General features: G+C 74.6%; 50 protein-coding genes (2 of these 50 only partly in view). 29 read left to right on the forward strand and 21 right to left on the reverse strand.

Annotated elements, in window-relative coordinates:
* The 5 genes in view from ABTY40_RS17010 to ABTY40_RS17030 are tightly spaced (at most 34 nt apart) and all read left to right on the forward strand, a layout consistent with a single transcriptional unit that may run on beyond the window.
* Positions 1-1130: the 3' portion of an extracellular solute-binding protein gene (locus ABTY40_RS17010; protein WP_352060225.1), read on the forward strand. It extends 571 nt beyond the left edge of the window; only the last 1130 of its 1701 coding nucleotides appear in the window; its start codon lies off the left edge, out of view; its stop codon occupies positions 1128-1130.
* 2 nt (positions 1131-1132) lie between these two features.
* Entirely contained in the window at positions 1133-2182 is a 1050-nt protein-coding gene (locus tag ABTY40_RS17015; protein WP_502990600.1) for an ABC transporter permease, read from the forward strand.
* Positions 2179-3096 carry a carbohydrate ABC transporter permease gene (locus tag ABTY40_RS17020; RefSeq protein ID WP_352060226.1) on the forward strand — a complete coding sequence of 306 codons (918 nt, stop codon included), beginning with the start codon at positions 2179-2181 and terminating at the stop codon, positions 3094-3096. Before ABTY40_RS17015 ends, ABTY40_RS17020 begins: the two co-directional genes overlap by 4 nt.
* Before the next feature lie 34 nt (positions 3097-3130).
* A complete protein-coding gene (locus ABTY40_RS17025) occupies positions 3131-5122 on the forward strand; it encodes a beta-galactosidase (protein WP_352060227.1) in 1992 nt (663 codons plus the stop codon).
* Positions 5119-7410, forward strand: a complete 2292-nt coding sequence (locus ABTY40_RS17030) for a glycosyl hydrolase family 95 catalytic domain-containing protein (protein WP_352060228.1) — start codon at positions 5119-5121, stop codon at positions 7408-7410. The genes ABTY40_RS17025 and ABTY40_RS17030 overlap by 4 nt, the downstream gene beginning before the upstream one ends.
* On the opposite strand, the gene ABTY40_RS17035 is transcribed toward ABTY40_RS17030, so the two are convergent.
* The 3 genes from ABTY40_RS17035 to ABTY40_RS17045 all read right to left on the reverse strand — a co-directional run bounded on the left by ABTY40_RS17035 (position 7355) and on the right by ABTY40_RS17045 (position 10717).
* Positions 7355-8383, reverse strand: coding sequence for a LacI family DNA-binding transcriptional regulator (locus ABTY40_RS17035; RefSeq protein ID WP_352060229.1), 1029 nt, complete (start codon positions 8381-8383; stop codon positions 7355-7357). The genes ABTY40_RS17030 and ABTY40_RS17035 overlap by 56 nt on opposite strands.
* A gap of 160 nt (positions 8384-8543) precedes the next feature.
* Positions 8544-9566 carry a zinc-dependent alcohol dehydrogenase gene (locus ABTY40_RS17040; RefSeq protein WP_352060230.1) on the reverse strand — a complete coding sequence of 341 codons (1023 nt, stop codon included), beginning with the start codon at positions 9564-9566 and terminating at the stop codon, positions 8544-8546.
* Complete coding sequence (locus tag ABTY40_RS17045) at positions 9563-10717, reverse strand: mandelate racemase/muconate lactonizing enzyme family protein (protein WP_352060231.1); 1155 nt, start codon at positions 10715-10717, stop codon at positions 9563-9565. The genes ABTY40_RS17040 and ABTY40_RS17045 overlap by 4 nt, the downstream gene beginning before the upstream one ends.
* A 228-nt stretch (positions 10718-10945) precedes the next feature.
* Between ABTY40_RS17045 and ABTY40_RS17050 the strand changes: the two genes are divergently transcribed.
* Complete coding sequence (locus ABTY40_RS17050; protein ID WP_352060232.1) at positions 10946-11716, forward strand: IclR family transcriptional regulator; 771 nt, start codon at positions 10946-10948, stop codon at positions 11714-11716.
* 28 nt (positions 11717-11744) lie between these two features.
* Here ABTY40_RS17050 and ABTY40_RS17055 read toward each other — a convergent pair whose 3' ends face one another.
* Positions 11745-13328, reverse strand: coding sequence for a glycoside hydrolase family 53 protein (locus tag ABTY40_RS17055; protein ID WP_352060233.1), 1584 nt, complete (start codon positions 13326-13328; stop codon positions 11745-11747).
* A 272-nt stretch (positions 13329-13600) separates the two neighbouring features.
* Positions 13601-15622 (reverse strand): beta-galactosidase, encoded by a 2022-nt coding sequence (locus tag ABTY40_RS17060; RefSeq protein ID WP_352060234.1) that lies wholly within the window; start codon positions 15620-15622, stop codon positions 13601-13603.
* A 206-nt stretch (positions 15623-15828) separates the two neighbouring features.
* Here ABTY40_RS17060 and ABTY40_RS17065 point away from each other — a divergent pair, with 206 nt between their 5' ends.
* The 4 genes from ABTY40_RS17065 to ABTY40_RS17080 are packed head-to-tail and all read left to right on the forward strand — an operon-like array spanning position 15829 to position 20062.
* Positions 15829-17145, forward strand: a complete 1317-nt coding sequence (locus tag ABTY40_RS17065) for an ABC transporter substrate-binding protein (protein WP_352060235.1) — start codon at positions 15829-15831, stop codon at positions 17143-17145.
* Positions 17142-18074 carry a carbohydrate ABC transporter permease gene (locus ABTY40_RS17070; RefSeq protein ID WP_352060236.1) on the forward strand — a complete coding sequence of 311 codons (933 nt, stop codon included), beginning with the start codon at positions 17142-17144 and terminating at the stop codon, positions 18072-18074. Before ABTY40_RS17065 ends, ABTY40_RS17070 begins: the two co-directional genes overlap by 4 nt.
* On the forward strand, positions 18071-19009 hold the full coding sequence (locus ABTY40_RS17075) for a carbohydrate ABC transporter permease (protein WP_352060237.1): 939 nt from the start codon (positions 18071-18073) through the stop codon (positions 19007-19009). The genes ABTY40_RS17070 and ABTY40_RS17075 overlap by 4 nt, the downstream gene beginning before the upstream one ends.
* Positions 19010-19036: 27 nt before the next feature.
* Positions 19037-20062 (forward strand): LacI family DNA-binding transcriptional regulator, encoded by a 1026-nt coding sequence (locus tag ABTY40_RS17080; protein WP_352060238.1) that lies wholly within the window; start codon positions 19037-19039, stop codon positions 20060-20062.
* A 25-nt stretch (positions 20063-20087) separates the two neighbouring features.
* Here the strand turns inward: ABTY40_RS17080 and ABTY40_RS17085 are convergent, their stop codons facing one another.
* The 4 genes from ABTY40_RS17085 to xylA form a co-directional block, all read right to left on the reverse strand.
* Positions 20088-20735, reverse strand: a complete 648-nt coding sequence (locus tag ABTY40_RS17085; RefSeq protein ID WP_352060239.1) for a LutC/YkgG family protein — start codon at positions 20733-20735, stop codon at positions 20088-20090.
* Positions 20732-22156, reverse strand: a complete 1425-nt coding sequence (locus ABTY40_RS17090; RefSeq protein WP_352060240.1) for a lactate utilization protein B — start codon at positions 22154-22156, stop codon at positions 20732-20734. Before ABTY40_RS17090 ends, ABTY40_RS17085 begins: the two co-directional genes overlap by 4 nt.
* Positions 22153-22869, reverse strand: a complete 717-nt coding sequence (locus ABTY40_RS17095; protein ID WP_352060241.1) for a (Fe-S)-binding protein — start codon at positions 22867-22869, stop codon at positions 22153-22155. Before ABTY40_RS17095 ends, ABTY40_RS17090 begins: the two co-directional genes overlap by 4 nt.
* A 153-nt stretch (positions 22870-23022) precedes the next feature.
* The gene (gene xylA / locus ABTY40_RS17100; RefSeq protein WP_352060242.1) at positions 23023-24192 is read right to left on the reverse strand and encodes a xylose isomerase; all 1170 of its coding nucleotides are present in this window, start codon (positions 24190-24192) and stop codon (positions 23023-23025) included.
* Between the two features lie 207 nt (positions 24193-24399).
* On the opposite strand from xylA, the gene xylB reads away from it, so the two are divergent.
* Positions 24400-25884 (forward strand): xylulokinase, encoded by a 1485-nt coding sequence (gene xylB, locus ABTY40_RS17105; protein ID WP_352060243.1) that lies wholly within the window; start codon positions 24400-24402, stop codon positions 25882-25884.
* A 354-nt stretch (positions 25885-26238) separates the two neighbouring features.
* Here xylB and rox read toward each other — a convergent pair whose 3' ends face one another.
* Positions 26239-27714: a rifampin monooxygenase gene (gene rox, locus ABTY40_RS17110; protein WP_352060244.1), complete on the reverse strand. Its 1476-nt coding sequence runs from the start codon at positions 27712-27714 to the stop codon at positions 26239-26241.
* A 232-nt stretch (positions 27715-27946) separates the two neighbouring features.
* Here rox and cpt point away from each other — a divergent pair, with 232 nt between their 5' ends.
* Positions 27947-28480, forward strand: coding sequence for a chloramphenicol phosphotransferase CPT (gene cpt, locus ABTY40_RS17115; protein ID WP_352060245.1), 534 nt, complete (start codon positions 27947-27949; stop codon positions 28478-28480).
* 94 nt (positions 28481-28574) lie between these two features.
* Here the strand turns inward: cpt and ABTY40_RS17120 are convergent, their stop codons facing one another.
* Complete coding sequence (locus tag ABTY40_RS17120; RefSeq protein ID WP_352060246.1) at positions 28575-29957, reverse strand: erythromycin esterase family protein; 1383 nt, start codon at positions 29955-29957, stop codon at positions 28575-28577.
* Positions 29958-30182: 225 nt separating this feature from the next.
* Here ABTY40_RS17120 and ABTY40_RS17125 point away from each other — a divergent pair, with 225 nt between their 5' ends.
* Both ABTY40_RS17125 and ABTY40_RS17130 read left to right on the forward strand, forming a co-directional pair.
* Positions 30183-30998, forward strand: a complete 816-nt coding sequence (locus tag ABTY40_RS17125) for a S1 family peptidase (RefSeq protein WP_352060247.1) — start codon at positions 30183-30185, stop codon at positions 30996-30998.
* Positions 30999-31116: 118 nt separating this feature from the next.
* The gene (locus tag ABTY40_RS17130; RefSeq protein ID WP_352060248.1) at positions 31117-32322 is read left to right on the forward strand and encodes an ROK family transcriptional regulator; all 1206 of its coding nucleotides are present in this window, start codon (positions 31117-31119) and stop codon (positions 32320-32322) included.
* Here ABTY40_RS17130 and ABTY40_RS17135 read toward each other — a convergent pair.
* Positions 32304-32966 carry a hypothetical protein gene (locus tag ABTY40_RS17135; protein WP_352060249.1) on the reverse strand — a complete coding sequence of 221 codons (663 nt, stop codon included), beginning with the start codon at positions 32964-32966 and terminating at the stop codon, positions 32304-32306. The two genes, ABTY40_RS17130 and ABTY40_RS17135, sit on opposite strands and share 19 nt — an antisense overlap.
* A gap of 156 nt (positions 32967-33122) precedes the next feature.
* On the opposite strand from ABTY40_RS17135, the gene ABTY40_RS17140 reads away from it, so the two are divergent.
* Both ABTY40_RS17140 and ABTY40_RS17145 read left to right on the forward strand, forming a co-directional pair.
* A complete protein-coding gene (locus ABTY40_RS17140; RefSeq protein WP_352060250.1) occupies positions 33123-33575 on the forward strand; it encodes a VOC family protein in 453 nt (150 codons plus the stop codon).
* A gap of 258 nt (positions 33576-33833) precedes the next feature.
* Complete coding sequence (locus tag ABTY40_RS17145; RefSeq protein WP_352060251.1) at positions 33834-34709, forward strand: alpha/beta fold hydrolase; 876 nt, start codon at positions 33834-33836, stop codon at positions 34707-34709.
* 25 nt (positions 34710-34734) lie between these two features.
* Here ABTY40_RS17145 and ABTY40_RS30895 read toward each other — a convergent pair whose 3' ends face one another.
* Entirely contained in the window at positions 34735-35712 is a 978-nt protein-coding gene (locus tag ABTY40_RS30895) for a M23 family metallopeptidase (RefSeq protein WP_502990601.1), read from the reverse strand.
* Positions 35713-35820: 108 nt separating this feature from the next.
* Positions 35821-36942, reverse strand: coding sequence for an SPFH domain-containing protein (locus ABTY40_RS17155; RefSeq protein WP_352060252.1), 1122 nt, complete (start codon positions 36940-36942; stop codon positions 35821-35823).
* A 265-nt stretch (positions 36943-37207) separates the two neighbouring features.
* Here ABTY40_RS17155 and ABTY40_RS17160 point away from each other — a divergent pair, with 265 nt between their 5' ends.
* Together ABTY40_RS17160 and ABTY40_RS17165 are read left to right on the forward strand one after the other, a co-directional pair.
* The gene (locus tag ABTY40_RS17160; RefSeq protein ID WP_352060253.1) at positions 37208-38641 is read left to right on the forward strand and encodes a WGR domain-containing protein; all 1434 of its coding nucleotides are present in this window, start codon (positions 37208-37210) and stop codon (positions 38639-38641) included.
* Positions 38638-39117, forward strand: coding sequence for a hypothetical protein (locus ABTY40_RS17165; protein ID WP_352060254.1), 480 nt, complete (start codon positions 38638-38640; stop codon positions 39115-39117). The genes ABTY40_RS17160 and ABTY40_RS17165 overlap by 4 nt, the downstream gene beginning before the upstream one ends.
* Positions 39118-39139: 22 nt before the next feature.
* On the opposite strand, the gene ABTY40_RS17170 is transcribed toward ABTY40_RS17165, so the two are convergent.
* A complete protein-coding gene (locus ABTY40_RS17170; protein WP_345279766.1) occupies positions 39140-39562 on the reverse strand; it encodes a DUF350 domain-containing protein in 423 nt (140 codons plus the stop codon).
* A gap of 352 nt (positions 39563-39914) precedes the next feature.
* Here ABTY40_RS17170 and ABTY40_RS17175 point away from each other — a divergent pair, with 352 nt between their 5' ends.
* On the forward strand, positions 39915-40454 hold the full coding sequence (locus tag ABTY40_RS17175) for a DoxX family membrane protein (RefSeq protein ID WP_352060255.1): 540 nt from the start codon (positions 39915-39917) through the stop codon (positions 40452-40454).
* 147 nt (positions 40455-40601) lie between these two features.
* Positions 40602-41516, forward strand: a complete 915-nt coding sequence (opcA, locus tag ABTY40_RS17180; RefSeq protein ID WP_352060256.1) for a glucose-6-phosphate dehydrogenase assembly protein OpcA — start codon at positions 40602-40604, stop codon at positions 41514-41516.
* A gap of 211 nt (positions 41517-41727) precedes the next feature.
* Here opcA and ABTY40_RS17185 read toward each other — a convergent pair whose 3' ends face one another.
* Positions 41728-42699 carry an acetylxylan esterase gene (locus ABTY40_RS17185; protein ID WP_352060257.1) on the reverse strand — a complete coding sequence of 324 codons (972 nt, stop codon included), beginning with the start codon at positions 42697-42699 and terminating at the stop codon, positions 41728-41730.
* Between the two features lie 196 nt (positions 42700-42895).
* Between ABTY40_RS17185 and ABTY40_RS17190 the strand changes: the two genes are divergently transcribed.
* From ABTY40_RS17190 to ABTY40_RS17205, 4 genes are all read left to right on the forward strand, one after another.
* Complete coding sequence (locus tag ABTY40_RS17190; RefSeq protein WP_352060258.1) at positions 42896-43735, forward strand: hypothetical protein; 840 nt, start codon at positions 42896-42898, stop codon at positions 43733-43735.
* 242 nt (positions 43736-43977) lie between these two features.
* Positions 43978-44259, forward strand: coding sequence for a hypothetical protein (locus tag ABTY40_RS17195; protein ID WP_352060259.1), 282 nt, complete (start codon positions 43978-43980; stop codon positions 44257-44259).
* A gap of 129 nt (positions 44260-44388) precedes the next feature.
* Positions 44389-44814 (forward strand): aspartate 1-decarboxylase, encoded by a 426-nt coding sequence (gene panD, locus ABTY40_RS17200; RefSeq protein WP_352060260.1) that lies wholly within the window; start codon positions 44389-44391, stop codon positions 44812-44814.
* A gap of 473 nt (positions 44815-45287) precedes the next feature.
* Positions 45288-46691, forward strand: coding sequence for a transglycosylase family protein (locus tag ABTY40_RS17205; protein ID WP_352060261.1), 1404 nt, complete (start codon positions 45288-45290; stop codon positions 46689-46691).
* Here the strand turns inward: ABTY40_RS17205 and ABTY40_RS17210 are convergent.
* Positions 46572-47552, reverse strand: coding sequence for a DMT family transporter (locus tag ABTY40_RS17210; RefSeq protein WP_352060262.1), 981 nt, complete (start codon positions 47550-47552; stop codon positions 46572-46574). The genes ABTY40_RS17205 and ABTY40_RS17210 overlap by 120 nt on opposite strands.
* Before the next feature lie 120 nt (positions 47553-47672).
* Positions 47673-48440, reverse strand: a complete 768-nt coding sequence (locus ABTY40_RS17215) for a carbonic anhydrase (protein ID WP_352060263.1) — start codon at positions 48438-48440, stop codon at positions 47673-47675.
* A 170-nt stretch (positions 48441-48610) separates the two neighbouring features.
* On the opposite strand from ABTY40_RS17215, the gene ABTY40_RS17220 reads away from it, so the two are divergent.
* The 3 genes from ABTY40_RS17220 (at position 48611) to ABTY40_RS17230 (ending at position 51317) form a co-directional block, all read left to right on the forward strand.
* Positions 48611-49324 carry a (2Fe-2S)-binding protein gene (locus ABTY40_RS17220; RefSeq protein WP_352060264.1) on the forward strand — a complete coding sequence of 238 codons (714 nt, stop codon included), beginning with the start codon at positions 48611-48613 and terminating at the stop codon, positions 49322-49324.
* A gap of 54 nt (positions 49325-49378) precedes the next feature.
* A complete protein-coding gene (locus ABTY40_RS17225) occupies positions 49379-50854 on the forward strand; it encodes an SDR family NAD(P)-dependent oxidoreductase (protein ID WP_352060265.1) in 1476 nt (491 codons plus the stop codon).
* Positions 50855-51146: 292 nt separating this feature from the next.
* On the forward strand, positions 51147-51317 hold the full coding sequence (locus ABTY40_RS17230) for a hypothetical protein (RefSeq protein ID WP_352060266.1): 171 nt from the start codon (positions 51147-51149) through the stop codon (positions 51315-51317).
* A gap of 121 nt (positions 51318-51438) precedes the next feature.
* Here ABTY40_RS17230 and ABTY40_RS17235 read toward each other — a convergent pair whose 3' ends face one another.
* From ABTY40_RS17235 to ABTY40_RS17245, 3 genes are read right to left on the reverse strand one after another with little or no spacing between them, the layout of a single operon-like run.
* Complete coding sequence (locus tag ABTY40_RS17235; RefSeq protein ID WP_352060267.1) at positions 51439-52863, reverse strand: lipase maturation factor family protein; 1425 nt, start codon at positions 52861-52863, stop codon at positions 51439-51441.
* Positions 52864-52885: 22 nt separating this feature from the next.
* Entirely contained in the window at positions 52886-53449 is a 564-nt protein-coding gene (locus ABTY40_RS17240) for a DUF1990 domain-containing protein (protein ID WP_352060268.1), read from the reverse strand.
* The gene (locus ABTY40_RS17245; protein ID WP_352060290.1) at positions 53446-54393 is read right to left on the reverse strand and encodes a YndJ family protein; all 948 of its coding nucleotides are present in this window, start codon (positions 54391-54393) and stop codon (positions 53446-53448) included. The genes ABTY40_RS17240 and ABTY40_RS17245 overlap by 4 nt, the downstream gene beginning before the upstream one ends.
* 378 nt (positions 54394-54771) lie before the next feature.
* Between ABTY40_RS17245 and ABTY40_RS17250 the strand changes: the two genes are divergently transcribed.
* Positions 54772-55926: a DUF6777 domain-containing protein gene (locus ABTY40_RS17250; RefSeq protein WP_352060269.1), complete on the forward strand. Its 1155-nt coding sequence runs from the start codon at positions 54772-54774 to the stop codon at positions 55924-55926.
* Positions 55927-55991: 65 nt separating this feature from the next.
* Positions 55992-56728, forward strand: the start of a protein-coding gene (locus ABTY40_RS17255) for a SpoIIE family protein phosphatase (RefSeq protein WP_502990603.1). The gene runs 1366 nt beyond the window's last position; the window shows 737 of its 2103 coding nt (coding positions 1-737); the start codon lies at positions 55992-55994; its stop codon lies beyond the right edge, outside the window.

Consider the following 56728-nt stretch of genomic DNA (forward strand, 5'->3'; position numbering starts at 1 on the left):
TCTCCGGCGACAAGGTCAAGGCCTACCCCAACCTCGCGGCCGTCCCCACCGACGCCTGGCGGCGGTCCCTCTTCGGCGGCCGGCTCCGCGGCCTCCCGATGCCCGCCTCGTACGTCACCAACATCGCGCCCTTCTACCGCAAGGACGTCTTCGACGCCAAGGGCTGGCGACCGCCGCGCAGCGCCGACGAGTTCCTGGCCCTCGCCAGGGAGATGACCAGCGCCCGGGCGAAGGTCTGGGCCTGCGGTGACATGACGTGGACGGCGTTCAGCATGTTCGGCGTGCTGTCCGGCAGCGACAAGGCCCTCGGCTGGCACCTCGTCGACGGCAGGATGACCAACCGCATCGAGACCCCCGGGTACCTCGAAGCCCTGGAGTGGTCCCGCAAGCTCTACGAGGCCGGTGTCGTCCACCCCGACGAGAAGGCGCAGAACCAGGGGGACACCAGTCTCCGCTTCACCTCCGGCCAGTGCCTCGTCTACAACAACGACCTCTCCCACTGGTACGGCAAGACCGTCGAACAGGCCGCGCAGAACCCGCGGTTCGCCATGGCGGCCATGGACATCCCGGGCCACGCCGGCGGCCCGCCCGAGCTGTGGGCCACCAACCCCGCCAACATCTGGGCCTTCGTGAAGAAGGGCAGCCCGAGGACGGTGATCGAGGACGTCCTCGCGATGGCCGACTTCACGGCCGCCCCGTACGGCACCAAGGAGCGGATGCTCACCGACTACGGCGTCGAGGGCGTCCACCACACGGTCAGGAACGGCCTGCCGGTCAAGACCGACCAGGGCAACCTGGAGGTCGGCAGCTCCTGGATGTTCCTCGCGAGCCCGGCGCCCTACCTGGCCCACCCCGACACCCCCGAGGTCACCCGCGGCCAGGTCGAGTGGCAGCAGCGCATGGGCGCCTTCACCCGCAAGTCGTCCTTCTACGGCCTCACCGTGGCCGAACCCGCCCGGTGGACCGGCCTCATGAACGACTTCGAGCAGCTGGAGAAGGACGTCGTCCGGGGCCGCAGGAAGATCGCCGACATGCAGCAGGCCGTCTCCGAGTGGCGGACCAAGGGCGGGGACCAGCTCCGCGACTGGTACAAGAAGCTCCTCGACGACACCGGCTCCGCGGCGAGCTGACGGTGAGCACGTACGGCGAAGACGACGGGCGCGACCAGCGGCGCGCGCGGCCCGAGCGCCCCGCGCCGGCCCCCCGCCCGGCACCGGTCCGCCGGTCCTCCGCGGACGCCACGGCCCGGCGCGCCAGGATCCCGCTCGGCCGGCGGCTGCGGCGCGACCGGACGCTCCTCCTGATGACCGCGCCCGCCCTCGCGCTGGTCCTGGTCTTCCACTACGTCCCCGTCCTCGGCAACGTCATCGCCTTCCAGGACTACGACCCCTACGTCTCCACCCACGGCGTCACCGCCATGCTGGAGAGCCCCTGGGTCGGCCTCGCCCAGTTCGAACGCGTCCTCGCCGACCCGGCGTTCCGGCACGCGGTCGGGAACACCCTCGTCCTCTTCCTCCTTCAGCTGGTGCTCTACTTCCCGGTGCCCATCGTGCTCGCCCTGCTCGTCAACAGCGTGCTGCGACCCGGGGTCCGGGCCTTCGTGCAGGCCGTCCTCTACCTGCCGCACTTCTTCTCCTGGGTCCTGGTCATCACCGTCTTCCAGCAGATCCTCGGCGGCGCCGGCGTCATCGCCCAGACCCTCCGGGAGTACGGCCACGAGGGCTTCGACCTCATGACCGACCCGGACGTCTTCCCGCTGCTCGTCACCGCCGAGGGCATCTGGAAGGACGCCGGCTGGGGCGTCATCGTCTTCCTCGCGGCCCTCGCCGCCGTCGACCAGGACCTCTACGAGGCCGCCGCCATGGACGGCGCCGGCCGGTGGCGCCGCATGTGGCACGTCACCCTGCCGGCGCTGCGGCCCGTCATCGCGCTGCTGCTCGTGCTGCGCGTCGGGGACGCGCTCACCGTCGGCTTCGAGCAGCTGCTGCTCCAGCGCGACGCCGTCGGTCCGGGAGCGGCCGAGGTCCTCGACACCTTCGTCTGGTGGACCGGCCTGCGCAGCCAGGACTTCAGTTACGCGGCGGCCGCCGGACTCATCAAGGGAGTCGTCGGCCTCGTGCTCGTGCTCTCGGCCAACAAGGTCGCCCACCTGATGGGCGAGCAGGGGGTGTACCGCAGGTGAACCGGCACCGCACGCCGCGCCGGACCGCGCCGGCCCGGCCCGTCTGGGAGGAGCCCCCCGGCCGGGCGGGACTCGCCGCCAAGGGCGCCGTCCTCGTCCTCGCCTGTCTCGCGGTCCTCTTTCCCCTGTGGATCGTCGTCGTCACCAGCCTCTCCTCGAAGCGGACGATCACCGAGGCCGGCGGACTGGTCGTCGTCCCCCGGGACATCACCTTCATCGCCTACCAGGAACTCCTCAGCGGCGGCCAGGTCACCCGCGCCGCCGTCGTCAGCGTCCTCGTCACCCTGACCGGCACCCTCTTCTCCATGACCGTCTCGGTGCTCTGCGCCTACGGCCTCTCCCGCCCCGGCTCACTGGGCCACCGCGTCATCCTCTTCACCCTGATGGCCACGATGTTCTTCGGCGCCGGCCTCATCCCCACGTACCTCCTGGTACAGAGCCTGGGGCTCACCGACAGCTACCTGTCGCTGATCCTGCCGAGCGCCGTCAGCGTCTTCAACATCCTCGTCCTGCGCGGCTTCTTCATGAACATCTCGCCCGAACTCATCGACAGCGCCCGCATCGACGGGGCCGGAGACCTGCGGATCCTCCTGAAGATCGTGCTGCCGCTGTCGCGGGCGGTGATCGCCGTCATCACCCTCTTCTACGCCGTCGGCTACTGGAGCGCCTGGTTCAACGCCTCCCTCTACCTCAGCGACCAGAACATGATGCCGCTGCAGAACGTGCTCATCCAGCTCGCGCAGAAGCAGGAGATCCCCGTCGGCCTCGGCCAGGCCGTCAAGGCCGGCAACCTCTCCGGACTCGCCGTCCAGATGGCCGTCATGGTCCTCGCCCTGCTGCCCGTGGCCGTCCTCTCGCCCTTCGTCCAGAAGCACTTCAAGAAAGGCATGCTCACCGGCGCCGTCAAGGGCTGACCGGTGCCCCGCCCCCGCCTACCGGAAGAGTCCCATGCCGAGCCTCGACGACCTGACCCGCCCGCCCGGCCGCCCGCCCCGGCTCCTGTACGGCGGCGACTGGAACCCCGAACAGTGGCCCGAGGACACCTGGGCCGAGGACCTGGCCCTGATGCGCCGCGCCCGCGTCACCTCCGTCACCCTGGGCGTGTTCTCCTGGTCCCGCCTCGAACCGGAGCCCGGTGCGCGGGAGTTCGGCTGGCTCGACCGGCTCATGGACCTGACCCACGACCACGGCATCGGTGTCGTCCTCGCCACCCCCACCTCCGCGCCGCCCGCCTGGCTGGGCCGCCTCCATCCCGAGACGCTGCCCCGCGACGAGGACGGCAGGACCGAATGGTGGGGTTCGCGCCAGCACTTCTCCCACTCCAGCGAGGCCTACCGGCGGTACGCCGCCGCGATCACCGAGGACCTCGCCGCCCGTTACGCCCGCCACCCGGCGCTCACCATGTGGCACATCAACAACGAGTACTGCACGTACGACTGGGGCGACGAGGCCGCCCGTACCTTCCGCCGCTGGCTCCGCGATCGGTACGGCACCCTCGACGCCCTCAACACCGCCTGGGGCACGGACTTCTGGAGCCAGCGGTACGGCGCCTGGGAGGAGGTCCTGCCCCCGCGCCGCGCCCACTACATGAAGAACCCCGGGCAGGTCCTCGACTTCCGGCGCTACACCTCCGACCTGCTCCTGGAGTGCTACCGCGCCGAACGCGACATCGTCCGCCGCCACACCCCGCGCCTGCCGGTCACCACCAACTTCATGCCGCTCTGGTCCGGCCAGGACGGCTGGGCCTGGGCGGCGGAGGAGGACGTCGTCTCCGTCGACGTCTACCCCGACCCCCGCGACCCCGGGGGCGGCCAGTACAACGCGATGATCGCCGACCTCACCCGCTCCGAGGCCGGCGGCGCCCCCTGGATGGTGATGGAACAAGCGGCGGGCGCCGTCAACTGGCGGAGTGTCAACCACCCCAAACCGCCGGGGCTCAACCGGCTCTGGGCCCTCCAGGCCGTCGCCCGGGGCGCCGACGCCGTCTGCTACTTCCAGTGGCGCCAGTCCCGCCAGGGCGCCGAGAAGTTCCACTCCGGGATGCTCGGCCACGCCGGGGAACGCGGCCGGGTGTTCCGCGAGACCGTCCGCATCGGCGAGGACCTGGCCCGGATCGCGCCCCGCGTCGCCGGCACCCGCCTCACCACCGAGGTCGCCCTCCTCCACGACTGGCACTCCTGGTGGGCCGGCGCCCAGGACGGGGCCCTGTCCCGCCACGTCGACCACGCGGCGATCGTCCGGGCCTGGCACCGGGCCCTCTTCGACGCCCACCTGCCGGTCTCCTTCGCGCACCCGCACCACGACCTCGGCGCCCACCGGCTCGTCGCCGTCCCCCACCTGTACCTGCTCGACGACGCCGCGATCGAGAACCTCACCGGGTACGTCCGCTCGGGCGGCACCCTCGTCTGCGGGTTCCTCACCGGCGTCGCCGACCAGGACGACCGGGTCCGCCCCGGAGGCATGGACGCACGCCTCCGCGACCTCCTCGGCATCGATCTCCTCCAGGAGTGGTGGCCGCTCGACGCGGACGAACGCGCCGACTGCGGCTCCTTCCACGGCACCCTCTGGTCCGAGGAGCTCACCCCGGCCCCCGGCACCGAGATCCTCGCCGCCTACCGGGGCGGTGCGCTCGACGGCCTGCCCGCCGTCCTGCGCCGGGGCCGCGCCCACTACCTCTCCACCCTCCCCGAACCCGCCGCCCTGAGCGCCCTGCTCGCCGCGGTCGCCGCCGGGGCCGGTGTCCGCCCGGTCCTGGACGACCTGCCCCCGGGCGTCGAGGCCGTCCGCCGCGGCGACCTCCTCTTCCTCCTCCACCACGGCAGCGAACCCGTCACCGTCCCCCTGCCCGGTCCCCACCGCGACCTGCTCACGGGCGAGCGCGCCGAGAGGGCCGTCCGCCTCGACCGGTTCGCCGCCGCCGTCCTGGAGGCCGCACCGTGACCCGCGGCCCCGTCCACGGCACCTGGGAACCGGCGCCCGCCGCCCGCTGGGAGGACGCCTACCTCACCGGCAACGGCCGCCACGGCGCGCTGGTCCACGGCGACCCCGCCGACGACCGGGTGATCGTCACCCACCACACGCTCGTACGGCCCCACCACGCCCCCGGCGACACCGACCCGCCCCGGCTCGCCGCCGCGTTCCCCGCCCTCCAGGACGCCCTCCTCGCGGGGGACACGACCGCCGCCGAGCACTTCACCGACGGCCGCCCCCTGCGGTGGGTCGCGCCCTTCCACCCCGCCTTCCAGACCCGGATCCGGCGCCCGCCGGGCCACCCCGCCGCCCCCGTCCGGCGGTCCGTCGACTTCACCACCGGCCTCGTCGCCTCGGTCTCCGGCGCACGCCGCGCCGAGGTCTTCGTCTCCCGCGCCGACGACGTCCTCGTCCAGTACGTCACCGCCCCCGGCCCCACCGCCGAGATCACCCTCGACGAGCGGCTGCCCGGCGCCCCCGCCGCGGCCGGCGTGGCACGCGGCACCGCCTGCTCCGCCGGCGAGACCGTGCTGACCCTGCGGATCCGCTACCCCGACAGCCCGCTCGGCTACACCGGCGTCACCCTGCTCCGCACCGACTCCGGCCGCACCACCCTCACCGCCCGGGGCGTACGCGTCGAGGGCGCCGGCCGTCTGCTGCTGCTCACCCGGGTCCGCCGCCACGCGGGAGAGCTCGACCCGGAGACCGAGGCCGACGCCCTGCGCGCCCTGCTCGTCACCGCGGGCCGGGGGCGCCGCTCACCCGGGCCCGCCGCGCTGTACGCGCGGCTGCTCGCCCGCCACACCGCCCTGCACCGCCCCGCCTACCGGCGCGTCGTCCTCGACCTCCGCGCCGACCCGGCCGAACGGGCACTGCCCGGCTCCGCGCTCCTGCGCCGCCCCCGCAGCCCCGCCCTCCTCGAACGCCTCTTCGCCGCCGGCCGGCACCACCTGCTCTGCTCCTCCGGCATGCTCCCGCCCCGGCTCACCGGACTGTGGACCGGCGACTGGGACACCGCCTGGTCCGGCGCCTTCACCACCAACGCCAACCTCAACCTCCAGACCGCCTCCGCCGTCGCCGCGGACCTGCCCGAGGTGACACGGGCCCAGGCCGCCCTGATCCGGGGCCAGCTGGACCACTGGCGGGACAACGCGCGGGCGATCTTCGGCGCCCGGGGCATCGTCGCCCCCTCCCACACCGACGGCGTGTGCGGGCACACCTACCACTTCAGCCGCGCCTACCCCCTCCACCTGTGGACGGCGGGCGCGGACTGGCTGCTCAAACCCCTGCTCGACCAGGAGGAGGCCGACGGCCGGCGCGACCCGTGGCTCACCGGGATCCTCGCCGAACTGGCCGCTTTCTACGAGGACTTCCTCACCCGCACCGAACCCGACGGCCGACTGGTGGTGGTCCCCTCCTACTCCCCGGAGAACCGCCCGCGCGGCGGAAGCTGGGGCGCGGTCAACGCCACCATGGACCTCGCCGCCGCCCGGCACGCCCTGCGCGCCGCCGCCGACCGGCTCCCACCCGCCGACGCCGGCCGCCTGCGCGCCCTCGCCGACCGGCTGCCCCCCTACCGGGTCAACGAGGACGGGGCGCTCGCCGAATGGGCCCGGCCCGGTCTCGGCGACCGCTACGACCACCGGCACCTCAGCCATCTCTACCCGGTGTGGCCGCTGGACGAGATCGACCCGCAGGACACCCCCGGGCTCGCCCGCGCCGCCCTGCGGGCCCTCGCCCTGCGCGGCAGCGAGAACGGCTCCGCCCACGGCCACCTCCACCACGGCCTCGTCGCCGCCCGCCTGGGCGACGCCCACCGCACCGCGGAGGCGCTCACCCGGGTGCTCACCGGCGACTACTTCCACCACTCGCTCATGAGCGCCCACTACCCGGGCCGGAACGTCTACAACGCCGACGCCGCCCACGCCCTGCCCGCCCTCGTCCTGGAGGCACTCGTCCGGTCCCGCCCCGACCGGCTCGTCCTGCTGCCCGCCGTGCCCGACCACTGGCCGGCGGGCCGCGTCACCGGCGTACGGACCCGGTTCGGCGCCCGCGTCGACCTCAGCTGGTCCCCGGCCGGCCACCGGGCCGTCGTACGTCCCGCCCGCGACGCCGCCGTCACCCTCCGGCACCCCGGCGGCACCCGCACGCTGGAGCTGCGCGCGGGCGAGGACGCGGTCGTCGAGGGACCGGCGCCCGCCGTCACCGGCCGGCCGGACGCCGCCGCGGAGGCGGGCCCGAACTCTCCCGCACGGTGAGGACCGGAGGGAGCAGCTCGGCCCCCGCCCGCGCCACGGGGTCCGCGAGCCGGGCGACGAGCCGCTCCACCGCCCGCCGGCCGAGTTCCTGCGCCGGGATGGCCACCGAGGTGAGCGGTACGGAGGCCTGCGCGGCGACCGCCTCCGGACAGACCGCCACCACCGACACGTCCTCGGGCACGGCCCGGCCGGTGCGGCGGAGCAGGGCGAGGAGCGGCTCGAGCGCCGTCTCGTTCTGCACGACGAAGGCGCTGACCCCCGGCCGTTCGTCCAGGATGCGGGCCAGCACCCCGGCCACGGCGTCGTGGCTCCCCTCGCACGCCCGGTGCAGCAGACCCACACCGAGCCGCTCCGCCCGCTCCCGCAGGCCGCGCAGGGTGCGCTCGGCGAAGCCGGTGTGCCGGGCGTACACGCCGGGGGCCTCGCCGACCACGGCGATCTCCCGGTGGCCGAGGGCGGCCAGGTGGTCCACGCACAGGGCGCCGGCCGCCGCGAAGTCGAGGTCCACGCAGCTGAGTCCCGCCGGGTCGGCGGGCAGCCCCACGAGGACGGCCGGCGGCCCCGCCGTCCGCAGCACGGCGAGCCGCTCGTCGTGGAGCTGCACGTCCATGAGGATCACCGCCTCCGCCAGCCCGCTGCCGGTGACCCGGCGCAGCGCGGAGGGACCCTCCTCGCCGGTGAGGAGCAGGACGTCGTAGCCGTGGACACGGGCGGTGGTGGCGACGGCGACCGCGATGTCCAGCATCACCGGCACGTACATGTCGGTGCGCAGGGGCACCATGAGCGCGATGATCCGGGAACGGCTGCTGGCGAGGGCGCGGGCGCCCGCGTGCGGCTGGTAGCCGAGCTGTTCGATGCTGGCCCGGACCCGCTGCCGGGTGCCGTCGGAGATCGGGCGCTTCCCGCTGAGGACGTAGCTCACCGTGCTGGCCGACACTCCGGCGTGCCGGGCGACCTCGGCGAGCGTGACCATCCGTTCTCCCGTGGGCCCGTGTGGGGGTGAAACGCTTCGACGAAGGTGTCGAGCGAGCGCGGTGGCGACCCACGCGACGGTAACCCGACCGTGTTTGACGTGTCCAGAGCGTGGACACGGAAATGTCGAAGCGCTTCGACGGACGGGTTCCGTGCTCAGCTCAGGGCACGAGCAGCACCTTGCCGGTCGCCGGATCGCCCCCGCCCACCAGGGCGAGCGCCTCACCGAACCGTTCCAGCGGGAAGGTGTGCGTCACGAGCGCGGCCGGGGCGAGCAGGCCGGCGGAGAAGGCGCGGACCGCGTCCGCCCAGGCCGCCGACGAGGCGCCGAAGACACTGCGGACCTCCAGCTGACTGTCCGACAGGTGCACCGGGTCGATGCCGGCCGCCCCTTCCCTGAACATCCCGGTCAGCACCACCCGGCCGCCCCGGCGGGCGAGCCGGCAGGACGCGGCGGCCGTCGCCGGCGCCCCCGCCGTCTCCACCACCAGGTCGAAGCGGCCCTCCGCCTCCACCGCCTCCGCCGGGTCGAGCGCACGGCTCGCCCCGAGGCCGAGGGCCCGCGCGCGCCGGGCGGCACGCGGCTCGATCACGGCCGGCTCGGCGGGGGAGGAGGCGACGAGCCACTGGACGGCGAGCATCCCGAGGGTTCCGGCGCCCACGACGGCGACGCGCCCGCCCGGCCGGGGCCGGCCGGCCCGTACCGCCCCGGCGATCACGGCGGCGGGCTCCAGGAGCGCGGCCGCCCGCGGGTCCGCCCCCTCCGGCAGCGGGTGCGGCAGCCGCGCCGGGACCAGCAGGTGGTCGGCGAAGGCGCCCGGTTCGGTGAAACCGGTCTCCGCGTACCCGGCCGCGCACAGGCTCGTCTCCCCGTCCCGGCACCGTTCGCACGTCCCGCAGGAGCGGGTGCCCTCCGCGACGCACGGCCGGCCCACCAGCGCCCCGTCCACCCCGGCACCGACCGCCTCGACGGTGCCCGCCCACTCGTGGCCGGGCACGACCGGGTAGCGGACGTAACCGGCGGCCCGGCGGCCCTCGTACAGCTCGCGGTCGCTCCCGCACATCCCGGCCGCCGCCACCCGTACCCGCACCTCACCCGGTCCGGGGACGGGGACGGGCCGGGTGATCAGGCGGTGTGAACCCGGCCGGTCGACGAGGACCGCCCGGCCGGTCGCGGCGGTCACGCCGGCCGCCTCCGCTCCCAGCCCTCGGCCCACAGGTCGAACCGGGCCCGCTGCCGCGGGAAGGCCGCGGCGGCCTCGGTGTCGAGCTCGACGCCGAGGCCCGGGGCGTACGAGATCGTGAAGCAACCGGTCTCCGGGTCCACCTCGGGCGCCCCGCGCACCACCTTCGCGATCTCCGCGTCGGCGAAGTCGTTGAAGTGCTCCAGAATCTTGAAGTTCGGCGTGCAGGCAGCCAGTTGGAGGGAGGCGGCGGTGAGGACCGCGCCGCCCACGTTGTGCGGGGCGACCAGCACGTAGTGGGTCTCGGCGGTGGCGGCCAGCTTGCGGGCCTCCAGGATGCCGCCGATGTGCCCGACATCCGGCTGGATGATGTCCGCGGCCTGCGACTCGAACAGCTCCCGGAACTCGATCCGGTCGTGGATCCGCTCCCCGGTCGCCACCGGCATCTCCACCCTCTCCGCCACCTTCGCCAGCGCCTTGAGGTTCTCCGGCGGCACCGGTTCCTCCAGCCACGCCGGCCGGTACGGCGCCAGCTCGCGCGCCAGCCGTACCGCCGTCGCGGGCGAGAAACGCCCGTGCATCTCCACCATGAGTTCCACGTCCGGCCCGACCGCGTCCCGGACCGCCTCGACGAGGGAGACCGCGTACCGCGAGGCCGCCGCGTCCAGCTCCAGACGGCCGTTCCCGAAGGGGTCGATCTTCAGCGCGCGGTAGCCGCGCTCCACCACCCCGCGCGCCGCCGCGTGGTATCCCTCGGGGGTCCGTTCGGTGGTGTACCAGCCGTTCGCGTACGCCTTCACCCGCTCGGTCACCTTCCCCCCGAGCAACTGCCACACGGGCGCGCCCAGCGCCTTGCCCTTGATGTCCCAGCAGGCCATCTCCACGACGGCGATCCCGGACGTGACGATCTCACCGGCCCGCCCGAAGTCCCCGTACTTCATGCGCCGCACCAGGTCCTCCACCGCGAAGGGGTCGGAACCCGCGATGTGGTTGACCTCCGCCTCCCGCAGATAGCCGAGCAGCGCGTCGGTGTGCCCCAGCATCCGGGTCTCCCCGACGCCGGTCAGCCCCTCGTCCGTGTGGACCAGGACGTACGTCAGATCGCGCCACGGCGTACCGACGACATGTGTGGTGATTCCCGTGATGCGCACGGCGGTTGCTCCCTGGGACGTGAACGGGGGGACGTCCGGCCGGTGGGGTGCGGGCCGGTGAGGCGGCGTGACCGTAGGCGGCGGCCCGCCGGGGTGTCAACGGGCCCGCCCGGGGCACCGGAGCGTCCGGTCCCGGCCGTTGCCCCCTCCCCGGCGCCCGGCTAGTCTCTGTCCGCGATTTCGGTCGTGCTACGGAATATCGAACGGCGCGAGGGTGAGGTGGGGGCCATGGGACGACTCGTTCCCGCGGTGACCAGGGCGTTCGACATACTGGAACTCTTCCTCCAGGGGGACGGGACGCTCTCCGCCCCCGAGATCACCCGCCGCCTCCGGCTGCCGCGCACCACCACCCACGAACTGGTCTCCACCCTGGCCGCCCGCAACTACCTGGTGCCCGTGCCCGACCAGCCCGGCCGCTACCGCCTCGGCGTGCGCACCTACCAGCTCGGCAGCCGCTACGCCGAGCAGCTCGACCTCGCGGCCGAGGGACGGCAGGTCGCCCACGAGGTGGCCGAGACCTGCGGCGAGACGGTGCACGTGGCGCTCCTGGAGGACCTGGACGTCATCTACATCGCCAAGGTGGACTCCACCCACGCCGTACGGATGGTCTCCGCCACGGGCCGCCGCCTCCCCGCCCACTGCACGGCGGTCGGCAAGATGCTGCTCGCCACCCTCCCCGAGGCCGAGCTCGAAGCCCGCCTCGACGGGCGCGAACTGACGGCGATGACCCCGAACAGCCTCACCGACCCGGACGCGCTGCGCGCCGCGCTCGCCGAGATCAGGATCCTCGGCGTCGCCGTCGAGCAGCGGGAGTCCAACCCGGACGTGAGCTGCGTCGCCGCGCCGGTACGCGACCGCGGCGGCCGGGTGGTGGCCGCCCTCTCCGTCTCCGTCCCCGTCCACCGCTGGAGCGAGGAGCGCGAGAACGAACTGACGGCCTTGGCCGTGCGCGGCGCCCGCGACCTCTCGGCCCGCCTGGGCTTCCGCGACCCGCGCTAGAACGGGCCCGGTCCCCTGCGGCGAAGGGTCAGCGGTGGGCGAACCAGGAGGCCGCCGGCAGCAGCCTGCTGTCGTAGTCGAACAGGGCCTGGTTCTCCCAGCCGTTGCCCGAGGCGGGGTCGGCCGGGTCCCAGCCGTTGCCCGCGACGGCGGTCCAGGCGGGCTCCCAGTACACGACGCCGAGCCCGCGGCCGTTCGGCACCGCCTCCACCACGTTCATCACGTCCCGCAGCCAGGCCGACTGGCCGGCCGGGCTCGCCGGATAGCCGGGCACCAGCTCCGAGGTCCGGTCGATGATGTTCTCGTGCGCGTCCTCGCTGTCCAGGCGGAACGGGTAGGCCGTCTCCACGACGAGGACCTTCTTGCCGTACCGGGCGGAGACGTCGTCCAGATTGGCCTGGAGCGCGGACAGGGGGCCGTGCCAGTAGCCGTAGAAGGACAGCGCGATCACGTCGTAGGGGACGCCCTGGGCGGCCGCGTTGTCGAACCAGTTCCGGTACAGGGCGTTGTCGCCGCCGTGCGCGAGGTGGAGCGCGATCTGGGCGGACGGCGAGACCGCCTTGGCGGCGGCGATGCCGGACTTCAGCAGACCGGCGAGCCGCGGCCAGTCGGTGGTCGAGCCCTCGGGCCACAGCATGCCGGTGTTGATCTCGTTGCCGATCTGCACCATGTCGGCGGGGGTGCCCTGCGCCTTCAGGGCGTTCAGGACGTCGTACGTGTGGTCGTACACGTCCGTCCTGAGCCGGTCGTACGCGTGCCCCTGCCAGGCGGCGGGCTTGGTCTGGGCGCCCGGGTCGGCCCAGATGTCGGAGTAGTGGAAGTCGACGAGGAGCTTCATGCCCTGGGCCTTGACGCGCTGCGCGGTGGCGAGGACGCGGGCCTTGTCGTTGTAGCCGTCGGCCGGGTTCACCCACACCTTGAGCCGGCCGTAGGTGGCGCCGGCGTTCCGCAGCAGGGCGACCGGGTCACCGGCGGTGCCGGTGCCGCCCCGGTAGATCCCGCCGAGGTCCTCGCTCTTGCGCAGGGAGGACAGATCCACGCCCTTGACGGCGAGGCCCGTCGATCCGGGGGTGAGGGTGAGGTCGTCGACGTTCAGCCAGTTCCCGGCCCTGGCATCGGAGTTGACGCTGACGGTGCAGGCGCCCGTGGTGACGCGGACCGAGGTCACGATCCGGATCCACGCACCGTTCGGGGTGACCGGCAGGTCGGTGCGCTGCTCGGCCGAGCCGCAGTTGCGCAGGGCCAGATGCGCGGCGTTCTGGCCGCCGCTGGAACGGACCCAGGCGCTCAGGGTGTAGGTGCCGTTGGCGAGGCCCGAGAGGTACTGGTAGGTCTCCACCCGGTAGGCGGAGGACGACCAGTGGGAGAGGCGGTGGCCGCCGCCGCGCCCGCCCGCCTCCGTGAAGGAGGCCGCGTGGTGGCCGGTGGCCGAGTAGGTGGACCAGCCGGCGGGGGTGGCGGTCCCGGTCCCGTCGCTCTCGAACCCGGCGTTGACCAGGGTGGAGGCGGCCTGCGCCCGGGGGGCGGCGGGCAGCGGGGCCAGGAGCAGGGCGGACAGGGCGGCGGTGAGGGCCGCGGCTCGCAGGCGGAGTCGCCGTCGTACGCAGTGCATCGTCGAGTCCCTTCGACGGTGGCGGAGTGATGGGGTGGTGCCTCACAGGTGGTGCGGGTGCCGCGCGTGTGCCGGTGGAGCGAGCGGCACGCGGTGGTGCGTGGTGTGCGTGGTGCGTGTGGTGCCGATGGGCACACGGCACGCGGTGGTGCGCGCGGTACGGGCGGGGGCGCCGTACCGCTCACCCGGGGGCGGCGCCGCTCGGGCCGTCGCCCCCGGGGAGTCCTGGGCCGGCCCTCCGGCCGGTCACGGCGGGGCCGGGGACGGGACGGTCAGGAGTCCAGGCGTACGACCGCGACACCGCCGGCCGGGACGGTGAGCGTGCCCGCGGCCGGCTTCCCGCCGAGGAGTTCCGTTCCGGTGCCGCCGAGCGGCACCCCGGCGTCCTCGGGGGAGTGGTTGAGCGCGAAGAGGTAGTGGCCCCCGGGACCGGCGCGGCGCACGACCTCCACGTCGCGCGGCAGTCCCGGACGGCCGGGCACCCCCGCGTCCTCGCAGGCGGCCGCCACGATCGCGTCCAGCGAGTCCGCGTCGAGCCGGGTGGAGACGTACCAGGCGGTGCCGCGCCCGAGTCGGTGCCGGGTCACGGCGGGCCGGCCGGCGGCGGGCCCGTCCGCGTACGACCACACGGTCTCCGCCCCTCGCGGCACGACGAACTCGGTCCACACGTCGCCCGTGAGCGAGGCGCCGCCGGGGCCGGTGACACGCACGCGCTGGTCGTCCAGGAGTGGGGACCACTCCTCCACGGTGAGGCCGAGGACCTCGCGCAGGGCGCCCGGGTAGGCGCCCGGGTGCACGGCGTCGTGTTCGTCGACGATCCCGGAGAAGTACGAGACGACGAGCGTGCCGCCGTTCTCCACGTAGGCGCGGAGGTTCTCCCCGGCGGCCTCGGTCGTCAGGTAGAGGGCGGGCACGACGACCAGCGGATAGGCCGACAGGTCGGACTCCGGGTGGGCGAAGTCGACGGTCAGGTGCCGGTCGTACAGCGTCTCGTAGAAGCTGTCGGCCCGCTCGCGGGCGTCGTGGGCCTCGCTCGGCCGCCATTCGAGGCTCTGCGCCCACCAGGAGTGCCAGTCCCAGAGCATGGCCACGTCCGGCACGGTGCGGGTGCCCCGCACCTCGGCGAGCGCGTCGAGGCCGGCGCCGAGGGCGACGACCTCCCGCCAGATCCGGGTGTCGGTGCCGCCGTGCGGCACCATCGCCGAGTGGAACTTCTCCGCCCCGCGCCGGGACTGGCGCCACTGGAAGAACAGGGCGCCCTCGGAGCCCCGGGCCACGTGGGCGAGGGAGTTGCGGGCCATCTCACCGGGCCGCTTGGCCGGGTTGCGGGCCTGCCAGTTCACCCCGGACGTGGAGTGTTCCAGGAGCAGCCAGGGGGCGCCGCCCGCGACGGAGCGGGTGAGGTCGGCGGCCATCGCCAGATTGACGTGGGTGCGGCGCCCGTCGGTGATCAGGTAGTGGTCGTTGGTGACGAGGTCGACCTCGCGGCCCCAGGCCCAGTAGTCGACGGAGTCGCACTGGCTGAGCGCCGTCATGAAGTTGGTGGTGACCGGGATGCCGGGCGCCAGGCCGTGCAGGATGTCGCGTTCCGTCCGGAAGTTCTCCAGGAGGGTCGCGTCGGCGAAGCGGCGGTAGTCGAGCCGCTGGGCCGGATTGTGGGCGGTGGGGGTGGCGCGCGGCGGGTCGATCTCCTCGTAGGAGCCGTAGCGCTGGCCCCAGAAGGCGGTGCCCCAGGCCTCGTTGACGGCTTCGACGGAACCGTAGGTCCGGTCGAGCCAGTGGCGGAAGTGGGCGGCGCAGGTGTCGCAGTAGCAGGCGCTGACGGGCACGCCGTACTCGTTGTGGACGTGCCAGAGGGCGAGGGCCGGGTGACCGCCGTAGCGGCGGGCCAGCTCGGTGGTGATTCCCGCGGCGGCCGCGCGGTAGGCGGGGGAGCTGTGGCAGATCGCCCCGCGTGAGCCGTGGGAGTACCGCACGCCCTCGGCGGTGACCGGCAGCGCCTCGGGGTGGAGGCGGTAGAACCAGGCGGGCGGGACGACCGTCGGGGTGCCGAGGTCGACGCGGATGCCGTGCTCGTGCAGCAGGTCGAGGAGCCGGTCGAGCCAGCCGAAGTCGTACCGGCCGCGCTCGGGTTCCAGAAGGGCCCAGGAGAAGATCCCGACGCTCACCATGGTGACGCCGGCCTCGCGCATGAGCCGGACGTCCTCCTGCCAGACGCTTTCCGGCCACTGTTCGGGGTTGTAGTCCCCGCCGAAGGCGAGCCGGTGCAGGCCCCTCGGAGCGGTCTGCGGCATGAGTCTCTCCTGAAACCTCGGACGGTGAAGAATCCCGCACATGGGAACGTGCACACACCAGATCTCGATGTGGCAACGCAACATAACCGCACAGGAACAACCATTGACAAGTGTCTGGAACGTTTCTCTACTGTGAACGCTCACAGACGCATGGTCGGCCTCTCCGCCCGAAGGAGAGGCCCCTTTCGGTCAGGGAGAACCCATCCATGCCCCACATCACGCGCCGCGGTCTCGCCGCCGCCACCGCCGTCCTCCTCGGCGCCACCGCGCTCACCGCCTGCGGCTCCGGTTCCGGCGGCGGGGAGGGCGCCGGATCCGGTCCGGTCGAACTCACCTACTGGGCCTGGGCCCCCGGCATGGACAAGGTCGCCGCCCTCTGGAACGCCGAACACCCCGACATCCGCGTCACGGTGCAGAAGCAGGCCTCCGGCGACGACCTGGTCACGAAGATCATCACCGCGGCCAAGGCCCACGAGGGCCCCGACCTGGTCCAGGCCGAGTACCAGGCCCTCCCGACCCTCGTGAGCAACGACGCCCTCGCCGACATCGCGAAGGAGACCCGGGGCGTCGAGGACGCGTTCGCCCCCGGCATCTGGCAGCAGACCACCTTCGGCGGCGAGGCCGTCTACGCCCTCCCGCAGGACTCCGGGCCGATGATGTTCTACTACCGCGCCGACCTCTTCCGGCAGTACGGCCTGACCGTCCCCACCACCTGGGACGAGTTCGCCGCCACCGCCCGCGCCCTGAAGGCGAAGGCCCCCGGCAAGGCCCTGACCACCTTCTCCGCCAACGACTCCGGCCTCTTCGCCGGGCTTGCCCACCAGGCGGGCGCCCGGTGGTGGACCTTCGAGGGCGACACCTGGAAGGTCGGCATCGACGATCCCGCCACGCGGAAGGTCGCCGACTTCTGGGGCGGCCTCGTCGCCGAGGGCGCCATCGACAACCAGCCCATGTACACCCCCGCCTGGAACAAGGCCCTCAACACCGGCGAACAGCTCGCCTGGGTCTCCGCCGTCTGGGCCCCCGGCACCCTGACCACCGCCGCCCCCGCCACCAAAGGCAAGTGGGCCATGGCGCCCCTCCCGCAGTGGACCCGCGGTGCCTCCGCCACCGGCAGCTGGGGCGGCTCCTCCACCGCCGTCACCTCCGACTCGAAGCACAAGGAGGCCGCCGCCGAGTTCGCCGTCTGGCTGAACACCGATCCCAAGGCCCTCGCGGCCCTGGTCAAGGAGAGCGGCATCTACCCCGCCGCCACCGCCGCGCAGACCAGCGGCGCCCTCGCCAAGGCCCCCGACTTCTTCACCAACCAGCCGGACTTCTACGCCCGCGCCGCCGAGATCGCGAAGACCACCGCCCCGGCCGCCTGGGGCCCCAACGTGAACGTCGCCTACACCTCCTTCAAGGACGAGTTCGGCAAGGCCGCCAAGGCCCGGACGCGGGCCGCCTTCGGTACCGCCCTCACCAGCGTCCGGAACACCACCGTCGCCGATCTGCGGAAGCAGGGCTTCGAGGTCGCCCCGTGACGCAGCCCGCCCGGGGCGTGCGCCGGTCGTACGGGGTCAAGACGGCCCCGTACGGCTTCCTCCTTCCCGCCGCCGTCCTCTTCCTCCTCTTCTTCGCCCTGCCCATCGGCTACGCGATCCGCCTCAGTTTCCACAAGATCGAGGTCAAGGGGCTCGGTCTCGGCAAGGGCGCCAAGTCGGAGGTCTGGGCCGGCCTGGCGAACTACACCTCCGCCCTCACCGACCCCGAATTCACCGCCGGCGCCCTGCGCGTCCTCGGCTACGGCGTCATCGTCGTCCCCGTCATGCTCGGCCTCGCCCTCCTCTTCGCGCTCCTGCTCGACTCCGAGCGCGTCCGGGCCCGCTCCTTCGCCCGGCTCGCGATCTTCCTCCCGTACGCCGTCCCCGGCGTCATCGCCGCCGTCCTCTGGGGTTTCCTCTACCTCCCGGACGTCAGCCCCTTCCACTTCCTCCTGGACCGGCTCGGCCTTCCGCGGCCCGACCTGATGGACGGCGGCCCCCTCTACCTCGCGATGGCCAACATCGCCGTCTGGGGCGGCACCGGCTTCAACATGATCGTCATCTACACGGCCCTGCGCTCCCTGCCCGCCGAGGTCCACGAGGCGGCCAAGCTGGACGGCTGCTCCGAGTTCCAGATCGCCCTGCGCATCAAGATCCCGATGGTGGCGCCCTCCCTGGTGCTCACCTTCTTCTTCTCGGTGATCGCCACCCTCCAGGTCTTCAACGAGCCCACCACGCTCCGGCCGCTCACCAACGGCATCCCCTCCACCTGGAGTCCGCTGATGAAGGTCTACAACGACGCCTTCACCGGCGGGAACATCCACGCCGCCTCCGCCACCGCCGTGATCCTCGCCCTCGCCACCTTCGTGCTCTCCTTCGCCCTCCTCCGCGTCTCCCACCGCCGCACCACACAAGGAGCCGGCCGATGACCGGGTTCGCCTCCCCGTCCGCGCGCAAGGCGGCCCCCGCCGCCGGCACCACCCCCGGCGTCGCCCAGGCCCCGCCCCCCGCCACGGGCGCGGCCACCGCAGGCCCCCGCCGCACCGCGCTGCTCCCCACCGCCGCCCTCGTCCTCGGCGCCCTCTACTGCCTGCTGCCCGTCGCCTGGGTCCTCGTCGCCGCCACCAAACCGGGCGACGCGCTCTTCTCCACCTTCACCTTCCTGCCCGGCACCGGCCTCGGCGACAACGTCACCGACCTCACCGCCTACCGCGAGGGCATCTACTGGCGCTGGATGCTCAACTCCGTGCTGTACGCGGGCCTGGGAGCCGCCCTGTCCACCGCCGTCTCCGCGCTCGCCGGATACGCCCTCGCCGTCCACCGCTTCCCCGGCCGCGAGGCCTTCTTCAACGTCATGCTCACCGGCGTCCTCATGCCGCCGGTCATCCTCGCCGTCCCGCAGTACCTGCTGATGGCGGAGGCCGGCCTCACCGGCACCTACGCCTCGGTACTGCTGCCGCTGATCCTCTCCCCGTACGGGGTCTACCTCGGCCGGGTCTACGCCGAGGCCGCCATCCCCATGGAGCTGGTCGAGGCGGGCCGCATGGACGGCGCCGGTGAATGGCGCATCTTCCTTCGGATCGCCGTCCCCATCCTGTCCCCGGGCCTGGTGACGATCTTCCTCTTCCAGTTCGTCGCCATCTGGAACAACTTCCTGCTGCCCTTCATCATGCTCGGCGACGACGAGAAGTTCCCCATGACGGTCGGCCTGTTCACCCTCCTCAAGCAGGGCGCCTCCCAGCCCGCCCTCTACACGCTGGTCATCACCGGCGCCCTCCTGGCCATCGCCCCGCTCGTCGCCCTCTTCCTCGTCGTCCAGCGCTTCTGGAGCCTCGACCTGCTCTCCGGCGCCGTAAAGTCCTGAACACAGGGGATCGAGGGGAACCACAGCATGAGCACAGCAGCGAGCAGGCGCCGCCCGGCGACCATCCACGACGTGGCCCGCGAGGCGGGCGTCTCGCGCGGCACCGTCTCCCGTGTCCTCAACGGCGGCCACTACGTCAGCCCCACCGCCAAGGCCGCCGTCGAGGCCGCCATCCGCCGCACCGGGTACGTGGTCAACCGGCACGCCCGCTCCCTCATCACCGGCAGGTCCGACTCGGTCGCCTTCCTCCTGACCGAACCGCAGGAGCGCTTCTTCGAGGACCCCAACTTCAACGTCCTCCTGCGCGCCTGCACCCAGGCCCTCGCCGACCGCGACATCCCGCTCATCCTCATGATCGCGGGCACCGAGGACGAACGCCGCCGCAACCTCCGCTACATCGAGGCCGGCCACGTCGACGGCGTCCTCCTCGTCTCCAGCCACTCCGGGGATCCCGTCGTCACCCGCCTGCACGAGGCCGGCGTCCCCGTCGTCGCCTGCGGCAAACCGCTCGGGCAGACCGCCCGCATCGGCTACGTCGCGGCCGACGACCGCGAGGGCGCCCGTGACATGGTGCGCCACCTGTACGCCTCCGGGCGGCGCCGGATCGCCACCGTCGGCGGCCCCCTCGACACCCCCGGCGGGGTCGAGCGCCTCGCCGGCTACCGGGAGACCCTCGCCGAGTGCGGCCTGCCGGCCGACGAGGCCCTGATCGCCACCGGCGACTACAGCAGGGCCAGCGGCGAGGAGGCCGCCCGCGTCCTCCTGGAGCGCGCCCCCGACATCGACGCCGTCTTCGTCGCCTCCGACCTGATGGCCCAGGGCGTCCTCGACGCCCTCGCCCGCGCCGGCCGCCGGGTCCCCGAGGACGTCGCCGTCGGCGGCTTCGACGACTCCCCGGCGGCGCTCTCCTCCCGGCCCGCCCTGACCACGATCCGCCAGCCCTGGGACCGGATCAGCGCCGAGATGGTCCGCACGCTCCTCGCCCGGATCGCCGGCGAGGAGCCCTCGGCGGTCATCCTGCCGACCGCCCTGGTCCGGCGGGAATCGGCCTGACCCGGACCGGACGGGACCCCGCTCCTCAGGCCTCCGTCACCAGGACGACCTCCAGCGTGCGGGGGCCGTGCACCCCCTCCACCCGGTCCAGCTCGATGTCGCTCGTCGCGGACGGGCCCGAGACCCAGGTGAGCGGGCGCGCCGGGTCCAGCCGGGGGAGGGCGAGCGGTACGGAGGCCACCACCTGCTCCGGGGCCCGCACCACGCACAGGTGGAGGTCGGGCACGAGCGTGAGCGCCCGGCGGCCCTGCCCCGGACCGCCGTCCAGGACGATCGTGCCGGTCTCGGCGACGGCGAGGGCACACCCCGTCACCACCGCGTCCGTCGCGTCCAGTTCCGCCGGTGCGAGCGGCGGCGGCCCGTCCGTCCGCCGCTCGGCCGCCGTCCGCGCGAGCCACGCGGCGGGCAGGCCGGGCGGGACGGCGACGCTGCGCGCGCCCCGCTCGGCGAGGACCCGCCCGATCAGTTCGGCGAGCCCCCCGGGCCCGGTGCGGTGCACCCGGGCACGGTAGTCGGCCAGGTTCTCGTGCAGCAGGTCGAGCATCGCCGCCGGATCGGCGGCGGCGTGGCTCGTACGGTAGTCGCGGGCGACCGGAAGGGCCTCCGGCGAACCGGCGACGGCGGCCCTCACCCGGGCGAGGATCCGCTCGCGTGCGGAGGACGGGGACGTCATGCGCGGTTCTTCCTCCACCAGTCGCGGAAGGGTTCGGCGGGCAGTTCGGGCAGGTCCCGGTGCTCGGTCCACCGGCCGACGCCCGGCCCGGGCAGCCGCTTCGGCAGCACCGCGCGGCTCGCGGACGCCAACCGCTCGCCCGCCGCGAGCGCCGCGGGACGGTCGAGCAGCCAGGACGCGGCCCGGACCGCCGCCTTCTCCAGGCGGTGCCCCTTGCCGCCCTCCTCGGCCACCCGCCGCCGCAGGTGGACCAGGATCCCGGGGATGTCGATGGCGACCGGGCACACGTCGTAGCAGGCGCCGCAGAGTGAGGAGGCGTACGGCAGCGAGGCGTCGACCTCGCTCGCGGTGCCGCGCAGCTGCGGCGTGAGGACGGCGCCGATCGGGCCCGGGTAGACCGAGCCGTACGCGTGCCCGCCGGCCCGCTCGTACACCGGGCACACGTTGAGACAGGCCGAACAGCGGATGCAGCGCAGCGCCTGCCGCCCCACCTCGTCGGCGAGCGCGTCGGTGCGCCCGTTGTCCAGCAGCACCAGATGGAAGGCGCGCGGCCCGTCGCCGTCCGCCGTCCCCGTCCACATGCTCGTGTACGGGTTCATGCGCTCGGCCGTCGACGAGCGCGGCAGGGTCTGCAGGAACACCTCCAGGTCCCGCCAGGTCGGCACCACCTTCTCGATGCCGACCACGGAGATCAGGGTCTCCGGGAGGGTCAGGCACATCCGGCCGTTGCCCTCCGACTCCACCACGACGAGGGTGCCGGTCTCGGCCACCATGAAGTTGGCCCCCGAGATCCCCACCTTCGCCCGCAGGAACTTCTCCCGCAGATGCAGCCGTGCCGCCTCCGCCAGCTCGGCCGGCGCGTCCCCGAGCCCGTCCGGCGCCGGCCGCCCCCACGCCCCCATCCGCTCCCGGAAGATGTCCCGGATCTCCCCCCGGTTGCGGTGGATGGCCGGCACCAGGATGTGCGAGGGGCGGTCCTCGCCGAGCTGCACGATCAGCTCCGCCAGATCCGTCTCGTACGCGGCGATGCCCTCCGCCGCGAGATGTTCGTTGAGCCCGATCTCCTGGGTGGCCATGGACTTGACCTTGACGACCTCCGTCTCCCCGGTGGCGCGCACCAGCGCGGTGACGATCCGGTTCGCCTCCGCCGCGTCGGCCGCCCAGTGCACGGTCCCGCCCGCCGCCGTCACCGACTCCTCCAACTGGAGGAGGTACGTGTCGAGATGACGCAGCGTCCGGTCCTTGATCCGCCGCCCCGCCTCGCGCAGCTCCGCCCAGTCGTCCAGTTCGGCCACGGCCCGCGCCCGCTTGTCGCGGATCGTGTGCGTCGCGTGCCGCAGATTGGCGCGCAGCGTCGGATCACCGACCGCCACCCGCGCCGCCTCCGGGAACGCCGGCATGCCGACGAAGGTTCCGCTCATCGCCAGGGCTCCTCTTCCGTGCTCGCCAGGATCTCCGCCAGATGCACCGTCCGCAGCGGCGCGCCCCGCCGGCTCGCCAGGCCGTCCAGGTGCAGCAGACAGGAATTGTCCGCGCCGCACAGCACGCCGGCACCCGTCGCCAGGGCGTTGGTGAGCTTGTCCGCCCCCATCGCGGCGGAGACGTCCGGGTTCTTCACCGCGAAGGTCCCGCCGAAGCCGCAGCACTCCTCCGCGCCCGGCAGCTCCACCAAGTCCAGGCCCTTGACCGCCGCCAGGAGCCGGCGCGGCCGCTCCCCGAGCCCGAGGAGCCGCAGACCGTGGCAGGACGGGTGGTACGCCACCTTGTGCGGGAAGTACGCGCCCACGTCCGTCACCCCCAGGACGTCGACCAGGAACTCCGTCAACTCGCGCACACGCGGCGCCAGGTCCGCCGCCTCCGGACCGAACGGCGGATAGTGGTGGCGGACCATCGCCGCGCACGAACCCGAGGGGACCACCACGTGCTCGTACCCGGCGAAGGCCCGCACGGTGCGCCGCACCAGCGGCTGCGTCTCCCGCCGGTAGCCGGTGTTGAACTGCGGCTGCCCGCAGCAGCTCTGGGCCGTGGGGAAGTCCACCGTGACCCCCAGCCGTTCCAGGAGCCGGACCGTCGCCACGCCCGTCGCCGGGAACACGGCGTCGTTGACGCAGGTGACGAACAGGGCGACGCGCATCAGCGGTTCCTCGGGGACGACGGCTCCGGTCGTGCGGCGGCACGGCCCCGGGCCGAGCCGTCACCCCGCGGTACGCAGTGTCGCAGGGACCGCGTCCGCGCGACGAGCCGGCGCATCGACGGCGCGTCCCGACCGGTCCGGCGGCCCCGGGCCTCAGCCGGCGGCGAGCAGGTGCTCCAGGGCGAGCTGGTCGAGGTGCTCGAAGGCCATCGAACGCGCGGCCGCCGCGTCCGCGTCGAAGGTCTCGTACGCGGTCGGGTCGGCGAGCAGCGCGGCCAGACCGTCGGCGGCGGTGGGCACGGCCAGCTCCGGCAGCCGCGACGCGGCCAGCGCGCCGACGACCCGCGGATCGGCGCGGAAGGCGGCGGCCCGCTCCTTCAGGATCAGATAGTTCCGCATGCAGTTCTTCGCGGACTCCCAGACCCCGTCGATCCCGTCGGTCCGCACCGGCTTGAAGTCGAAGTGGCGGGGGCCGGAGTAACCGGCGTCCTCCAGCAGGTCGACGAGCCAGAAGGCCTGGCGCAGGTCACCGGCGCCGAAGCGGAAGTCCTGGTCGTACTTGATGCCCGACTGGCCGTTGAGGTCGATGTGGAACAGCTTGCCCGCCCACAGCGCCTGCGCGATGCCGTGCGGGAAGTTCAGCCCCGCCATCTGCTCGTGCCCGGTCTCCGGGTTGACCCCGACCAGCTCCGGCCGCTCCAGCCGCTCGATGAAGGCCAGCGCGTGCCCGACGGTGGGCAGGAGGATGTCCCCGCGCGGCTCGTTCGGCTTGGGCTCGATCGCGAAGCGCAGGTCGTAACCCTGCTCGGTGACGTACTGGCCGAGCAGGTCGAACGCCTCCTTCATCCGGTCCAGCGCCACCCGCACGTCCTTGGCCGCACCCGACTCCGCGCCCTCGCGGCCGCCCCACGCCACGTACACCGTCGCGCCGAGCTCCACGGCCAGATCGATGTTGCGGATCGTCTTGCGCAGCGCGAAGCGGCGCACGTCCCGGTCGTTCGCGGTGAAGGCGCCGTCCTTGAAGACCGGATGGGTGAAGAGGTTGGTGGTGGCCATGGGCACCTGGAGGCCCGTGCGGTCCAGGGCGGCCCGGAAGCGCTTGACGGCCGTGGAGCGTTCGGTGTCCGTGGCGCCGAAGGGGATGAGGTCGTCGTCGTGGAAGGTGACGCCGTACGCGCCGAGGGCGGCCAGGCGCTCCACCGTCTCGACCGGGTCGAGGGCGGGGCGGGTGGCGTCCCCGAAGGGGTCGCGGCCCTGCCAGCCGACGGTCCACAGGCCGAAGGTGAAACGGTCCTCGGGGGTGGGGGAGAAACGCTCCGGCATGGTGTGTCCTCTGCGAAGTCGTCAGGGGCGCCGGGTACTGGCGGCCCGATTTGTTTTCTGCGATAACTAATCCGTCACCAGTCCTACCCCACGCGACGCCCCCGGCGCCAGACCCGACACCCGGCCGGCGGCCGGCCACCCGGTCCCCGCCGGACCGCGCCCCACCGCCGCTCCGGGCCGAACGAAGACAAGAGATGAGGTGAGAGCGTGTCCCCGAGCCGCTCCGTCGTGATCGGCGTGGACAGCTCCACGCAGTCCACCAAGGCCGCCGCCGTCGACGCCGGCACCGGCGAACTCCTCGCCCTCGCCCGGGCGCCCCACACCGTCACCGGCACCGGAGGCGCCCGCGAGACGGATCCGGCACAGTGGTGGACCGCCCTCGGCACGGCGGTCCGCGCGGCGGTACGGGACGCCGGCGTCCCCGCCTCGGCGGTCACCGGCCTCGCCGTCGCCGGACAGCAGCACGGCCTCGTCGTCCTCGGCCCCAACGGCCGGCCCGCCCGGCCCGCCCTCCTCTGGAACGACACCCGCTCCGCACCGCAGGCCGCCGCCCTCGCCACCCGCCTCGGCGGCCCGGCCGCCTGGCAGGCCGGGACCGGCTCCGTCCCCGTCGCCTCCATGACCGCCGCGAAATGGCAGTGGCTGCGCGAGCACGAACCCGCCGTCGCCGAGGCCGCCACCGGCGTCCGCCTCCCGCACGACCACCTCACGGAACGCCTCACCGGCACGGCGGTCACCGACCCCGGCGACGCCTCCGGCACCTGCTGGTACCGCACCGCCGACCGCGCCTACGACCCCGCCGTCCTCGACCTCCTCGGCCTGGACCGGGCCCTGTTGCCCGCCGTCGCCCCGACCGGCGCCACGCCCGCCGGCACCCTCACCCCCGCCGCCGCCGAGGCCCTCGGCCTGCCCCGTACCGTCGTGGTCGCCGCCGGCACCGGCGACAACATGGCCGCGGCCGTCGGCCTCGGCCTCGGCGGCGCCGGCCTGCTGGACCACCCGGTCGTGAGCCTCGGCACCTCCGGCACGGTCTTCGCCGCCACCCGGAGCCGTCCCGCCGGTCCCGACCCCGCGCTCGCCGGATTCGCCGCCGCCGACGGGACGTACCTCCCGCTCGCCTGCACCCTCAACTGCACGCTCGCCGTCGACCGGTTCGCCACCCTCCTCGGCCTCGACCGGGAGGACACCCGCCCCGGCGGCGGCGCGGTCGTCCTCCCGTACCTCGACGGCGAACGCACCCCCGACCTGCCCCACGCCTCCGGGCTCGTCACCGGGCTCCGCCACACCACCGACCCGCGGGCGATCCTCGGCGCCGCCTACGAGGGCGCCGTCTTCACGGTGCTCCGCGCCCTCGACGGCCTCCTCGACGCCTGCGGCCTCGACCCGGCCGACCCGGCGGTGCGCGACCGCCCCCTGCGTCTGATCGGCGGCGGCGCCCGCGGCCGCGCCTGGACGGAGACCGTCCGCCGCCTCTCCGGCCGCCCGCTCGTCGTCCCCGCGGCCGGCGAACTCGTCGCCCTCGGCGCCGCGGCCCTGGCCGCCGCCGCGGCCACCGGTGAGGACCCCGTGGCCCTGGCCACCACCTGGGGCACGGGCACGGGCGAACTGCTGCCGCCCGTGGCGCGGGACGAGGAGACGTGGGACCGCGTGGCGGGGGTCCTGGAAGCGGCGGGCGGAGCGCTGCTGGGGTGAGGGCGGCGTCGGGCGCCGGAGGGCCGGGAGCGGGGGGAGCGTCCGCGCGTCCGCAGGACCGGACGGTTCCCGGCCACGGGCCCGGCCCGACGGCGCGTCGCCACGCGGTGGGGGAACGGCAGGCCGACCGCTCATTGACCGAACGGGCTCCCGGCCCGCAGGCCACACCGGGGCCCCGGTCGGAGGTCCGCCCCGCCGGTCGTGGGGCGGGCCGGGTCCGGGAGGCCAAGCGACCCCCCGCCGGACGTGAGGCGGGCCGGCTCCGGTCGGCTAAGCGCCCCCCGCCGGTCGTGGCGGGCCGGGTCCGGGCGGCCGGACCGTCCCCCGGCCGCCCCGCGGCGGGAGCCGGAACCCTCAGGCCCCGGTCAACGCCGCCCGCGCACGGCGGTTCAGCGGGCCGGCCGCCTCGGCGCCGAACCACCTCCGCAGGGCGTCGCGCAGCCCGTTCTCGTCCCCCTCGTCACCGGCCCACGCCACGTGCCCGTCGGGCCGCAGCAGGACGGCGGGTGCGTCGAGTTCCTCGGCGGCGTCCACGACGTGCTCCACGCGGTCGGCCCACCCGGCGACCGTGAGCCGCCCGGTCCGGTCGAGCAGCACACCCCGGCCGGCGTGCGTCCGCTCGTACAGCCGGCCCTCCTTGAGGCCGATGTCCCGCATCCGGCGGCCGAGGAGTGCATGGCCCTCGCCGAAGTCGTAGCGGACCCCGAGAGCGGTGATCTTCTCGATCAGATGGCGGTTCACCTCCTCGAAGGCCATGAGCTCCGTCACCAGTCGGCGTACCGCCTGCGACCCGGGGGCCAGGGACAGCAGTTCGGACTGCGCCCGGGTGTTGTCCAGCACGTCCGCGGCCACCGGGTGCCGCTCGGCCTCGTACGTGTCGAGCAAGCCCTCCGGCGCCCAGCCGTTGACCTCGGCGGCCAGTTTCCACCCCAGGTTGAAGGCGTCCTGGAGACCGAGGTTGAGACCCTGCCCGCCGGTCGGCGGATGGATGTGCGCCGCGTCACCCGCCAGCAGCACCCGGCCGACCCGGTAGCGCTCGGCCTGCCGGGTCGCGTCGCCGAACCGCGACAACCAGCGCGGCGCGTGCGCGCCGAAGTCCGTCCCGGCGATCTCCCGCGTCCGTGCCTTGAGTTCGTCGAGCGTGAGCGGGGCCGTCCGGTCCCCGGCGACGGAACCGGCCGGCATGATCAGCCGGTACACCCCCTCGCCGAGGGGGACCGCGCCGAACCGGGGATGCTCCTTGCGGACCTCGGTCACCACCGCCATGAGCGTCTTTGGCGGGACACCGATCTCCACCTCGCCCAGGAGCGTGTCCACGGTGGCCGGTTCACCGGGGAAGTTCACCCCCAGCAGCTTGCGCACCGCGCTGCGGCCGCCGTCGCAGCCGACGACGTGGCCCGCGCGCAGCCGTGCGCCACCGGCGAGTTCGACGGTCACCCCGTCCTCGTCCTGACTCAGGCCCACGACCTCGCAGCCGCGCCGGATCTCGGTGCCGACGGCGAGCGCGTGGTCCGTCAGCAGGCTCTCGGTGACGTTCTGCGGAATGGCCAGGACGTACGAGTGGGCGGTGTCCAGCCGCTCGGGCCACGGCCGGTCGATCCCGGCGAAGAACCCGCCCACCGCGAACGTCCGCCCCCGCGCCAGGAAGCGGTCCAGCAGACCGCGCTGGTCCAGCACCTCCACACTGCGCGCGTGCAGGCCGAGGGCCCGCGTCTGTCCGCTCGGCTCGTCCTCCTTGTCGAGCACGAGCACCCGTACGCCCTGCAGCCGCAGCTCGGCGGCCAGCATCAGGCCGGTCGGTCCCGCACCGACGACGATCACATCGGACATGAAGTTCCCCCTGTCACCACACCGTGGTGTCGATCGGCCGCACCGCGCGGTTCGGCGGTACGGCTACGGTCGGTGATTCTGCGTCAGGCCCCGGGCCTTGCCGCAAGTCCCCCCGTGCGCTATACGTTGGGACAGGCGGAGAGCCGACGACCGGCCCCGCCCGATTCCCCCACTTTCCCGAGCACCGGAAAACCGTTGCGTACGCCCTGCTCACGGGCCTTAGGGTGGCGCGGTGACGACTCAGGTGATCGTGTTGAACGGTGGTTCCAGTTCCGGGAAGTCCGGCCTCGTCCGGTGTCTCCAGGCGGTGTTGCCGGACCCGTGGCTCTCCGCGGCGATCGACGCGTTCGTCGACTCACTGCCCGCCTCCCTGCGCCTGGGCGACGCGGGCATCGGGTTCGCCGACGACGGCGCCGTGCACGTCGGTCCGGCGTTCCGGGACCTGGAGGCGGCCTGGCGTGAGGGCGTCGCGGCGATGGCCCGCGCCGGCGCCCGGGTCGTCGTGGACGACGTCTTCCTCGGCGGGACCGAGTCCCAGGAACGGTGGCGCACCGCCCTCGCCGGCCTGGACGTCCTCTGGGTCGGCGTCCGCTGCGCCGGAGAGGTCGCCGCCGCCCGCGAGATCGCGCGCGGGGACCGGCCCGGGGGCATGGCCGCCGCACAGGCCGAGTCGGTCCACCGGGGCGTCGTCTACGACTTGGAGGTCGACACCACGCACACCGAGTCCCTGGACTGCGCGCGGATCATCGCCGCCCGCGTCGGCTGACGCCCCCGGCACCGGACACCGGCCGGCACCGTCAAGGAACCGGCTTCTTCCCCGGCACCGCCGTGCCCCGCGGGGGCACCGCCCCCGGCGGGGCTCAGAGGGCTCGGAGCGTGTCGGCCGCCCGGACCCGGTTGAGGTGGACGAGGACGTCGTAGGCCCGGCCGATCGCGAGGGTGGGCAGCGGGTCGGGGGTGAAGGTCGAACCGGCGTCGTGGACGGGCCGGGGCCGGTCGAGCCAGGCCCGCGCCGCGGGCGGCGCCGCCCGAAGGTCCACGTAGAAGTCCCGGTGTCCGACCAGGTCCAGGGTGTGCTCGTGCATGCCGGGCCGCGCCGCCGGAACGGTGACCGGCTTCCAGTCGCCGCCGAGGGAGGTGTCCTTGGTGAGGAAGGTGCCGCCGGCGAAGGTGAAGCCGATCGCCGCGTAGTCACGGCCCAGGCGGTCGCGCAGCACGGCGCCCTGGGTGTGCGGGTACAGGTCGGGATGTGTGGACAGGTAGCCGACGTGGCCGTTGTGGGCGGACAGCAGCATCCTGTGACCGGTACGGCGCTGCCACCACAGCACGTTGTCGGCCATGGCCTGGTCGCGCAGGCGCTCCGCCGCCGTGATCGAGGCCGGGTCCGCGAGGTCGACGGTGGCGAAGGCGAAGGTCTGCGCGACGTTCCGGGCGTGCCGCACGGTCCAGGCGTAGGCCTCGCCACCGGCCTCCTGGTGCCCGGCGACCAGGTCGAGGGCCGCCTGGGCGCGCGCGGCGCACTCCTCGCGTTCCGGGAGGGGCCTGCGCAGGTGGGCGAAGATGTCGTCGAGGGGGCGCAGCCCCGCGTACAACTCCGTGAGCCGGGGCAGGGATTGCGGCCCGACCGTACCGACGGACGACAGGACCCGGTCGAAGATGTGGTCGCCGAGTGCCGGTGCCCCGAGGTCGTCGCCCATGAAGTGGACCGGGCGGTCGGGGCGGCGGCTGTTGTGGTCGCGCATCCAGCCGATCAGACGGACGAACTCCTCGCGCTCCCAGGGGGATCCGGCCAGCGTCTCCCGTGCGATCCGCCGCGGATCGCCGGGGCCGCCCTGGAGGTACTCGTCGATCCTCAGCCCGGCCGACCAGCTCATCTCCAGGGCGAAGGTGTTGAAGCCGTGTTCCTCCACGAGGTACTGGAAGACGCGGTGCTTCATGGCGAAGAACTCGTGCGAACCGTGCGTGGCCTCGCCGAGGCCCACCACCCTCGCCCCTGCGACCATGGCGCCCAGCGCCCGCAGGTCCGCCGTCGTACCGCCCGGGTCCGTGGCGCGCAGCGGGTGCGCGGCCCGCTCCAGGGCGCGTACGACGCCTGCGGGGGACGCGGGAGCGGGGGGTGTGCCGGGTACGAGGCGTGGGGGCGGCGTGGCGGCAGCCGGTGGGGCGGCCACCGCCGTGGCGGCGAGCGCCGCCGTGAGCGTGAGCAGTCCGCGCCGGCCGATCGGCTTCCTGGACCCGTCCATGGTGATCACTCCTCGTGTGCGGCGGCTCCCCGAGCCGATGCAGTGATCTTCATGCGCCGCGCCGCCGGCCGCACTGAGGCCTCCCGCCGTCCCTGTGCGGGGGCCTGCCCCCGCGACCGGCGGGGGAGCGTACGAGCCGTGTCCGGGTGCCGGCCGGATGGCCCGGCCGGTATCGGAGCGCGCAGGGTTGAACCCTCGAAAAGGTACGGAGGAAGGGAACCCCGGATGTTCGACAGGAAGGCGGTCCGCCGCCGGGCCGCCCGCACGGCGGCGGTCGGCACACTCGCGGTGGCGGTGTGCGCCACGTTGCTGAGCGGTGGCGCCGGAGCCGTCGTCAACGGGACGGAGCCCACGGAGCACTACCCGTTCATGGCGGTGATCCCGGAGTCGGCGCCCGAGCACGGGGTGCACGACGGCAACTGCGGGGCCTCGCTGATCGCTCCGCGGTGGGTGCTGACGGCGGCCCACTGCCTGAGGGGTGACGGGCTCCGGCTGGACGGCGTCGTCCGGATCGGCAGCGCGGACCGGAAGTCCGGGGGAACCGTCCGGGCCATCGAGCGGACCTTCGTCCATCCCGGCTACCGGAACGGTGACGGGACGGCCGCCAACAGGGACGACATCGCCCTGGTCCGCCTGGACCGCCCCGTCGCCGAGCAGCCCGTCCCGATCGCGGAACGGGCCGGACGGCCCGGCACCCCGACCCGGATCCTGGGATTCGGCACCACCTCCGACACGGAACTGAACTTCCCCGAGCGGCTGCGGGAGCTCCGCACGCGCCGGGGCGCCGGCACCGAATGCGCCCCCGGGTACGCCGACCGGACCCGGCTGTGCACGATCAGCCGCGTCCCCGGGGCCATGGCCTGCTTCGGCGACTCCGGCGGGCCGCAGCTCCAGAAGGGCCGGCACGGGCGGTGGGAACTCGTCGGGGTGACCTCGGGTCCGGGCGCCCCTGGCGTCCCGTGTTCGGCCGGGCCGGGGCTCTACACCAGCGCGCCCGCGTACGCGGCCTGGATCCGGCGGACCATCAGGCACAACTCCTGAACCGGGCGGCCACGGCGGACCCCCTCGGGCGCCTGCGTGGTCCGCCGTGGCGCCGGGTCCGGCGTCCGCACTCCCGGGTTTCAAGATCGGACGAGCAGGACCTAGGCTCACGCTCACCATGAACCAGCCCACGGAACCCAAGGCCGACACGTCGGGAGTGCGCCGCCACAATCTCAGTCTCGTCCTGCGGACCGTCCACGAGGCGGGCGAGACGACGCGGGCGGCGGTCGCCGCCCGCGTGGGCCTCACCCGGCCCGCCGTCTCCTCGCTGGTCGAGCAGCTGCTCGAGCTCGGCTTCCTGGTCGAGTCCGGCAAGACGTTCAGCGGCCAGGCGGGACGCCCGGGCACCGTCCTCAAACCGGCCGGCACCGGTCCCGCCGGACTCGGCGTCGAGATCAACGTCGACTACGTGACCGTGTGCGTCGTCGATCTCACCGGCGCCGACCGCGTCCGCCGCACCGAGCGGCTGGACAACCGGACGGCCGGACCCGGTGAGGTCCTCGCGCGGGCCGCCCGTATCGCCGCCGACGCGCTCGGGGCGGCGGACGGCCACGGACTGGCCCCGGCCGGCGCCGGGCTCGCCCTTCCCGGTCTCGTCTCCGGCGGCACCGTCCGTCAGGCCCCCAACCTCGGCTGGCACGAGGTCGACGCGGAGGCACTCTTCGCCGCGGCGCTCACGTCACTCCGCCCGGAGACCGCCGGCCTGGCGGTGACCTCCGACAACGAGGCCAACATGGCGGCGCTCGCCGAACTGCGCTTCGGCGCCCTCGGCGATCTCCGTACCTTCGTGCACCTGACCGGCGAGATCGGCGTCGGCGGCGCGATCGTCGTCCACGGCGAACTCCTGCGCGGCGCGCACGGGTTCGCCGGAGAGGCCGGGCACCTGGTGGTGGACGCGGACGGCCCCCGCTGCCGCTGCGGCTCACGCGGCTGCCTGGAGCAGTACGCGGGGCAGACGGCGCTCCTGCGGGCGGCGGGCTCCCCGGACGTGGACGACCTCACCGAGCGCGCCGCCGCCGCCGACCCCCGGGCCCTCGCCGCCCTCACCGAGGCCGGCCGCATGCTGGGCCGGGCCCTGTCGGGCGTCGTCAACCTCCTCGACCCGGAGGCGGTCGTCCTGGGCGGCATCTATCCCCGCCTGCTGCCCTGGCTCGCCCCCGCCGTCTCTGAGGAACTGTCCGCCCGCGTCGTCTCCGGCCTCTGGCCCCCCGACGCCGGCCGCCTCCGTCCCGCCTCCACGACCACCGACGCCTCCCGGGGCGCCGCCTCCCTCGTCCTGCACGACATCCTCACGGACCCCCTCGCCTACGCCCGCCCCTCCTGACCGGGCGGGGCGGCCGGGGACCCACCGGAGGCGCCCCGGCCCGCCGCCCGCACCAGTCTGCGGAACGGGCGGAACCACAGCCCGGCACCGCCGGGTTCGTCCGTGAACCCGGCGAGCACGAGGAGCCGGCGCCCGTCCTCCGCCACCGAGAAGTGCTCCACCACGGGCGCGGGGGACCCGGCCGCGGCGGGACGTGCGGCCAGCTCGTCGGCGAGCGACCGGCCCGCCCCGGCGTCCCCGGTGTCGTACCACCGCACGGTGAGGAAACCGGCGGTCCCCTCGCGCCGCCGGACCACCCGCCAAGGGGTGTGACGGCCCGGCGGGTCGGCCGCGTAGAGGGCCCGTATCGCCCGGCCGAGCGTCTGCTGGTTGCCGGGATCGGCGGCGAACGCCCGGTGGGCGCCGGAACTCGTCCACTGGGCGACGTTGAGGACGGTCCGGCCGTCGGACCCCTCCAGACAGTGCCGCGCGAGGTAGGCGGCGGGCAGCCGGGTCCCCTCCCAGGCGTCCATGACGCCGGACATCACCCTTCGCTGCTGCTCGGGCCCCGCGGTGTGCCAGAGGGAAGCCAGGACGAGCCCGGCGTCCGGGCGGGCGAGGTCGGGCCGTGCTTGGGCCCGCAGGCCGGTGTCGATGAGGTTCATGGCGGAAGCCTCCGACCTCGACCGCGCGTGAGGTCAAGTCCCGCCGGTGACAGCCTCACCACGGGAGCCCCGGGGATGCCGCCCGGCCCCCGGGGCTGACCCGGAGGCGCGGTGCACCGCGTGTCGGCCGCAGGCAGGAGGGGCAGGCCTTCGGGCATGGAGACGACCTGGCAACTGACCGTCGACTGCGCGGACCCCGGGACGCTGGTCGCGTTCTGGTGTGAAGCCCTGGGATACGTCCCCGAGCCGCCACCCGACGGCCACGCCACGTGGCGCGCGTACTGGACGGACCGGGGAGTGCCCGAGGCAGACCTCGCCGGAATGACGGACGGCCCCGAGTCGATCGTCGACCCCACCGGGAAGGGCCCGAGAGTGTGGTTCCAGCAGGTTCCCGAACCCAAGGGCACGAAGAACCGGCTGCACGTGGACCTCAAGGTCGGTGGGGGACGCGACGTGCCTCCGGCTGTCCGCAGGGAGCGGGTGACCGCCGCCGTCGCCCGTCTCACCCGAGCCGGCGCGAGCCTCGTACGGCTCACGGACGAGCCGGACCCGGGCCACTACGCCGCGCTCCTGCGCGACCCCGAGGGAAACGAGTTCTGCGTGGTCTGACGGCCGGACCGGGGCGGGGGTCCGCCGAACCGCCGGGCGCACTCCGGCCCACTGTGTCCGCGCCTCCCGGGGACGCGGATACGGGGCAGCCCCCCGCGCACCGCACCCGCCCCTCCGCCTGAGACGGGGATCACGCTCCCACGGTGCTGCCCCGCCCGGCCGGTGCCCCTTACCGTGGCGCCCACCGGGCCCCCGCCGGCCCGGCGGCCGGCGAGAACACCGCCCGGAACACCGCAGGCAGGCAGTCGGGGAGCCGTCATGTTCACCTACACGTCACAGGACGGTGTGGTCCTCCACGTGCACACCTGGCTCCCGTCCGGCGCGCCGCGCGGCATCGTGCAGATCGCGCACGGGATGGGCGAGCACGCCGGCCGTTACGCCCCGCTCGCCGGACACCTCGTCGAGCGCGGCTACGCCGTCTACGCCGCCGACCACCGGGGCCACGGCCGCTCCGCGCACGCAGCGCTCGGGCACCTGGGCGAGGACGGCTGGAACCTGCTGGTCGCGGACATGGCCGCCCTCACCCGGATCGCGCGGGAGCGTCACCCCGGAGCCCCGGTGGTTCTCCTCGGGCACAGCATGGGGTCCTTCGCCGCCCAGCAGTACCTGCTGGACCACCCCGGTCTCGTCGACGGCGTCGCCCTGTCCGGCACCTCGGCCGTGGACCGCCTCCTCGCCGGGCTCGCGGAGGCCGCCCGGCAGGCCGCCGAGGCGGGGGGCAGGGCGCGCGGCGGCGGCTTCGACGCTTTCAACGCCGGTTTCACGCCCCGCCGTACGGAGGCCGACTGGCTCAGCCGCGACGAGCGGCAGGTCGACGCCTACCTCGCCGATCCGCTGTGCGGCTTCACGGTCGACGACCGGGGCATGGCCGCCATGGGCGCCGCCGCCGCACGGCTCGCCGCCCCCGCCGGCATCCCGGCCGGGCTGCCGCTCTACGTCTTCGCCGGTGACCGCGACCCCCTCAATGCCGGTCTCACCCTCACCGACCTGCTGGTCTCCCGTTACCGCGAGGCCGGCCTGACCGACGTCACGTACCGCGGCTATCCCGGCGCCCGCCACGAGGTGCTCAACGAGACCAACCGGGACGAGGTCGTCGCCGACCTCACCGCCTGGATCGAGCGCGTGACGGGCTGACCGCCCTCCCGGCCCGCCGGATCCGTCAGACCGATACGCCGTGCCTCCGCAGATACGCCAGGGGGTTCACGTCCGAGCCGAAGTACGGGCCGGTCCGCACCTCGAAGTGCAGATGGGGACCGGTCACCCGCCCCGTCGCCCCCGACCGCGCGACCCGCTGCCCGGCGGCGACGTACTGCCCGGGGGAGACGTCGACACGGGAGAGGTGGGCGTACTGCGTGCAGTGGCCGTCCGGGTGGCGGATCACCACCTGGTAGCCGTACGCGCCGCCGTACCCGGCCGTCACCACGCGCCCCGGCCCCACCGCGCGGACCGGCGTGCCCGACGGGACCGCGAAGTCCTGCCCCGTGTGATACCCCTTCGACCACGAACCGGGTTGCCCGTAGGCGGCGGTGAGGACGTACGACGCGACCGGCGCCGACCACCCACGGCCGTGCCCGGACCCCGGGGAAGTCACCGGCGTCCCCGGCTTCCGCCCGTGCCCCGGCGTCGGTTCCGGACTCGGACGGGCCCCGGGGCCTCCCCCGGAAAGCCCGGTCCGCCGTTCGTACGTGTCCCGGTGGGCGGTCCAGTACCAGTGGCCCCGCGACCGGTACCAGTAGACGCGGTCCCGTGCGTCCCAGCCCGCCCGGCCCCGGAAGACCGGCTCGCCGCCGGGCCGGTCCGCACCGGTCGTGCGCGCGGGGGCCCCGGCCCCGTCCGCGCCCGTCCGCCGGAGATACGTGGCGTGGTGGCCGGTCCAGCGCCACGCACCGGCCGCGTCGCGGAACCAGTACCGGGAGCCGTCCCAGCCGGCGTGCGCCGGGGCGGGTTCGGCGGCGGCGGTGCCGGCGCAGGCGCCCGCGAGGGCCACCGCCCCGGCGGCCGCGACGACGGCGCGGCGCAGACCGCCACCGGTCCCGTACCGGCTCCCCGGCGCGCCGGGCGCCCGGCCGGGCACCGCCGCGCAGCCCGGGCACGCGCAGCCGGCGGGTATCTCCTCGGTGAACACGGGAACGTCCACGGTCCTCGTCACTCCTCTTCAGTCCTTGTCGATCCGCGTCGATCCGCGTCGATCCGCGTCGATCCGCGTCGATCTGTGCCGATCCGCGTCGATCTGTGCCGGACCTCGTCACTTCTCGGTCTGTTCGGGCAGGGCTTCCCGCCGGGTGCAGAAGGCCACGGTCAGATCCTTGACCAGGGCCTGGCGTTCGAAGGCGTCGAGCTCGACCAGCCCCCGGGCGGTCAGCCGCGTCACGGTGTCGTCCACGGCGTCGATCACACCGGTGAGGACGGCGTCGCGGTGCTTCGCGTCGAGCGCGGCGATCTGCCGCCGCCGCATCGCGGCCGCGACCTCGGGCGCGTACTCGACGCGGACCGGCTGCGCGGAGAAGACGGCGATCCCGACCGGACGGCACTCGGCGGCGAGCAGGCGGGTCAGCGCGTCACCGACGGCCTCCGTGTCCCGCAGGGACGGCGTGCCGCTCCGGAAGGCGTCCGCGGGCAGTTGCGACAGCACGCGCGCGGTGGCCGCCTCCACCTGCTCACGCAGATAGGTGACATGGTCGTCCACGGCGAACATCGCGCGGGCCGTGTCCCGTACCGACCACACCACCAGGACCACCGCCCGCAGCGCCGAACCCTCGGCGTCCACCACCGCGATCGGCTCACTGCGCCAGTGCCGCAGCCGCACGTCGATCCGACGCCGGAGGACGAACGGGCTCATCCAGAGCAGACCGGTGCGGCGCACACTGCCGCGGTAGCGGCCGCACAGGGAGAGCACCCGGGCGGAGCCCGTCCGCCCCCGGGTCAGGCCGCCGAGGGCGACCACGGCGACGGCCGCGCAGCCGGCCGGCGCGGCCCAGACCCACGGCGCCGTGCGGGCGCCGGGGAGCGGGCCCGCCCGCCACAACAGAAAGGCCGCGCCGGTCAGGGCGGCCAGGGCGGTGAGGACGGCCACCCAGCCGGGCAGGGACCGGCCCGGTCGCTCGGTCAGCTCAGGGTCGGAGGGCGGCGGGCGGCGGGGGAGGCCCGCGGGGAGCACGCGGTGAGCCGCCGTCCGGGGCAGGGGCGCGGTGGTGCCCGCACGGTGCACACCGCCCGTCCCGCCGCCGCCGTGTGTCCCGGCCGCCGCGTGCGCGCCGGGCGTGCCGTCGCCGGGGTCCGTACGGAAGAGGTCGTCCATGGGTATGCCGTCCGGGCGCGGACGCGGGCGCACCCGCACGGGCAGGGGCCGCTTCTGTCTCTCGGTCATGAGGCCCTTCCGGCCGTCCGGGAGGTGACGGCGCGTCGGATGATCTTCGAAGGCCATCGTCACAGGGCCGCGTGTCCGTGACGCCGCGACGGAAGTCCCGAATGTCCGGGTCTTTGGTCCCCTCGCCCGCCGGGTTCCGCTTCCGTGCCGCGCAGGGCCCGCTCCCTCTCCCCGCCGAACCCGCTCCCGTGCCGCGCCGCGACAGCCCGGCGGGCGGCGGCTCGCCGGCCGCCCGTTGTCAGTGGCTCCCCTTAGCGTTCTCCTCATGACGACGACCTATCTGGAGCTGTCGCAGGACGGCGGCGGTGCCCACAAGTTCTACGAAGTGACCGTCGAGGACCTCGCGGTGTCGGTTCGTTACGGCCGGATCGGCACGGCCGGGCAGACGCAGCGGTCCACCTTCCCGACGCACGAGAAGGCCCGGGCCGCCGCGGCGAAGAAGATAGGGGAGAAGGTCCGCAAGGGGTACGCGCCCGCCGTGCGCGGGCAGCGCGCCGCGCGGCCCGTGACCCGGCGCGAGGTGACCTCGGCGCCCTCCACCGCCCGCGCCGTCGCCCCGGTCCTCTGGCGCTTCCGCACCGGCTCCGCCGCCTTCGGCATCCACGTCGACGAGGAGCGCTGCTGGGTCGGCAACCAGGCCGGTGACGTGTTCACGCTCGACCGCTCCGGCGAGGTCCAGGCCCGCTTCAGCCTGCCGGACGGCGTCAAGTGCCTGGTGGCGGACGACTTCTGGATCTACGCGGGCTGCGACGACGGCAAGGTGTACGACCTGTCGTCCAAACTCCCCTTCGCCGCCTACGACATCGCCACCGATGTCGACATCTTCTGGCTCGACATCCACGAGGGCGTCCTGCACGTCGCCGACCGCTCGGGGCGGCTCACCGTGATCGACCACGAGGACGAGCACCAGTGGGCGCGGGGCGGGCGCGGCGAGCACGCCTGGATGATCCGCGCCGACTCCGACGCCGTCTACTACGGCGACTCGCAGGGCGTCGCGGCCCACGCGCCCGACGGCGGCGGCGAACTGTGGCACACCACCACCGAGGGCGGGGTCCTGTTCGGCTGGCAGGAGGACACCTCGGTGTACGCGGGCACGGCCCGCAGGAAGGTGCAGCGTCTCGCGAAGAAGGACGGCCGGGTCGAGGCCGTGTACGCCTGCGACAGCCCCGTCTACTCGTGCGCCACCTCGCCCGGCGGACGGTTCGTCTTCGCGGGCGACTCCTCCTCCTCGGTCTACTGCTTCGCGGAGGACGGCACCCGGCTCTGGAAGCTGGGCACCGGCGGTGGTTCCGCGCTCTCCATGCAGTACCGCGACGAGCGGCTCTACCTGGTCACCACCGACGGGTCCCTGGTGTGCGTGGACGCGAGCGAGGCGGCGATCCAGGCCGCCCAGCAGGGCACCGTGCCGGTGGCCCGCGACATCAAGCTCGCCGCGGCCCTGCCCACGTACCAGCCGGCGACGACGGCCTCGGCCGTCACAGCCGTCCGCGACGCCCCGGCCGGCGCGATCGTCGTCGAGTGCGTCCAGGAATCCGGCCGGACCCGGGTCCGGGTCGTGTCCGGGGGGTACGAGTCCTCGTGGAACGTGCAGTTCCCGCGGGCCATCCGGGAGCCGGGCGCCCGTTACGTGGTCGACGCGCTGCACCCGGCGGCGGGCGGCTTCTACCGGGTCCGGGGTGACATCCGGCGGCTGCTGTGAGCGAACGGCCGGAGAAGGGCGCCTTCGAGGCGGCCACGGGCGACGGGCCACCGCTGCCCCCGGACGGGGCGGAGCAGCGGTCGCGTGAGGTCCGCGCCGCCCTCGACGGACTGCTCGGCATCAGACGGCTGACCAACCCGCCGGGCGGCGGTGACCCGGCCGCCGTGCCGGCCGTGTGGGAACGGCGGCAGCCGGTCCGCGCGGTCTCGCTCGCCCTGGAGGCCGGGGGTGTGACGCCTTCGGCGGTGGACGCCTCGGGGGCACGCGCCGCGACCGGCTACCGGGTGCGGGCCGGTGAGCGGCCGGGGACCGCCGTGGTGGAGTGGCTCGGCCCGCCCGGCGGGGGAGCGGCCGGGCAGGAGGCCTCCGCCCTGGAGGGCTGCGTCCCCGTGCTCGAACGGCTCGGCTGGGAGGCCCTGCTCTACCGGGGGCCGCGCGGCCGTCGCTTCCTGGAGGTCGAACCGGTCACCCGGTAGCGGGCGCCGTCCCGGCGTGCCGTCAGGCGATGGAGGCGGAGACGATCGCCGAGACGGCGAGGTTGCAGGAGGCGGTCACCCACACCGCCGGGTGCGGCTCCGGTTCGACGAGCGTGGCGCCGAGCCGGCCGGGCGTCACCAGGTCGACCACCAGGAACGCCACGGCCATCATCACCAGGCCGAGCAGTCCGAACGCGGCCGTGGAGACGAGGCCCTTGCCGAAGTTGTCGTACGTCGTCCAGATCGAGGTGAAGACGATGCCGCCGATGCCGAGGAGGGCCGAGCTCAGCAGGACGGAGGCGTTGCGGTTGCGCTCCTCCCAGATCTGCCGTCCGAGCTTGCCCGGGGTGAGCAGGTCCACCAGGACGATGCCGAGGATCAGCAGCACCACGCCGAGGGCGCCGTAGGCGGTGGCCCGGCCGAGGCCGTTGACGATGTCGGTCATGGAATGCCGGCTCCGGAAGAGATAGCGATCAGGAAAGATCGGCGGTCGAGGACCGGCAAAATGTAGCGCACAGGTCAAGAGCGCCCCACGGCCCGCCCGGAGAAGCGGCCGCCCGGCGCCCGGGCGCCTGCCGCTCTCCCGCCGGCCGGCCGCGTTCCTCCTGTCCGTCCCTCTCCGCTTCTTCCTCCGGGCCACCCGGACGGCGGCGGGCCCCTCGGTGAGACCGGGGCGGACCATCTCCGCGAAACGTGACACGTATGGAGCAGCGGGGCGGGTGTCAGGGCGGCGGGGTCCGGCGCCGGGGCGGAGAGTGGACGGCGTACGTGTCCCTCTCCCGCACCTGGAGAACGCCATGGCCCACCCCAACCGACGCGACCTCGGGCTGCTTGTGCTGCGGGTCGGCACCGGCGCCGTGCTCGCCGCGCACGGCACGCAGAAGCTGTTCGGCTGGTTCGGCGGCGGTGGCATCGAGGGCACCACGCACGCGATGGAGGCCATGGGCTTCTCCCCGGGCCGCCAGAGCGCCGTCGCGGCGGGCCTCGGCGAGGCGGGCGGCGGCGCGCTGCTCGCCCTCGGCCTCGCCACCCCGGCGGCCGGCGCCGCCGCGGCCGGCGCCATGGCGGGCGCGGTCGCCGTCCACGCCCCGGCCGGTTTCTTCGCCCAGGGCGGCGGCTACGAGTACCCCGCCTTCCTCGGCTTCACCGCCGCCGCCATCGGCGTCGCCGGAGCCGGCCGCTACTCCCTGGACCACGCCACCGGGCACGTCCTCGACCGCCCCTGGGTGGTGGCCACCGCCTTCATCGGCACCGCGCTCGCCGCCGCCGCGGTCGTCGGCCGCCGGGCGCAGGCCCGGACGGACGACGAGGAGGCCGCGGACGCGGAACCCGTCTGATCCGGACCGAGCACCGGTCGGGAGCCCTCGCGACCCGGCCGGGCGCGCGTCCGGAAACCTCCCCGGCCGGCGGGCCCGGGGCCACCCGCAACGCCCCCGCCCTCCGGGCGGGTTAGGCTCGCCACAGAGGAAGGGACGGGCGCGGGCATGAAGATCGATCTCACGGACACCAACGCCAGCAAGATCAACAAAGCGATCCTCCAGGGTCGCCGGGCCGTCGGCACCCCCGCCGTCGGCGTCGTCCTCACGCTGGTGATCGTCACCGACGAGGAGAACGCCTACGACGCGGTCAAGGCCGCCAACGAGGCCTCCAAGGAACACCCCTCGCGCATCCTCGTGGTCATCAAGCGCCACGCCCGCTCCCCCCGGGAGCGGGCGGAGGCCCGCCTCGACGCCGAGGTCAGGCTCGGCACCGACGCCGGCTCCGGCGAGACCGTGCTCCTCCGCCTCCACGGCGAACTCGGCACCCGCGCCGACTCCGTGGTGCTGCCCCTGCTCCTGCCCGACGCGCCCGTGGTCGTCTGGTGGCCGGTCGACGCCCCCGACCATCCCTCCCGCGACCCGCTCGGCGCGCTCGCCCAGCGCCGCATCACCGACATGTACGCCGTCGAGGACCCGCTGACCGCGCTGGAGACCCGCGCCGCCTCGTACGCCCCCGGCGACACCGACCTCGCCTGGACCCGGCTCACCCCCTGGCGCTCCATGCTGGCCGCCGCGCTGGACCAGGCCCGGGCGACGGTGACCTCCGCCGCCGTCGAGAGCGAGGCGGAGAACCCGAGCGCCGAACTCCTCGCCCGCTGGTTCGAGGAACGCCTCGGCGTCCCGGTCGAACGGGTCATCAGCGAGGGGCCCGTCGTCACGGCCGTGCGGATGGGCACCCCCGACGGCGAGATCCGCATCGACCGCCCCGAAGGCCCGGTGGCCCGGCTGGCCATCCCCGGCCAGCCGAGCCGCGTACTCGCCCTCAAGGTGCGTACCACCGCCGAACTGATCGCCGAGGAGCTCCGCCACCTGGACCCGGACGACGCCTACGCCGCCGCCCTGCGCCGACCGCTGCCCTGAGCCTCCTCGGCCGGTGCCTCATCGCCGGCGGCCCGCCGGCCGCCCGGCCTCTCACCGGGGCCGTGCCTCCGCGGGAGTCCTCGACGGGATGCGTGCGTCCTGCCCCGCCGAGAGAACTCGACGGGTTCGTGCGTCCGGTCGCCGCGCGAGGCCCCGGCCGCTCGCCGCCCGCCCCCCCCCGTGAAGCGCCGGTCACCGCCCGGCGCGCGGTTCAGCCGCGCAGCCGTTCCGGCAGCCAGCGCAGCTGCGCCGCCTGCTGGAACGGGCCGCCGCCCTCGTGGTCGTTGAAGTCGTAGACCTCGATCGCCTTGTCCGGTTCCGCGTACGCGTTGAACGCCGCGAAGACCGTCGACGGCGGGCACGTCTGGTCCTCCAGCGCGGTCGAGAACAGCGCCGGCGCCGTCGCCCGCGCCGCGAAGTGCACACCGTCGAAGTACGACAGGGTGTTGCGCACCCGTTCGGCTCGGCCCCGGTGCGTCTTGAGGTAGTCGCCGATCTCCCGGTAGGGCGCCCGGTCGGTCACGGTGATGGCCCGGGGGAAGTCGCAGAGGAACGGTACGTCCGGTGCCACCGCCGCCAGATCCCGTACCAGTCCGGCCACGGCCATGGTGATACCGCCGCCCTGACTCCCTCCGGTCACCGCCGTCCGCGCCGCGTCCACCAGGGGATGGGAGCGGGCGGCCTCCACCGCCCGGACGGCGTCCGTGTAGAGCCGCCGGTAGTAGTACGTGGACGGATCCTCGATCCCGCGCGTCATGAAACCGGGGAACGAGGGCCCGCTGCCCACCGGGTCGGCCGTGTCGCCGGGCGCCCAACCGCTGCCCTGGCCACGGGTGTCCATCACGAAGTGCGCGAACCCGGCCGACGCCCACAGGAGATGCGTGTGGGGGAGGCTGCGCCCGCCCCCGTAGCCGATGAACTCCACGACCGCGGGCAGGGGTTCGGTGGTCCCGGAGGGAAGCACGAGCCACCCCTTCACGGGCTGGCCGCCGAAACCGGCGAAGGTGACGTCGTACGTCTCCACCGTCGACAGGCCCGTCGCGACGGGCTCGAACCGCGCGTCCAGCGCGTGGCCGCGTGCCTCGTCCAGGGTCTCGGACCAGAAGGCGTCGAAGTCCCCGGGCTCCCGCGACGCGCTGCGGTAGACGCGGAGTTCGTCGAGGGGCAGGTCGAACCAGGTCATGAATCCGCCTTGTCGTGAGGGTCGCGTTCGACATGTCGACCGGTCACTTCCGGCCTGGCCCACCCTAGTGGGTGAGCGTCACCGGGTCGCCGGCTTCCGCCTCCCCGGCGGCGGGACGGGGTGGAGACAGAACCGACACGAAAAGTTTTCTAGAACGATGTTCTGATCTGTGGGCCGGGTGGTCAGACTTTCGGCCATGACGATGCCTTCCGCCCCTCCCTCGCGCCGCCGCCCCGGTCTCGCCACCGCCGCCGGCGTCGCCGGCCTGCTGTACGGACTGGCGGTCACCGCCACCGGCGTCCTCGGCGCGGTCTGGCTGACCCTCTGGACGGCCGGCGCCCCCGAGGGCGAGAACCGCGCGCTGTTCGGTGTCGTCGGTGTCGTCATCTCCGTCCTGATCACCGTCATGGGCATCGCCGTCACACGCGGCGGCGCCGGCATCCTGCGCGGCACCGCGCACTCGGCCTCCCTGGTGAAGGCGCTGCTCGTCGTCCCCCTCGGGCTGTGTGCCGTCGCCCTCTCCAACAGCCTGTTCGACACCGGCACCCCGCGCGAGGAGTGGTGGGCGCGCACGGCCGGCTTCGGTGGTGTCCTCCTCGTCTCCCTGGCCGTCATCCTTCTCTGCGGGGCGCGCCCCACCCGCCAGTGGCTCGGCACGTACACCCCGCCGCCGAGCCGCGCCGAACGCGCCGCGGCAGCCGCCCGCCCGCGCGGACCCCGCCCTGTCGCGTTCGCGCTCTCCTTCCTCGTCGGCGGACTCCTCCTGGGCGGATTCGTCGTCGTCCAGAACCTCGGAGGCGAGAAGGAGGTCCTGGTCTTCGGCGGCGGGATCGTCCAGCCGAACGACCGCTGCCGCGAGATCGGCGGTCAGGGTCGCGTCGGCGACTGCTCCGACATCGCCACCACCGAGACCCGCCACGTCGCCACGGACACCGCCGGCGTCGTCACCGGGGCGTTCATCGTCGCCTTCGCCGCCGGCGTCTGTCTCCTCCTGCTGTCCGGTGGCCGGTCCCGAGCCACCCCCGGCCCGTCCTGACCCCCGGCCCCGCCTCCTCTCTCCGGGGCGCCTCGGCCGTCCGGTGCGGCGGCCCTCCCCGTACGTCCCCGCCGCACCCCGCCCCGTACGCCCAGGCGCCCGGCCCCCCGTCACCGCCCGCTGACGGACCGGAGCGCGTGTCCCGCCGCGCCGGACGGCCGCGCGGCGCACTCCGTGGCATCCTCGGACGACTGCGCCCGGGCCCCGCCACGGGCCCCCGTCGTCCTGCGCGGAGGGACACCATGCTCATCAGCCACGCCGTTCGCCACGACGTCCTGCACGTCGCGCTCGCCCGCGACCTCGACGTCACCAACCGCGCCGCGGCGGCCCTCCAGATCCAGGCCCTCGTCCAGTCGCACCGCCCCGCCCGGGTCGTCATCGACCTGCCCACCGCCGACCCGACCCCGGCCACCCTCAGCGCCCTCGCCCGCGCCCAGCGCATGTGCGCCGGCCTCGGCATCCCGATCTCCCTCCCCGGCGCCAGCCCCCGCACCGCCCGCCTCCTCGCCGTCAACGGGGCCTGAGGCGACCGGCCGTGGGGCGCCGGAGTGATCAGACGAACACTGCCCTCCCCACCCCCCTCGTTGTAGGCTGAGGAGACCGCCCTTGACCTGCAGAATCGCAGGCAGGGAGCCTATTTCGGGAGTCTTTCCATGCTGCGTACGCTGTTCAAGTCGAAGATTCACCGGGCCACCGTGACCCAGGCCGATCTGCACTACGTCGGCTCCGTCACCGTCGACGCCGACCTCATGGAGGCGGCCGACCTGCTGCCCGGCGAGCTCGTGCACATCGTCGACATCGACAACGGGGCCCGTCTGGAGACGTACGTCATCGAGGGCGAGCGCGGCTCCGGCGTCATCGGCATCAACGGCGCGGCCGCACACCTCGTGCACCCCGGTGACCTGGTCATCCTCATCAGCTACGCGCAGATGGACGACGCCGAGGCCCGCTCCTTCGTGCCGCGCGTGGTGCACGTCGACGCCGGCAACCGCATCGTGGAGCTGGGCGCGGACGCCTCCGCCCCCGTCCCCGGCTCCGACACGGTCCGCCCGCCGCACGCCGTGCCCGCCCAGGACTGAGTCACCCCGGCGGAGCCGTCGCCGCGCCGGCCGCGACGACGGCTCCGCCGTTCCCGCGCGGGAACGGGCGGCCGCCCGACCCGAAGGGGCGGGTCCGGCGGGCGGCGGCGCGGACCCCGGGCCACCCTGGAGGCAGGCAGACCGTCCGACGAGAGGCCCGTGATGACCCACCCCTACCCCGACCCGCTGCCGCCCTCGCCGATCCCACCGCCGGTGCCCGCGCCCCCGCCCGTTCCCCCGCCGAACCCGGTTCCCGTCCCACCGGACCCCGAGCCCGGGCCGGCACCCCAGCCCGGCGGACCCGTACCGGAACCCGAGCCTCAGCCCCAGCCGGGGCCCGCGGAACCGGCCGGGCCGGCCTTCTGACGTCAACACCGAGATGACGGAAGCCGCTTGAGATTCCGTGCGCCCCTTGTCACGCGGTGTGCGCCACCCCTAACTTGGACCGCCGCTGCTGTGTTCAAGGGGGGCCCATGGCCGTACGCGGACGTCACCGCCGTCACCAGCCGAGCCGGTTCAACCGCGCCTCGCTCACCGTCACCGCGGGCGGGGCCGGGATGGCGCTGCCCCTGATGGGCGCGGGCGCCGCCGAGGCCGCCTCGCTCGACGTGTGGGACAAGGTCGCCGGCTGCGAGTCCTCGCACAACTGGCACATCAACACCGGCAACGGCTACTTCGGCGGACTCCAGTTCAGCCAGTCCACCTGGGAGCGGTACGGCGGCACGCGGTACGCCCCGCGCGCCGATCTCGCCTCCAAGGACCAGCAGATCGCCGTCGCCGAACGGGTCCTCAAGGGGCAGGGGCCGGACGCCTGGCCCCACTGCGGACCCCGCGCCGGCCTCGCCCGGGGCGGACCCGTGGCCGGAGCGGCGGCGGAACCGGCGGGGAACGACATCCGTACCGCGTCCCTGCCCGCCCAGCGCGCCTTACCCACCCGTACCGCGGCCGCGGGACCGACCACCGTGCCCGCCCTCCGCGAGATGTACACGGTGACATCCGGCGACTCCCTGTCGAAGATCGCCCGCGAGGAACGCGTCCGCGGCGGCTGGAAGGGCCTGTACGACACCAACCGGACCGTCGTCGGGGACGACCCCGACCTCATCCACCCCGGACAGCGCCTCACCCTCCGCATCGCCGCCCCGCCGAAAGCCCCGAAGGCCCCCAAGGCGGCCCCCGCCCCCGCGGCGAAACCGCCGGCCGCCACCCCCCCGGCACCGCAGCCCGCGCCCCCCAGGACCCCCGCCACGCGGCCGCCCGCCGCCGGGAAGCCCGGCGCCCAGATCCGGCCCGCCACGCGACCCGCGACGAAGCCCGCCACCAAACCCGCGCCCCGGCCCGCCTCCCGCCCCACCGCGCGGCCCGAGGTGAAGCCGGCTCCGAAACCGGCCCCCAAGCCGCCGGCCCGGCCCGCCGCCAAGCCGAAACCCCGCCCGGCCGCTCCCAAGCCGCGCCCCGCCACCCCGCCCCGCGAGGACCGGTACGCGTCCCCCGTCGCCGCCGACATCGGCACCCGCTACCGCGTCCAGGGCTCCTCCTGGTCCAGCGGCTACCACACCGGCGTCGACTTCCCCGTCCCCACCGGGACCACCGTCCGGGCCGTGTCCGACGGCCGGGTCGTCTCCGCCGGCTGGGCGGGCGCCTACGGCTACCAGATCGTCCTCAGGCACGACGACGGCCGCTACAGCCAGTACGCCCACCTCTCGGCGCTCTCCGTCCGCGACGGCCAGCGCGTCCACGGCGGCCAGCGCATCGCGCGCTCAGGATCGACCGGCAACAGCTCCGGACCGCACCTCCACTTCGAGATCCGGACGGGTCCCGGCTACGGCTCCGACATCGACCCCCTCGCCTACCTCAGGGCCCGGGGGGTCGCCATCTGACACCCCCCGGCGCGGGGACGGCACGGCGGGTACGGCCGGCGCCGGGCGGCCCGCGGTCAGACGCACCAGCCCGCCCGCCGCGACCGCCCCGGAGACCAGCGCGGCCACCGTGCCGGCCGCGCCGAACCGGAACGCCTCCCCGAACAGGGCCGGACCGACCGCCGTCGCGGCCACCGGATTGACCACCGTGACCGTCGCCAGGGGAGCGGCGAGCCCGGCGCCCCGGTACGAGGCCTGGGACAGCAGCAGTCCCGTCACGGCGAGCGCCGACAGGACGAGCAGCCCCGTCCACTCGGCGAGCGGCGCGCCGGGTGACCACTCCTCGGCGACGGCCTTGGTGAAGACCGAGGCGATGCCGAAGGCCACGCCCGCCGCCGAGGCGAGGAGCACGCCGCGCGTCACCGGCCCGCGCACCGCGTGGGCGGCCGCGAAGAGGAGAACCACCACTCCGCAGGCCACACCGACGAGCACCCACCGCTGCCCGTCGGCGGGCAGCCGCGTCCCGGCGCCCCGGGTGAGACTCAGCAGCCCGGCCAGACCGGCGGTCGTCATCAGCGCCCCGCGCCACGCCGGGCCCCCGGCCCGCCGCCCGACCAGCAGGGCCGCCAGCGGCAGCGCGCACACGATCGTCAGGGCGCCCAGCGGCTGCACCACACTCAGCGGACCGTACGCGAGGGCGACCACGTGCAGGGCGGCCCCGAGACCGCTGAGCAGCACCGCCCCCCACCAGGCCGGCCGGCGCAGCGGCGCGTAGCGCGGACCGGCGGCACCGTCCGCGACCCGCTCCTGCACGATCGCGGCGCAGGCGTAGGCGACGGCCGAGACGAGCGACAGGAGGACGGAGGCCAGAAGGGGACTCATGCCTCCACGGTCCCTCTTCCGGGCGCTTCCGTCGTCGTCCCCGGGAACGCCTTCGCCGTACCGCCGACGCGGTACGCCGGCCGCCCGTACACCCGTGGGCGTACGCCCCGCCGCCGCAGGTCAGGACGGGTGGAACGCGACCCTCCCGGTCTCCAGGTCGAAACGGGCGCCGACGACCTCGGCCCCGGAGAACGCCGCGTCCCCGGCGAGCCGGGTCCTGACCCGGTCCACATGGCAGCGCACTGTGTTCTCCACCCAGTCCCCGGGCAGCCCCCGGGCCGCGCGGGCGGCCGGCGCCAGCTCCTCCACGACGCGCGCGAGATGCCCCGACACCGGCACCCCCGTCCGTACGTACTCCACGGCGGCCGTCGCCGCCCCGCACCGTTCGTGACCGAGCACCACGACCAGCCGCACGTCCAGCTCCTCGACACCGAACTGGACCGACCCGAGGACCGCCTCGTCGAGGGCCTGGCCCGCCGTGCGTATCGACAGCAGGTCACCGAGCCCCTGGTCGAAGACCAGCTCGGGAGGGACCCTCGAGTCGACGCAGCCCAGGACGACGGCGAAGGGGTGCTGCGCGACGGCGACCGCCGACCGGCGGCCCGCGTCCTCGTGCGGGTGCCGCTGCCGCAGCGCCGCGAAGCGGGCGTTGCCGGCCCGGAGCTCCGCCAGCGCCCGGGCCGCCCCCCGCGGCCCGGGAGGAGCCGCCGTCACGCGGGGAGCGGCACCGGCCCGGGCCACGGGCACGGCGGCGGCGGAGGCGAGGGCGGCGAGACCCAGCGCGAGCACCCCGCGCCGCCCGCCGCCCACCGGCGGACCGGCGGGGGACGGCGCGGGAACGGAGGAGGGCGAGGGCACCGAGGACGTCGAAGAAGTCAGGCGAGTCATGCCCCGAGCGTTACGGTGGGCTCCGCGCCGGCGCACCGGCTTGGGCAACCCATGACCAAGCCTTGCCCTCGAGCGGCAGGAGCGGCGGCGGGGACGCACCACCGCCGTGAGCGGCGGGAAGAGAGCGGCACGAGGCCCCGGACGTCCGGGCGGGGGAGGAGACGGGAGCGGTGGACACCGACGGGAGCGCGTCGCCGGGCGGCTTCTTCACCCTGCGGACCGCGCCGCCCCCCGGCGGCGGGGCGCACCGCCCCCTCGCCCTGCTGTACGCGGGACACGACGGCCCGCTGACCGCGCGCGTGGACCTCGTCTCCGCCCGGCTCGGCACCCCGGAGCGGCGCGTCGCCGCCTCCGCCGCCCACCTCGGGCTCGCCGCCCGGCTCTGGTCCACGGCGCTCGGACCGGCCGCGCTCCACGGACGCTTCCCCGGCCTCGACCCCGCCGCCCTCCACTGGGACGGCGCCCTCACCGCCCCCGACGACCTCTGGTGGTCCGGCTCGGCCACCCTCCCCGCGACCGTCGCCGCCCTGCGCGCCGCCGTCCAGGAGGCCCACCTCGTCCCGCTCCACGCGGCGCTGCTGCGCGACGGCCGGATCTCGCCCCGGCTCCTGTGGGGCAACGCCGCCTCCGCCCTCGCCGGAGCCCTGCGCGAACTGATCCGCTGGGCGCGGGCCCACGACCGCCCCGACGCGGCCGGGCGGGCCGCCTCCCTTGTCGCCGGACTCCTCGACCACCCCGACCTCGCCGGAACCCTCCGGGGTCCGCACCTGCGCCGGACCGGCTGCTGCCTCTACTACCGGGCCCCCGGCGGCGGCCTGTGCGGCGACTGTGTCTTCGACCACGCCCCCCGAACGGGTTTGGAGGCACGGCCCCCCGCTCCGTAAAGTTGCGTCTTCGACAGCAGTGACGGCACGAGCGATCGAGGAACGACGAAGGCCATGACGGTGACCGAAGAAACCCAGGACTACGGGCCGGGCATCGACCCCGAGCGCCTGGCCGTCTGCCTGAGCGTCCTGGAGGAGCTCGACAAGCTGGAGGTCGACCACCCCGACGCGATCGCCGTCCGGCGCGCCACCGCCGGCATCTACCGCACCGTCAAGCAGCGCCGCCGCCAGGAGCGCCGCGCTGCGAAGACCGCCAACGACCGGGCCGTCACCGAGGCGACCGCCACCGGCTCCGCCCAGCGCATCGACGACGAGACCGAGGGCATCCTGCCGTCCTCGGCCACCGAGGAAGGCCGGATCGCCGGCATACTCCAGCGCCCGCGGTCCTGCTACGTGTGCAAGACGCGGTACGTCGAGGTCGACTACTTCTACCACCAGCTCTGCCAGCGGTGCGCCGCCGAGAACCGGGCCCGGCGCGAGGCCCGCGCCGACCTCACCGGCAAGCGCGCCCTGCTCACCGGCGGCCGTGCCAAGATCGGCATGTACATCGCGCTGCGGCTGCTGCGCGACGGCGCCCACACCACCATCACCACCCGCTTCCCCAAGGACGCCATCCGCCGCTTCAAGGCGATGGAGGACTCCGCGGACTGGATGCACCGCCTGGAGGTCGTCGGGATCGACCTGCGTGACCCCGGCCAGGCCGTCGCCCTCGCCGAGCAGGTCGCGGGCGCGGGTCCGCTGGACATCCTCATCAACAACGCCACGCAGACCGTGCGCCGCCTCCCCTCCGCGTACGCCGCGCTCGTCGAGGGCGAGAGCGCGCCGCTGCCCGCCGGCGAGCTGCCCGCCCACCACGTCATCGGCGCCTTCAACTCCGGCGCCGTGGACGGTCTCGCCGCGCTGCCCGTGGGCACCAGCGGCCTGGAGGCGCAGAAGGTCGCCGACCTCGCCCTGGTCGCCGGCAACGCCAGCATCGAGCGGCACCTCGACGGCACGGCCATCGACGCGGGCGGCCTCCTGCCGGACGTCGTCGAGTCCAACACGTGGGTGCAGAGCATCGAGCAGATCTCCCCGGTGGAGCTGCTGGAGACCCAGCTGTGCAACTACACGGCACCGTTCATCCTGATCAGCAAGTTGCGCGGGGTCATGGCCGAGGCCGCGCGGAAGGCGTCCAGCAAGCGCTCCTACATCGTCAACGTCTCCGCCATGGAGGGCGTCTTCAGCCGCGGCTACAAGGGCGCCGGCCACCCGAACACCAATGCCGCCAAGGCCGCGATGAACATGGTCACGCGGACCAGCGCGCAGGAGATGTTCGAGACCGACGGCATCCTCATGACCTCGGTGGACACCGGCTGGATCACCGACGAGCGCCCGCACTTCGACAAGCTGCGGCTCGCCGAGGCCGGCTTCCACGCCCCGCTCGACCTGGTCGACGGCGCCGCCCGCGTCTACGACCCGGTCGTCCGCGGCGAGGCGGGCGAGGACCTGTACGGCGTCTTCCTGAAGGACTACGCGCCCGCCAACTGGTAGGGCGCCCGTCCCGCCGTCACCCACGCATGTCCCGAAAGAGCGTTCCGCCCGCCGGCGGAGCGCTCTTTTCGGCTGACTTCACCCGAACGCGTCACACTTTCGAGCCCGCCAGAGCGCAGCCCCGCTCATTTGGTTACTCTGATGTCCACGGTCGGCCACCGAGGAGACACACCGTCCTCACGGCCTTCCGGGGGACTGGCCTGCCACCAAGGCCGCGGCCCCGCCCGATCAACGGCGCCACCGCGACCGACCGGCCCTGTCCTCCCCCATACGCGACACAGAGGAGTGCGCGGTGACCACTGAACTGACCACGCAGGATCCGCGACCGTCCGAACAAGCCGAGTCCAGCCGCCGCAAGGGCGAGCTGGGAAGCCTCGAAGTCTGGGCGCGCTCGGCCCCGATCCGGCTCGCGGGCTACGAGGACGACCTCGCCGAGCCCCACATCCTGCCCGGCATCGACTGATCCGCCACGACCGGCCCGCCGCCCGGGCGCGGGTCCTCGACGGCCGCCGTACGGTGCCCCCGCCCACCCGGGCGGGGGCACCGGCGCGTCCGGGCGCCGCACCGCGTGGATAGTCCGCCGTTCATTCCCGTCCCGCGGGCTTGCGCAGCCGGGTGGGCGGCAGGTACTCCCGGACGAGTTCGCGGTGCCACCACGCCCCGGTCTCCCGCAGCTCCCGCCAGGTCGTGTACCGGTAGCGGTACAGCCGGGCGCGGACGTGCACGGGCGGGGCGTCCGGGAAGGGGTTGTGCCCGAGGAGCCGCAGCGTGTCCCGGTCGCCCTCCAGGAGCCGCTCCACGAAGGGCCCGAACCAGCCCTCGGCGTAGCCGGGCGAGAGGGCCGCGAACCACATGAGCCAGTCGAGCCGCAGGTGGTAGGGGGCGAAGGGCCGGGGCAGCCGGCGCGGGTCGCCAGGCTTGCCCTTGAAGCCGTACTCCTTCCACACCGCGCCGGGGCCCGGGACGGGGGAGTCGGTGCCCTCGACGACGATCTCGTACCGGACCCGGCCGACCGTGCCGAAAGCCCCGTAGCTGTTGACCAGGTGGAACGGGTCGTAGGAGCGGTTCATCACCTGCCGGCGCGAGAGCAGGTTGCGCACCGGGCGGTAGCTGCGAACCAGGACCAGCACGGTCACGGCGAGGACCAGCCCCACGTACCAGACGGGGGGATCGGACCCCGGACGGTCCCCGGTGAGCGGAGAGGCGTCCACCGCCGAGACGGCGATCACGATGGTGAGCCAGTTCAGCCACGCGAAGTTGCCGGAGAGCACCAGCCACAGCTGGGTCGCGATCATCAGGCAGGCCGCCACCGTGGCCACCGGCTGCGGGGCGAAGAGGAGGAACGGCACGCCGAGCTGCACCACGTGGTTGGCGGCCACCTCCACCTTGTGCAGGGGCCCCGGCAGGTGGTGGAAGAACCAGCTCAGCGGGCCGGGCATCGGCTGTGTCTCGTGGTGGTGGTGCAGACAGGTCAGATCCCGCCAGCACCGGTCCCCCCGGAGCTTGATCAGCCCGGCGCCGAACTCCACCCGGAACAGCAGCCAGCGCAGCAGGAGCAGCACGAGGACGGGCGGCCCGGTCTCGTCGTTGCCGAGGAGGACCGCGAGGAACCCGGTCTCCAGGAGCAGCGACTCCCAGCCGAAGGCGTACCAGGTCTGTCCCACGTTCACGATCGACAGGTACGCGCCCCACAGCAGCAGCCACAGCAGCATCGAGACCGGCAGCGGTACGGCGTCCCCGGCGCCGGCCGCCATCGCGAGCGCCAGCACGGCACCCGACCACGCCACGGCCGCGAACAGCCGGTCGGAGTAGCGCCAGTGGAACAGCGAGGGCGTCCGGCGCGGGTCCGTCCGGCGCAGGTACTCCGGTACGGGCAGCATCCCGCGCTCGCCGATGAGCGCGCGGAACTGCAGGGCGGCCGACAGGAACGCCACGCAGTACAGGACGGCCAGGCCCCGCTGGAAGACGATCCGGCTCAGCCCGTACTCGGGTGCGGTGAACCACTCCATCGCCTCCAGTATCGGCCCGGTGTCACGTCCGGACGAGACGGCGGAGCGTCCGGCCGAGCCGGCGGGCGTACGCGCGCTGCGCGAGCGGGACCAGTGGCCCGCCGAGGCGCGTGTACCAGGCGGCGGGACGGCTGAAGGCGGTGACCGTGAACCGGACGGTCCCGTCCCCGGCGAGCTCCACCACGAAGGACTCCTCACCGGACTCCGGATGCCCGGTCAGCGTGCCGTAGGCGAAGCCGGCCCGCCGCTCCTCGTACACCGTCCAGATCACCGCGCACGGCACGCCCAGCCGCAGCCGGCCGAGGCCGGCGGAGACCACCACCCGGGCGCCGGGGGCGGCCCGGCGGGCGTCGGCGTCGACCCGCGCGCCGGAGGCCCGGTGCAGCCGCCAGGTGGTGACGGCTTCCCGGGCGGCCGCGAAGGCGGCGGGCCCGTGGCCGACCACCGCGCTGTGGCGCAGATGGTGGTAGCCCCGGGGCAGCGCGTCCGGCGTGCGGGTGGCGCCCACCTCGCGGTAGGTGAGGGCCGGCTCGGCCCGGCGGGCGGGGCCGGTGGGACGGGCGAGGTCGTGCAGGAGGCGGGTCATGCCGGAAGCTCCGATCGGTCACGGTGCGGATCACGGGCGGGACAGGGGTCGGCGTGCGGGGCGGGGGAGGGGAGGGGTGCCGGGCCGGGTCCCGGGTCCTCACCGCTCCCGGGGCGGGCGCCGTGCTCCGTGAGGAGGCGTCGCCGGGCGAGGAGGGCGCAGACGGCGAAGCCGAGGGCGTTGCCGAGGCCGTGGGTGGCGGCCATCCACGTCAGGCTCGGGTGCGGCAGTCCGGTCGCCTCGCCCAGCGCCCAGCTGAGCGCGAGCGCCATGGTCGCCGCGAGGACCAGGGCCGAGACGGCGAGCAGGGCCCGGGTCCCGGGATCGGCCGCGACGTCCCGGCGCTCCCGCAGGGTGAGCACGGCGACCGCGGTCATCCCGGCCGTCAGGACGACGGCGCCGGCCAGTTCGGTCCCGTCGTTCACGAAGTAGCCGAGCAGGACGAGGAGGGTTCCGGCGGGCACGCTCAGCGCGGCGAAGCGGGCGGCGGGACCGTCCGAGGTCCGGTGGACGAGCCCGGCGACCAGAGCGGCGGCGAACCCCGCGAAGTGGAAGTGCGGCACGGTCAGCGCCAGGAGGTCCAGGTTGAACCCGAACAGGGGATGCCCCGCCCGTTCGGCGACCAGCGCGGTGCCGGCGACGGAGGGCGAGGCCAGCGCGGTGAGGACGGCGATCTCGCGGGGCCGCAGGGAGCGGGTGAGGAGCAGCCGGGCCGGTGCCTGCAGCGCCAGGGCCAGGGTGGCGAGGGCGTAGACGGTGGCGAGGGCGACCGCCGCCCCCGAGCGCGGGAGCCACAGGCAGACCGCGCCCGGCAGGGCGAGCAGCGGCCAGGCCCGCCGGATGCGGTCCAGGGCCGGTGGGCGGGGGCCGCCGAGGAGGGCGAGGCCGGTCGGCACGACCCACAGCATGCCGAGCGCCACGACCGGATTCACGAGGACCGACAGCGCGGACACGCGACACCACCACCTTCGACTTGAACGCGTTCAACCGACGGGTCGAGCGTAGGCCCTTTCTTGAACGTGTTCAAGAGTCGGGATTCGGAATCGGCGGGAGCCGGGCCGGAGCACGTCGGCCGGCCCGGTGACCGGGGGCGTCATCCTCGAAGCGCCCCGGTCGGCGGCCCTCCGCTTGCGGGGCGCGGCGCCCTGCGACAGACATGAAGGACCGGCCGTGACCCGGGCGCCGGCCGCCGGACGCGCGCCGGGGAGAGACAACGGGAGAACCAGGTGCCCTCAGCCACACCCCCGACGCGGGCGACCCCCGCCCCGCCCCCGACACCCCCCGCCCGCCCCCACGGCAGGCGCCGCCCCACCATCCGCGCCGTGCTCGCCGCCGTCTCGACCGCCACGGCCCTGCTCCTCGCCGGCTGCTCCGCCGACCGCGCCGGCGGCGGAGGGCAACCGGCCGGCGCGGCCTCCCCGGCGGCGGCCGACGACATCCTCCTCCAGCCCCTCGCCGCTCCCGGTCCCGATCCCTTCACCGCCTCCACCGCCCGCACGGACACGGCCCAGGCGTCCCCTCCGCCCGTTCCCAGCTCCGGTCCGAGCGGGCCCCGCGAGGTCACCGGTTCCACCCCCGGCCTGTACGGCGGCGTCCGTTCCCGCGCCAGCTGCGACGTCGAGCGGCAGATCGGCTCCCTCACCTCCGACCCGGACCGGACCCGCGCCTTCGCCGAGGCCGCCGGCATCCCCGAGGCCCACGTCGGCGGCTGGCTGCGCGGGCTGACCCCCGTCGTCCTGCGCGTCGACACCCGGGTCACCAACCACCGCTACCGCGACGGAAAGGCCACCGCCTTCCCCTCGGTCCTCCAGGCCGGCACGGCCGTCCTCGTCGACCGGTACGGAGCCCCGCGCGTCCGCTGCGCCTGCGGCAACCCGCTCCGCGGCCCCGCCCCCGGCACCGGCGGCGTCCACCGGGGCGACCCCTGGAACGGCTTCGACCCCGAGCGGGTCGTCGTGGTCCGGCCGACGACCACCGTCGTCACCAGCCTGGTCATCGTGAACCTCGTCGACGGCGGATGGGTCGAACGGCGGATCGGCAGCGACGGCGACGAGGACCGCGCCCCCGCGAAGCCACCGGCGTGCGATCCCGACACCTGCCATCTGACCGGCACGCCGACCCCCGACTCCCCGTCCTCCGACGGGACACGACCCGCCCCGACCACCCCCGATCCGAGCGCCTCCGACCCGGCGTCGCCGCCCGAAGCCGACCCCACCTCCCCGGACCCGAGCACGCCCGCGCCCGAGGAACAGCCGGGCGACCCCGAGGTGCCGCCGATGCCCGAGACCCCCGAGGTCCCCGACATGCCCGTCGTCCCGGACCCGGCCGACCCCGGCGAGCCCTGGGCCGAACCGGTCGCGCCCGCCGATCCCGCCGATCCCGGGCTGCCGCCGATGCCCGACCCGTACCCGGAGCCCTCCACCGACCCGTATCCGGACTCCTCCGGCGACGTTCCGCCCGAGACCTTCCCGGGGTGAGGGGGGACGGTGGTGCGACGGATCTTCGTGGTGCGCGGCGGCCGCGCCGCGCCTAGCGTGGCCCCATGAACGAGGGCGGAGCGGGCGGGGAGACGGCCCGGCGCGGCCGCCGCGCACCGGCGGCGGACCGGGCCGGGGCCCCCATCCTGGAGCGCTACGGCTCGGCCTTCCGCATGGGCGGTTTCGACTGGGACCTGCTCACCGGCACCATGGTCATGGACGACGCGGCCCTCGAGGTCTTCGACATGGACCGGGCCGACTACGACGACCGCCCCGAGAGCCTCGGCGTCCGCGTCCTGCCCGACGAGGGCCGCCGCCTGGACACCCTCGTGGCGCAGGCGCTCAAGGACGGCAGCCAGGAGTACGGCGCGTACTTCCGCATCCGGCGCCGCGACGGGTCCCACCAGTGGACCCACACACAGGGCGTCGTGGAGCGCGACCCCACCGGACGGCCGGTCCGCATCGTCGGCGTGCTCCGTGACGCCACCCACGAGCTCACCGAGTCAGCCGCGCGGCTCGGGCTCGACGAAGGGCGCCGCAAACGCGCCGGGGTGGTGGAGGGCACCACCGCCGCCCTCGCCTACGCCAGAACCGTGCAGGACGTCATCGACCTCCTCGACGACTCCCAGGCCCTCGAACACTTCGGCGCCGCCAGCCTCGTCATGGGTCTCCTCGAAGCGGGCCGCATCCACCTCGTCGCCGAGGGGCCGGCCGGCGCGTTCGTGCCGGGCACCCGCTTCACCCGGGTGGACGAGCCGTACCCGATGAGCGAGGTGATCCGCACCCTGCGGCCCCGGTTCAT

The sequence above is a fragment of the Streptomyces sp. NPDC126503 genome (genome assembly GCF_040302405.1).
Taxonomy (GTDB): domain Bacteria; phylum Actinomycetota; class Actinomycetes; order Streptomycetales; family Streptomycetaceae; genus Streptomyces; species Streptomyces gulbargensis.

Bases quoted from the DNA above. Each gene is read 5' to 3' on its own strand.
- rox (WP_352060244.1), bottom strand. From the start codon at position 27,714: ATGTCCGATGTGATCGTCGTCGGTGCGGGACCGACCGGCCTGATGCTG.
- ABTY40_RS17185 (WP_352060257.1), bottom strand. From the start codon at position 42,699: ATGACCTGGTTCGACCTGCCCCTCGACGAACTCCGCGTCTACCGCAGC.
- ABTY40_RS17140 (WP_352060250.1), top strand. From the start codon at position 33,123: ATGGAGACGACCTGGCAACTGACCGTCGACTGCGCGGACCCCGGGACG.
- ABTY40_RS17050 (WP_352060232.1), top strand. From the start codon at position 10,946: ATGGGACGACTCGTTCCCGCGGTGACCAGGGCGTTCGACATACTGGAA.
- ABTY40_RS17190 (WP_352060258.1), top strand. From the start codon at position 42,896: ATGACGATGCCTTCCGCCCCTCCCTCGCGCCGCCGCCCCGGTCTCGCC.
- ABTY40_RS17090 (WP_352060240.1), bottom strand. From the start codon at position 22,156: ATGAGCGGAACCTTCGTCGGCATGCCGGCGTTCCCGGAGGCGGCGCGG.
- ABTY40_RS17055 (WP_352060233.1), bottom strand. From the start codon at position 13,328: ATGCACTGCGTACGACGGCGACTCCGCCTGCGAGCCGCGGCCCTCACC.
- ABTY40_RS17025 (WP_352060227.1), top strand. From the start codon at position 3,131: ATGCCGAGCCTCGACGACCTGACCCGCCCGCCCGGCCGCCCGCCCCGG.
- ABTY40_RS17135 (WP_352060249.1), bottom strand. From the start codon at position 32,966: ATGAACCTCATCGACACCGGCCTGCGGGCCCAAGCACGGCCCGACCTC.
- ABTY40_RS17130 (WP_352060248.1), top strand. From the start codon at position 31,117: ATGAACCAGCCCACGGAACCCAAGGCCGACACGTCGGGAGTGCGCCGC.
- ABTY40_RS17125 (WP_352060247.1), top strand. From the start codon at position 30,183: ATGTTCGACAGGAAGGCGGTCCGCCGCCGGGCCGCCCGCACGGCGGCG.
- opcA (WP_352060256.1), top strand. From the start codon at position 40,602: ATGAAGATCGATCTCACGGACACCAACGCCAGCAAGATCAACAAAGCG.
- ABTY40_RS17215 (WP_352060263.1), bottom strand. From the start codon at position 48,440: ATGACTCGCCTGACTTCTTCGACGTCCTCGGTGCCCTCGCCCTCCTCC.
- ABTY40_RS17095 (WP_352060241.1), bottom strand. From the start codon at position 22,869: ATGCGCGTCGCCCTGTTCGTCACCTGCGTCAACGACGCCGTGTTCCCG.
- ABTY40_RS17195 (WP_352060259.1), top strand. From the start codon at position 43,978: ATGCTCATCAGCCACGCCGTTCGCCACGACGTCCTGCACGTCGCGCTC.
- panD (WP_352060260.1), top strand. From the start codon at position 44,389: ATGCTGCGTACGCTGTTCAAGTCGAAGATTCACCGGGCCACCGTGACC.
- ABTY40_RS17175 (WP_352060255.1), top strand. From the start codon at position 39,915: ATGGCCCACCCCAACCGACGCGACCTCGGGCTGCTTGTGCTGCGGGTC.
- ABTY40_RS17170 (WP_345279766.1), bottom strand. From the start codon at position 39,562: ATGACCGACATCGTCAACGGCCTCGGCCGGGCCACCGCCTACGGCGCC.
- ABTY40_RS17080 (WP_352060238.1), top strand. From the start codon at position 19,037: ATGAGCACAGCAGCGAGCAGGCGCCGCCCGGCGACCATCCACGACGTG.
- ABTY40_RS17060 (WP_352060234.1), bottom strand. From the start codon at position 15,622: ATGCCGCAGACCGCTCCGAGGGGCCTGCACCGGCTCGCCTTCGGCGGG.
- ABTY40_RS17240 (WP_352060268.1), bottom strand. From the start codon at position 53,449: ATGACCCGCCTCCTGCACGACCTCGCCCGTCCCACCGGCCCCGCCCGC.
- ABTY40_RS17160 (WP_352060253.1), top strand. From the start codon at position 37,208: ATGACGACGACCTATCTGGAGCTGTCGCAGGACGGCGGCGGTGCCCAC.
- ABTY40_RS17065 (WP_352060235.1), top strand. From the start codon at position 15,829: ATGCCCCACATCACGCGCCGCGGTCTCGCCGCCGCCACCGCCGTCCTC.
- ABTY40_RS17205 (WP_352060261.1), top strand. From the start codon at position 45,288: ATGGCCGTACGCGGACGTCACCGCCGTCACCAGCCGAGCCGGTTCAAC.
- ABTY40_RS17075 (WP_352060237.1), top strand. From the start codon at position 18,071: ATGACCGGGTTCGCCTCCCCGTCCGCGCGCAAGGCGGCCCCCGCCGCC.
- ABTY40_RS17145 (WP_352060251.1), top strand. From the start codon at position 33,834: ATGTTCACCTACACGTCACAGGACGGTGTGGTCCTCCACGTGCACACC.
- ABTY40_RS17235 (WP_352060267.1), bottom strand. From the start codon at position 52,863: ATGGAGTGGTTCACCGCACCCGAGTACGGGCTGAGCCGGATCGTCTTC.
- ABTY40_RS17120 (WP_352060246.1), bottom strand. From the start codon at position 29,957: ATGGACGGGTCCAGGAAGCCGATCGGCCGGCGCGGACTGCTCACGCTC.
- xylA (WP_352060242.1), bottom strand. From the start codon at position 24,192: ATGCCGGAGCGTTTCTCCCCCACCCCCGAGGACCGTTTCACCTTCGGC.
- ABTY40_RS17155 (WP_352060252.1), bottom strand. From the start codon at position 36,942: ATGACCGAGAGACAGAAGCGGCCCCTGCCCGTGCGGGTGCGCCCGCGT.
- ABTY40_RS17210 (WP_352060262.1), bottom strand. From the start codon at position 47,552: ATGAGTCCCCTTCTGGCCTCCGTCCTCCTGTCGCTCGTCTCGGCCGTC.
- ABTY40_RS17225 (WP_352060265.1), top strand. From the start codon at position 49,379: ATGACGGTGACCGAAGAAACCCAGGACTACGGGCCGGGCATCGACCCC.
- ABTY40_RS17035 (WP_352060229.1), bottom strand. From the start codon at position 8,383: ATGGTCACGCTCGCCGAGGTCGCCCGGCACGCCGGAGTGTCGGCCAGC.
- ABTY40_RS17085 (WP_352060239.1), bottom strand. From the start codon at position 20,735: ATGACGTCCCCGTCCTCCGCACGCGAGCGGATCCTCGCCCGGGTGAGG.